Consider the following 57671-nt stretch of genomic DNA (forward strand, 5'->3'; position numbering starts at 1 on the left):
AACCAAAGATGATGAGGGCAAGACGATTTTGTGCTGGGATAAGCAAAAGGGGGAATAATCCGCTAGTATCATCGTGGCTAAAAATCCGATATAAAATCTAGCTAGATTTTATAGCAAAATCACAAAAACCAAATCATAGCTTGTAGCCCACACACTAGCTTTTGTTGGCTTTTTGTGCTAGGTTTTATCTAGTTGCGTTACCATTGTGCTAGGCATTTTGGGCTTGGGATTTTGATTGAAATCATTTATAAAATCTTTACAAAAATGAAGTTTTAAATTTGCCAGATTTGGAAAATCAAATCTTTAAGCAATGTTTGGAGGGGTTTAAACTGATTTTAGATTTGATTTTGATACAATTTTGGTTTTTAGCAATCTAAGAAGCATATTTAAATTCAAAACACAAGGAGTATGAATGGAGAGGCTAGGAAGCAGGAGCGATAGGATAGAAGCACACGGCTTGCGCGAAGTTTTTGCAAGCTTTTTGAAAAACGAAGCATTAGGTGGGATAATCCTATTTTTTGCAGCACTCGTAGCGATGATAGTGGCAAACTCGCCTTTAAGCGAGCATTATTTCAACTTTTGGCACATAAGACTTGGAGTAGAAGCACAAGGACTTATCCACGCTTTTCCAAACGCGTCTTGGCTAGAATCTTTAAGCGCACACTCGCTTGGATTTGGCGCAGAAGATGGTAGCTTTTTTGTGGGCTTTAGCATTCATCAGTGGATAAGCGATGTGCTTATGTCGGTGTTTTTTCTTATGGTTGGGCTAGAAATCAAGCGCGAAGTAGTCGCAGGAGAGCTAGCTAGCTTCAAAAAAGCGATTTTCCCTGCACTTGCCGCACTTGGAGGTATGATTGTCCCGGGGATTATTTATTTTACACTAAATGCAGGCACACCTAGTGCACACGGATTTGGGATACCTATGGCGACAGACATTGCCTTTGCACTTGGGGTGATAATGCTACTAAAAAGCCGTGTGCCTATGGCTCTAAAGGTATTTTTGGTTACACTTGCTGTGGTTGATGACTTGGGCGCGATAGTTGTCATAGCGATATTTTATGCGAGTGGCTTGCACTTGGGGTGGCTTTTTTTGGCAGTGCTACTGCTTTGTGGACTTATTGCGCTAAATAAATTTGGCATAAAATCTCTTACGCCTTATCTTTGTGTGGGTGTGCTTTTGTGGTTTGCGGTGCATTATAGTGGTATCCACGCTACGATTGCAGCAGTGGCAGTGGCGTTTTGCATCCCTGTGAGACCTAAGATTTCGTTTGCAGAATTTGCGCCGCTTGTCAAAGATACGGCGGATAGATTTGATGAAGATGAGGATAACAAAGGCACGCAAAAGTTTTTGAGTGAATCTCAAATAGCTAGCTTGCGAGCAATAAAAAATAGTCTAAAATCTGTCCAAAGCCCACTAGGACGACTAGAGAGGGCATTGCAGCCGTGGGCAGCATTTGTGATAATGCCTCTTTTTGGGTTTGCAAATGCGGGAGTTAGCCTAAGTGGTGCAGATATGGATTTGAGCCATATCTTTAGCGTAGATAAGGTGTTTTTAGGTGTGGTGCTAGGGCTACTTATCGGCAAGCCTTTGGGGATATTCCTCATCACATTTGTATGTGAAAAAATCGGCATAGCAGCTCGTCCTAGCGGAATCTCTTGGGTGCAGATTTTGGGAGCTGGAATGCTAGGTGGCATAGGCTTTACGATGTCTATGTTTGTCTCTGATTTAGCTTTCCGAGGGAGTGAGCATTTTGAGATAGCGACAAATGTTTCTAAAATCGGTATCCTTAGTGGCTCGATTCTATCTGGGATTGTAGGGGCGGTTTTTTTGCTTTTGGTATCAAAAGTAAAGAAAAATACATAAAACAAGTGTTACAATAACGAATTTGTTTTAAGCGTGTTTGGATTATCAAGCAAACGCGCTTAAATCTATGAAAAATACATTCCACAAACAAAGGACACAAAATGGGTAGCAATTTTGGCGAGATTTTTCAAGCACTTATTCCTTTTATCGTGCTTTTTGCAGTGTTTTATTTTTTGCTTATACGCCCGCAGCGCACGCAAGCAAAGCGACACAGAGAAATGATAGAATCCCTAAAAAAAGGCGATAAAATCGTATCCACAGGTGGCTTTGTCTGCGAAGTGATGAAAGTAGAGGATACATTTTTTAGCGTAAGGCTAAGCGATGATAGCACAGCAAGGCTTTCAAAGGATTTTGTTTCTTTCAAAGTCGATGACAGCGCAGAATCTAGTAGCACTCAAGCCAAAAAATAGCCACTCTTGATAAAAACCTGCTAGCAAAATGAGCAAACAAAAAGTGGCTATGTGCTATGCAAGTGTTGATACGGTGTTGATACAAGGCTGTGTCGCAATAAGGCAAAGTTAGCAAAGACAATGCAATCAAGGTAACTGCTAGCAAGCAATCACAAATAATCGCAAAAAAGTAATCAAATGAAACTAAACAATCCACTAAGTAATCCTAGACTTTTGACATTTATCATAGCCATTATCTTTGGTATAGCCTTTTGTGTGCCTAGCTTTTTTGATACAAAGGGACCAAAGATTACGCTTGGGCTTGATTTGCAAGGCGGGCTAAATCTACTGCTAGGAGTGGATACTGATGAGGCTATCAAGTCTCGCTATGCTTCTATGGCTTCTAGCATAGAGTATGAGGCAAGTCAAAAAGATATTTTGCTAAATTCTCTCCAAGCACTTGAATCAAGCGTGGAATTTGACTTGATAGATAGTGATGATACAAGCGGGCTTAATGATATTTTGGGCGGTATGCGCGGTGTGAAGTATGATTCTAGTGATTTGCACTACACGGTGGTGATGACACCAGAAGAGCTACAAGAAGTGCGAAATCAAGCCTTAGAGCAAGCCATAGCCACCATTCGCAATCGTTTGAATGAATTTGGACTAGCCGAGCCGAGCGTAACGCGTCAAGGCAGGGATAATATTCTAGTAGAAATCCCCGGGCAAGAAAATCTATCCCAAGAAGAGCGCGTGCGAAATCTCATCTCCAAAGCGTCATTTTTGCAGCTAATGGCAGTCGATGAGGGAAGCAACTCACGCGTAGAATCTATGAGCGATGTGGAAGCCCAAAGTTTGGGAGATGTTATATTGGAATATGCTGAAACCACCAAAGAAGCAGAATCTTATAAAAAATACAATCCAAATGGCACACCAAAGCTACTACTAAAAGCTGTGCCGATTTTAGATGGCTCGATGATTACCAACGCTAGAGTGGCGTATGATGAAAATAATCGCCCTGCGGTTGCGTTTGAGCTAAATTCTGCGGGTGCAAAGCGATTTGCGGATTTTTCTGGAGCGAGTATCGGCAAGCGAATGGCAATCGTGCTAGATAACAAAATCTACTCCGCACCAACTATCCAAGCACGGATAAGCTCTAGCGGGCAAATCACGGGGAGTTTTACCCCTGAAGAAGCCACAGATTTGGCTATCACGCTTCGCTCTGGTGCACTGCCCGCTCCGCTAGCTGTGCTAGAGAAGCGCAGTGTGGGACCAAGTCTTGGGGCTGATTCTATTAGGTATTCTATGATGGCATTGATAGGTGGATTTGTGTTGGTGGTGGGATTTATGATAGTGTATTATAGTATGGCAGGTGTCATCGCCTCAAGTGCACTCATCATAAACCTCGCACTAATCATTGCTGTAATGGCAATCTTTGAAGCGACTTTGACGCTGCCCGGTATGGCTGGAATCGTGCTTACTGTGGGTGTGGCAGTAGATGCAAATATCATCATAAATGAACGCATAAGAGAGGGGCTTCGCGCAGGCGAGGGCATAGCCAAATCAATACAAATAGGCTATGTGAACGCTTCTAGGGCGATTTTTGATTCTAATATCACTTCACTTATCGCTTCTGTCTTGCTATATGCCTATGGCACGGGCGCGATAAAAGGCTTTGCTATTACTACGGGGATTGGGATTTTGGCTTCTATCATTACGGCTATTATCGGCACGCAGGGGGTTTATCAAGCATTGCTTCCATATTTGGCAAAAAGTGAAAGAATGGGATTTTGGTTTGGGGTTAGCTACCCTACAAAGTCCAATAGCGTAAAATCTAGCATCGCGCAATCTAGCGCAAAGTCTTAAGCAACGCAATAAAGCACAAAAATCTTAAGCAAAGGCATATCAAATGGAATTATTCAAAAAAGTAAAAGTTTTTGATTTTGTCAAATATTCAAACTATGGGCTTATAGCGAGCATATTTTTGCTAGCTTTGGCATTTGCCTTACTATTTTTCAAAGGATTTAGCGCGGGGATAGATTTTGCTGGGGGAAGTGCAGGGCAGATTCGCTATGAGAAGCAAGCTCCAATCGAGGAAGTGCGAGCATTGCTAGAAGCAGATTCGCGCTTTAAGGGGGTTAGGGTTAGTGAGTTTGACACCAAAGAGGAAATCTCTATCAAAATCCCACACAATGACGCTTTAGAGGGGGCAAATATCGCTCCTATCTTAGAGAAGCTACTTGAGCCTAGCAAGGCTAGCGGAGGGGAGTTTGAGATACGCAAACTTGATTCTGTGGGTGCGCAAGTGGGCGATGAGCTACGCCAAAAAGGAATCATCTCTTTGCTTATGGCATTGGTAGCGATGATGGTGTATGTGAGCTTTCGCTATGAGTGGCGATTCGCACTTGCTGGGATATTAGCTCTTATCCACGATGTGATTTTGACTGCTGCAAGCGTGATAGTTTTTGATATTGATTTAAATTTGGAAGTGGTAGCCGCGCTCTTAACGCTTATAGGCTACTCCATAAACGACACTATTATCATATTTGATAGAATCCGTGAAAAAATGTTGAGCGATAAAACAAATGACATTACCCTAGTCATCAACGAAGCTATTTCTCACACTCTCTCACGCACACTTTTGACTTCGCTAACGGTGTTTTTTGTCGTTCTTACGCTGTATCTTTTTGGTGGTGCGATTATCGTAGGATTTTCTTTGCCTATGCTTGTGGGCGTGATAGTTGGGACTTATAGTTCTATGTTTGTCGCGCCAAAGCTTGCTGTTTTGCTAGGGTTTAATATTGAGGACTATCACAAAAAAGAAATGATGAAAACGAAAAGAGCACAAGATAGGGCAAAGATGAGAGCCCAATATGAAGGAGGACGCGTTTAGCTTTGTTGGTGTTACATAGATTTGGATTTTTGTGCAAGGAGTGCGGGGCTAAAGCCTGCTAGCTTTGCCCTAGAAAGATTAGAAGCAACGCTTACGAAATGCTAGAATCTTTTGGAATCTAAAATCTTTTAGCATAATATAAAATCTTAAAAAAGCACTAAAAGATTGCATAAAGCACACCAAAAAGACAAAATTATCCTAAATTAACAAAAAGGAGCAAGTAATGGATTGGGGCAAAATCGTTTTTATATTTTTTACTCTTAGCAGTGCCACATCGACAGCGGGTTTTTTGTTTGCGCCTGATGTGGCGATACTCTTTGTGGCTGTGGCGTTAAACCTCATCGCTACCACGCTAAAAATCGGCGTGCGCAAAAAACTATCTTCAGAGCTTTTTGCTAGCTCGATTGTGGCAGATTTTCATTTGCTACCTGCGTTTGGCATACTGCAAGTTTTGCACAACGAAAAACTTGCTTATGTCTTTGTCATCGGTGCGATGATGGCAAATATTTTCTCACTCATTTTGCTTTTTATAGAGAGTGCGCAAAAGCAGGATAACGACTACTAGGCTAGAATCCTCCAAAGAATAAAAGGCAAGATAATGCAAGATTATAATCCTAAAACTATCGAAAAAAAGTGGCAGGGGTTTTGGCAAGAAAATGCCTGCTTTGAGCCACTGCATACAAAAGTGGGCAATAACGCCACAGGGCAACTAAGCAAGCAAAATAGCGGCACAAACGACAAATCACACAACAGCGAAGCACACAATGACAAATCACACAATGATGAGGCAAGCAACAGCGAGGCAACTAACAACAAAACAAGCAACGAAAAAACACGCAACGAGCATAGCCAAGTAGATTTTAGCCTGCCCAAAAAATACATTCTCTCAATGCTCCCCTACCCAAGCGGGAAAATCCATATGGGGCACGTGCGAAACTACTGCATAGGGGACGCTCTAGCGCGACACTATCGCAAAATGGGACATAATGTGCTACACCCTATGGGCTGGGATAGCTTTGGTATGCCTGCGGAAAATGCCGCTATCAAGCACAAAATCCACCCCAAAAAATGGACTTATGAAAACATCGATACGATGAGAGAGGAGCTAGAATCTCTAGGGCTTAGCTTCTCAAAAGAGCGTGAGTTTGCCACGAGCGATGCTATCTATACGCGCTTTGAGCAGGATTTTTTTATCCAAATGTGGGAGAGAGGGCTTATTTATCGCAAAGAAGCGTTTTTGAATTGGTGTCCTAATGATAAAACTGTGCTTGCAAATGAGCAAGTCATTGACGGCAAGTGCTGGCGGTGTGATACGCCTGTGGTGCAAAAAGAGATGAGCCAATACTATATGAAAATCACGGCGTATGCAGAGGAACTATTGCGTGATTTGGAGGGCTTAGAGGGGCATTGGGCAAATCAAGTCATCACAATGCAAAGAAATTGGATAGGCAAATCACGCGGGCTAGAGTTTGATTTGGAGCTTGATTCACCCTCGCTTAAAAAGCTGGGGCTAAAAGCGGGGGAGCAAGACTGCAGAGTGCGGGTTTTTACCACGCGCCCTGATACGATTTATGGCGTTACTTACTGCGCTTTAGCACCCGAGCATAGCATAGTCAAGCGCGTGCTAGAGCTAGGAGTGCTTGAGGGCAAGGTAAGCGAGGCAATCAAAGCTATGCAAAACACGAGCGAGCGTGCAAGGGCGAGTGCAGAAAAGATAGGGTTTGACTTGGGGTTAAGCCTCACACACCCGCTCACAGGGGAGAAGCTACCGCTTTGGGTGGCAAACTATGTGCTAATCGAGTATGGAAGCGGTGCGGTAATGGCTGTGCCTGCGCACGATGAGCGGGATTTGGAGTTTGCCAAAAAATACGCTCTGCCCATAAAGCGCGTGGTAAAATCAATAGCAAAGTCAGAATTTAAACAACCTGACACTCAATCTAGCAAAAAGCAAGCAAATGAAGCAGGGCAGGAACTTACAGAGGCTTTTGTAAATGACGGCGTGCTTGTGGATTCTGCGGAGTTTAGCGGGCTAAGTAGCGAGCAAGCCCGCGCCAAAATCATCGCTCACTTTGAGTTGCACGCTCTAGGCAAAGGCGTTACCAACTACAAATTGCGCGATTGGGGTGTTTCGCGTCAGCGGTATTGGGGTGCGCCTATCCCTATGGTGCATTGTGAGAAGTGCGGTATCGTGCCTGAAAAAATACAAAATCTCCCCATAACCCTGCCTGATGATATTGTCATCGATGGCGAGGGCAATCCGCTTGATAAGCATAGTGAGTGGAAGCACTGCGTGTGCCCAAAATGTGGCGCAAAAGCCTTGAGGGAAAGCGATACTATGGATACTTTTGTGGAATCAAGCTGGTATTTTTTGCGCTACACCACGCCAAGAGAGCTATGGGAAAAGGGCGCGTTTGATGAGGATTCACTGCGCTATTGGCTTAATGTCGATGAGTATATAGGCGGGATTGAACACGCGATTTTGCACTTGCTGTATGCGCGGTTTTTTACCAAAGTGTTGCGCGATTTGGGCTATGTCAAAATCGATGAACCATTTGCAAACTTGCTAACGCAAGGTATGGTGCTAAAAGATGGCGCGAAAATGAGCAAGTCAAAAGGCAATGTAGTCGACCCAAACGCGCTCATAGCAAAATATGGCGCGGATAGCGCGAGGCTTTTTGTGCTCTTTGCTGCGCCGCCTGTGCGTGAGCTAGAGTGGAATGATAGCGCGGTGGAAGGCTCATATCGCTTTATCCGCAGGCTCTATGAGAGGGCAAAAAACGCCAGCAAGACGCGCTCACTGCCACAAATAGATGCTAGCGCACTAAACGAGGAGCAAAAAAATGCACGCAAAAAGGTCTATGAAGCAGCCCAAAAAAGCCAAGCTGTGTTTGAAAAACGCGCAAATGGTTATAACTTCAACACCCTTATCGCTGCGTGTATGGAAGCACTAAACGCACTCACCGTTCTAGAATCTAGCGAGTCAGATGCGCTAAATAGCGAGATTTGGACGGAGGGGTATTTTATCTTGCTAAATATTTTAGAGCCTATTATCCCGCATATTGCGTGGGAGCTAAGCGAGGAGCTATTTGGCAGGGAGAATTTCGCGCCGATTGCTATCGACAAAAAGGCGTTGGAATCTAGCCAAATCACCCTTGCAATCACTATAAATGGCAAGAAGCGTGCCGAAATCAGCACAAGTGCGGGAGCGAGCGAGGAGGAGATTTTACACTTGGCTAAGCAAAGTGCGCAAAAATGGCTAGAAAACAAGGAGATAAAAAAGCAAATCCTTGTGCCAAACAAACTTGTGAATTTTGTAGTCATTTAAAAAACTAAAATCTATTAAAGAAGTAAAATGAAAAATATATTTGGTAGATTGTTTTGTGCTTTTGTAAAAAAATATTGTGCTTTTGCAAAAACTTTTAAAAAATATTTTGCAAACTCTATTAAGAGGTTTTTTGCACTTTTTGGTGTGCATTTTATCAACCGTTTTAGTGAGATTGGCAGATTCTGCTTATGTGCGTTTATAGGGGTTTTGCTAAGTAGTTGTGGCTATGTGCCATCTGCTAGTTTTGCTCAAAAAGCACTTGGCGATAGTGTGTTTGTAAAGCTAAATGTAAATTTGCCAAACCCTGAAAATTCCGTAGAACTAAAAGATGAGTTTAACAAAATCATCATCTCTCGTTTCCAAAACAAAATCGCAAATGCTGATGAAAGCGATAGTATAATCACAATAGATATAGACAAAATCACAGATACTCACATAGCTGTAAGCAGTGATGCTTTTGCGACTTACTACCGCGTGAGTGTTTTTACCACCTACACTTATGATGACAAAAAGGGCAACAAACGAAGTGTGAGCGGTAGCGGGTATTTTGACTACAATATCTCGCTAGATAATCCGCTGACAACGCACAACAATAGATATTACGCAATAAATCAAGCATTTTTACAGACTATTGATAGATTTGTAGCGATGATGGCGTATGAGGGGCAATATAGATAGAGATTTTAGGTTTTTATAAGGCTTTGACAAAAGGCATTGCTTGCAAAAGTAGAAGTAAAAAGTCGTTAAAAAACGCAAAAAGTCGCTAAAAAAGCGTTGTTTGTATTGTTTTGTAAAAAATATTTGGAGTTTTGTTTTGAGTGATTTGGATAGGTTTTTGGAGCAAAAGGGGGCTGAATACGCGCCATTTGATACAAAAAGAGTGCATAGAATCTATGCGGTTTTAAAGCCACATTTAGAGGAGCTATACGCACAAAGCGCAAAATCTAAAAAAGATTTAAAATCTTTGATTCCACAGGGCGAGGAGCAGCGTGGTTTTAGCCCACAAAATAAGCCCTTTATTATCCACATATTAGGCACAAATGGCAAGGGAAGCACGGGGCGGTTTATCACGCTTGGGCTAGCGCAAAATGGCTATAAAGTCCTGCATTTTACCTCGCCACATTTATTTAGGTTTAATGAGCGATTTTATCTCGCAAATATCCCAAATAGCGAATTTAGTGTGAAATCTAGCAGTGCAAAAATGGACAAGAAAGATTGTGCTAAAGGTGGCAACGCGCAGAAAGCAACGCATAGAATCGCAGATGATAGCGAGCTAGAAAATGCGCATTTGTGGCTACAAAGATTCCCTATTATAGAGCAATCAAGCTATTTTGAATACGCGACATTTTTGGCACTTTATTTGGCAAAAGATTGTGATTATTTCGTGTGTGAAGCGGGGCTTGGCGGGGAGTTTGATAGCACGAGCGTTTTGCAAGCTGATTTGAGTGTCTTTACGCCTATTTCTTTTGACCATCAAGATATGCTTGGAAATAGCATAGAATCAATCGCCACAACCAAGCTAAAAGCGATGAGTAAGCACACTTTGCTTGCGTCACAAATCTACAAAGAAGTCGATTCTATCGCAAAATCTATTGCTAAGCAAAAGGGAGCGGAACTTACATTTGTAGAAAATATTTTTGATGAAGTTGATAAGCCAACACCTTTAGAGCACTTAGCGCGTTTGCCAGAGAATTTTTATGAGTATTCGCAAAATCTAGCACCTTTTTTGAAGCAAAATCTGTTTGTGGCGTATAGGGCGTTAGAATCTATCGGGATTGGAGTGGATTTTGCTAGCTTAACGCGATTTGATTTGCCTGCTAGGGCGCAATATATCGCGCCAAATATTTTGATAGATGTCGGGCATAATGCGCATTGTGCGCACTCTATTTTACAAATTGTTAAACAAAAACGCGTTATTTTGGTGTATAATACATTTTTTGATAAGGACGCGAACGCGATTTTGGGGATACTAAAGCCAGCTATTGATAGGCTTTTGATTTTGGAAGTAAGCCATAGTAGAATCCTCCCCAAAGACAAACTAATAAACATAGCCCAAAATCTTGGCATAGAATATGGAATCTTTGGGGGAGTGGATTCTATGAGAGCGGATAAAGATTATGTCGTATTTGGCTCTTTTAGCGTGGTAAAAACTTTTATGGAGATTTATAATGTTGCAAGATAAATTAGTCGTTTCTATTGTCGATGAAAAAGGCTCAAAGCAGTTTGCGCTTCCGCGAAATGTGAAAAAACTCATTTTGATAGGCATAGCTGTGATTTCTGTGCTGTTTTTGGCGAGCTTCTTAGCGATGAATCTACTTATGCACCAAATCAATAGTATCGCTAAGCAAAAAGACTCTGCAATAGCAGAATACCACTCTATCTACCAAAAAAATGCCGTGCTAAAAAACCTAATCCGTAAAAAAACCGATGAGCTAAGCGCGGTAAATTCTAAAATCGGCAGATTAGAAGATATTATGAGTTTGCAAAAATCCCATAGCGCGAAGCCACAGCAAATCGCCCAAATCACAAAAGTGGATTTGGAAAATCTAAGCGATACACAAAAACAACTCCTCCTAAGCCTTATCCCAAATGGCGACCCACTAAAAAACTTCCGCTCCAAAGTCCCCACTACCAATAACAAATACCACCCACTAGGCGAAATAGGTGGTGCAGAGGGTGGAATGGACTATATGGCGGAGAAAAAAACACCTGTGTATGCTACAGCTGATGGTGTAGTCGTGCTTGTCCAAGAGCACGGCGTTACTAGCTTTGGGAATGTCATTAGGCTTACGCATTCTTTTGGATTTGGCTCTTTGTATGCCCACTTGGATTCTATCGTAATCAAAAAGGGCGATTTCGTGCAAAAAGGGCAGCTTATCGGGTATAGTGGCTCTAGTGGCAGAAGTAATGGCGATAAGCTCTACTATGAAGTTAGCTTTTTGAATAATCGCCTAAACCCCACCACTTATGCGCAATGGAGTATAGATAATTTTGAAGTGGTTTTCCACAAACGAGATGGAATCGACTGGAAAAACCTAGTATGGGCTATGGAAGACATAGCCAAACTTCAAAAATTCCGCTTAAGCTCTGCACAGCAAAAATTAGATTCTGCCAAAGATTTAAATACTCGCAAGTCTTTCCAATCTCATCAATAAAGACAAGTTATGAACTTTGATGAACGACTTGTGCTAATGATAACGAGCAAGGACGGCTCGCGATTTATCAATGTCAGCATATTTTTTCGTCAGCTTTCTTTGTATGTGTTGTTGTTTTTTTTGAGCTCTATGTTTTTTATCGCTATTTCGCTTGGTGTGTTTCGCGCAGAGATAAAAAACATCGATGAAAAAACCTCACTCATCAAAGAGCGCAACGAAACAATGCTACTAGGGAATGCCGCACTCTATGAGGAAATCAACCAACGAATGGAAGAAATCACCATAGCAAGCGACAAGGTGGGAAGCTTAGAGGAGCAAATCGGTGTGAATAATGTTCCAAATGAGGAATTGCTAGAGCGCATAAATGTCGCAAGTATCACGGGGGCACAAAAAGCATTTTTTATGAAATTTATCCCAAATGGAAATCCACTAGGGAACAATTTTTTTGGGCTTGCGGGGGCTTTTGGACCTAGATTTCACCCTCTCATAGGCGAGTGGAAGCAGCACACAGGGCTAGATTTAGCCGCTCCTATTGGCACTTCTGTGTATGCTACGGCTGATGGTGTGGTGGATTTTGCAGATAGTGGATACAATGGCGGATATGGAAAATTAGTTAAAATTACCCATTCATTTGGCTTTAAAACATATTATGCACACTTGAGCTCTGTGCTTATCCAAGCTGGCACTTTTGTCAAAAAAGGACAGCTTATCGCCAAAAGTGGCAACACAGGCGTAAGCACGGGACCGCATTTGCACTATGAGGTGCGGTTTTTGGACAATCCCATACAGCCGATGAATTTTGTGCAATGGGATATGAAAAACTTTGATTTCATCTTCACAAAAGAAAGGAGCATAGAATGGCAATCTTTACTAGCGACGATAAACAATCTAATGGAGTAGCAGCCCAAAAGGCGGGTGCAGCTACGATAATAGCGCAAGGCACGCGCATAAAAGGCAACATAACCACAGATTGTCATTTGCATATTGATGGGGAGTTTGAGGGTAAAATCGACTCCAAAAACACCGTGATGATAGGCAAAAACGGACAAGTAGATGGCGAAGTATATGCCAACAAACTTGTAGTAAGCGGTAAGCTAAAAGGCTTGACAGAGAGTGATACGGTGGAGATTTCTTCACAAGGGCGATTTGAGGGAGTGATAACCTCTACCGAGTTAGTCATAGAGAAAAAAGGCGTATTTATAGGAGAGAGCAAAATAAAAGGTATGCAATCAGCTACAAAAAATGCTACAAGCAAATCTGTATAGACTTCTCCAAAGTGCTGATAGTCTTGGCACTTCTCCTAGAATCCTCCTTGTCGCTAACGAAAAAGAGGCAAGGCAGGCTTATGAGCTAGCTTGCTTTGTATGCGCCCAAAGCGCACATAGTCCTGCAAATACTTCACAAAATCCACCCCAAAATCAAAAACACACACAAGATTCTAGCAAAGCACCTTTTGCTACCCCACTACTTTTGCCAGAAGCTAGATTTAGCAAGGGCGAGGATTTGTGTAGCTTTTATAGCGAGATTTTGCAGATTTTGGCTATTTTGCGTGAGTTTTATGAGCGAGATGATAGGCTACTTATAGCACCTATTTACTCCTTGCTTTATGCTTTTCCCTCCCAAAAACACTTACAAAGTTTTTGCTTAGAAGTGGGAAAACGATATGATTTGGAGGAGCTAAAAGAAAAGATTTTGTGCTATGGCTATGAGGCAGTCGAAGTCATCGAAATGGAGGGCGAAGTAAGTTTTAGGGGGGATATTATTGATATTTATCCACCTTTGTCGCGTCCATATCGCATAAGTTTTTTTGATGATGAGTGTGAGGATATTCGCACCTTTGATACCCAAACCCAGCTAAGCGACAAAGACGCAAAGCTAGATTCTCTCACTTTACCACCAGCACTTTTTGCGCTTAGTGAGGGGGAGTGTAGTGCACTTTTAGAGGCGATAGAGAATGAGCTAGATTCTAGTGATAGTGTTTTTAGCAAAGATATTCTTTCTTGTGGGCTTTGGTTTTTGGACAAAGCAGGGATAGATTCTTGCCTTTTGCCACAAAGATTTAGCACGACTATCACGCCAAATGCACTAAATGAGCTAGATGAGATTCTCTCCATTCGCAAAGATTTAGATAGCTTTTGGCATAGTGCAAAAAAGTCATTGCCACTACTGCAAATTGCCAATGACTACACGGATATAGATTTTTATGCTTCCTCATTGCTTCCTATCATCACGCACAATCCACACAAAAAAATCACGCTACTATGCGATAGTGAAGCGATTTTGAGTGCACTAAACATACAAGAGCTACAAAAAGCGCATACGAATATAGAGATTTTGCCTATAAATGCAAATGTGAATTTTGCTACACCGCGACAAATCGTGCTAAGCTTAAACCCAGCCCAAAGCTATACTAAGACGCGCAAAAAGCCAAAACTTCAGCTTGATGAGCTAAATGTCGGCGAATATGTCGTGCATAGCGAATATGGCATAGGGATTTTTCGTGGAATCGTGCAAGATAGGATTTTGGGTGCGGTGCGTGATTTTATCGCTATTGATTATCAGGGCGAGGATAAGCTGTTTTTGCCTGTGGAAAATCTACACTTAATTGAGCGATATATCGCTTCTAGTGGCTCTCTACCTATTGTCGATAGGCTAGGCAAGGGTAGCTTTGCAAAGCTAAAGCAAAAAGCTAGAATCAAACTTTTTGAGCTAGCGGACTCTATCATCAAGCTAGCTGCGCAAAGAAATCTCACAAAGGGCTTGCAAATCGATACAAATCCCCCCGAGCTAGAAGTCTTTAGGCACTCAAGCGGGTTTGCCCTCACAAATGACCAAGAAAACGCCATAAAAGAAATCTATGAGGATTTATCAAGTGGTGTGGTAATGGATAGGCTACTAAGTGGAGATGTGGGATTTGGCAAGACAGAAGTAGCGATGAATGCGATTTATGCTGTGCAAAAAAGTGGCTTTCAAAGTGCCTTTATCGTGCCTACGACTTTGCTTGCCGCCCAGCACTTTGCTTCGCTAGATTCTAGGCTTAGCCCGCTTGGTGTGCGTATCGCTAGGCTTGATAGATTTTGTAGTGCCAAAGATAAACGCGAAATCCTAAAAGCGTGCAAAGAAGGGCAAATAGATGTGCTTATAGGCACTCATAGTGCGTTTGGCGTGGAGTTTTTGAGACTTGGGTTTGTAGTTATTGATGAGGAGCATAAGTTTGGCGTGAAGCAAAAAGAGGGACTAAAGCAGATGTGCAAAAACGCCCATATCTTAAGTATGTCAGCTACGCCAATCCCTCGCACGCTAAATATGGCACTCTCTAAAATCAAAGGACTATCTCGCTTAGAAACACCACCAAAAGAGCGCAAAGATTCTCGCACCTTTATCAAAACCAAATCCCCACACCTGCTAAAAGAAATCATTTCCCGCGAAGTGCGGCGCGGTGGACAAGTTTTTTATGTGCACAACAATATCGCACAAATTCCAGCCCTAAAGTCCGAGCTAGCAGAGCTTTTTCCTCATCTATCCATAGCGGTGCTTCACTCACGCATAAGTGCTAATGATACTGAAGAGATAATGCGTGATTTTATGCTAAAAAAATATCATATCTTACTTTGCACAGCTATCGTGGAGTCTGGCATACACTTGCCAAATGCAAATACAATCATCATCGATGGTGCAGATAGATTTGGACTAGCGGATTTGCACCAGCTACGCGGGCGAGTGGGGAGAGGGGACAAAGAGGGGTTTTGCTACTTTCTCATAGAAAGTGTAGAGTCCATAACGACAGAGGCAAAAAAGCGACTACTTGCCCTAGAGCGCAACTCCTATCTAGGCAGTGGTGCGAGTATCGCTTATCACGATTTGGAGATTCGCGGTGGCGGGAATCTACTAGGAGAATCCCAAAGCGGACATATCAAAAATATCGGGCTTAGCCTCTATCTAAAAATGCTAGAAGAAGCCATAAATATCCTAAGCGGAAGCAAGATAGATGATGAAAGCGACAAAGGCGTAGAGCTACGACTAAATGTCAGTGCGTATCTAAACCCCGAGCTTATCCCAAGCGATAGACTACGACTAGAGATATACCGCAGACTATCGCTATGCGAGGAGGTGGGCGAAGTAGCGCATATAGAGCGTGAGATAGAGGATAGGTTTGGCAAGCTAGATGAGATGAGTAGGGCATTTTTGCAGCTAATAGTGATAAAGATTTTGGCACAAGCTCGTGGTGTGGCAAAGATACTTCACTATGAGCAAAACATACAAGTAGAATTTAGGCAATCAATAAAATCGCCAGAATCTAGCGCAAACTATGGTAATTCTAGGCAGGATTTTGGGAATAATGCTAGCGATAAATCTAAAATCTCACTTACTAGCCCAAGCAAAGATGATGAAGATGTGCTAGAGATGATTTTGGTGTTTTTGTGCTCATAGTGGCAAAAATCAAGCAACAAAAATAGCGCAATTTTTTGTGAGATTTTGCATTTTGTTTATTTGGTGGTAGAATGTTTAGTGATGATTGTGCAAAGGACACAAAAAGGAGTGAAAATGCTAAAAACTATACACATTCAAGCACAAAGCGGTGTCGCCTCATACTATGTAAATAGCGAGCATATCACGCATTTTTATGGCGAAGCAGAGGGTGGCAAAAGCTATCTTGTCATATATTTTGTGGGCGGTGCTTACTTGCGATTAAGCGGATATGGGGATAGCGCAAGCCTTAGTGCATTTGAGGATTTTATCAAAGATGACAAAACACAAGAAATAGAGCTAGGACTTTGATAGTTTGCTAAAGTCTTCGTCATTGCGAGGCGAATTGCAAATTCGCCGAAGCAATCTATTTCCCCCTCCCTCTGCGGAGGGGGACTAAGGGGGTGGGTTCTTTCCCGTCATCGCGAGCCAACTTTAGTCAGCGTGGCAAAATAATCGTCATTGCGAGCAAGTCGCAAGACTTGCACGGCAATTTCTTTTTTTTGTGGATTGCCACGCTCACTTCGTTCGCTCGCAATGACGATGGGCTTGGATTTCTATGCTCATATTGTGTTCGCTCACAAAACAAGCGAAGCGCAGTTTCTTTAGAAAACAAGCGAAGCGCAGTTTCTTTAGAAAGCCTTTGGCTTCTTTAGTAAAACAAGCGAAGCGCAGTTTCTTATGAAATATCAATGTGGCAATTTTATAAAACCCCAAATACGACAAGCTACATAGTCATCACACAAAATTCCTCACAAAATCTACTTAATGATTTTTTGCATTATGATTTTCCGCATTAGTAATTCGTTTTTTTTTTTTTTTTTGTAGTATCCGTTTTGTCAAGTCAGTCTATAAGTGCGAGGATATATTTTCGCGCTTATAGAGACAAAATCACAAAGGAGCAAAAATGCTAAAAGAGATTAGGCTTAAAGATAATCAAAAGGATAATGGTGAAGTAGATATATATGCTAACTCATACTATGTAAATACCGAACATATAACATATTTTTACACGCAAGGAAAAGATATTGTAGTTCACTTCGTAGGTGGGGATTGTTTGATTTTGGAGGGGTATGGAGATTTGCCAAGCATAGCGGCTTTTAGTGATTTTATGCAAAGTGATAGTAAGTTTTTTGATTTCACAAAGCTACCACATACATAATCATTTTGTAAGTGCCAAAATCACAAATACAAGAATCATTTGCCTAAGTAGCCACAAGCATTTTAGAGTCTCAAATATCAAAGCACTCAAAGAGAAAAGTGCGTCAAAGAAAATGATATGCAGGTTTTTGTGGTAGAAGCATTTTGCAATGCTTCAAACTATCTTACCTTGCCTTATTTTACCTCGCCACACACATTGTTATATATTCTCTAGCTCTGCGTTGATATTTGCGATAAATGCTTGGGTGTATTCTCTATCTTTTGGTAGCTTTTCTTTGAAATCCTCTAGGATTCCTGCATAGTCTTCTAGCCGTAGCTCATCTTTTAGGATTGCGTATTTTAGGTATAGCCAATAAGTATTTAGCACATCGCTTTGGCAGTAAAAATCGATTTTTTCTATGTCTTTTTTGTCATAGTAGAGGTTATACACATCTCCGCCGCTTACTTCGTATTTGCCGACAATCCCTAGCATTTTGCAGACATTATCAAGGTTTAGATTTCTCACGCTACCGAAATTACCCAAGCACTCAAGCAAATCTGTGTGCCATTTCTCGCTGTATCGTGCACGGTAGTTTTCCCATTTGTTTTTTGTTTTGCTCGCGTTTTCGCTTTCAAAGTAGCCAAACGCGCTTAGATTGTATCTCATTGCGCGGAGCATTATCGTAGGCAAGTCAAACCCTCTGCCATTGAAGCTAACTAGACGCGGTTCTTTGGAGTTTATAAATCGCAAAAAATCACTCAAAATCGCCCTTTCATCTGCTAGATGGGCAAATGCGCTAGAATCGGCATTGGGTTTTGTCTCTGCCACCGCATTTGGTTTGCCTCCTGATTCTACCTCTGTTTTTGGGCTTGATTGCGTATTGGATTGTGTGGGGTTTGATTCCATTGATTGCGTGCTTTTTTTGCCGAAGTTTCCTACTTTGATAAACTTCCCATATTCATCGCATATCACGCTAGCGATACTTACCACCCTATGCCAATAGATAGGGAGAAACTCGCTTCCGCTTTTTTCTTTTTGGGCACTAAAGGCGTGTTGGCATACTTCTACTTCGCTTAGGCTAGAATCTAGCTCATAGTATTGGCGCACTAGCTCTATATCTGGCACGGTCTCTATATCAAATACACATATCATATTTGCTCCTTTAAGGCTTTGATAAATCTAACAAATCAAAATCATAAAATCTATTTTTCGCTTCGCCTCTGCTTTGGGACTTTTGGCTCATCTTCGTAGGAAAATATCGGCACACCTAGTTTGTAGTGTATCGCTAGCATTCGCAGGCTAAAGCCTGATATTAGCGAGACGATACTCGCATTATGCACGCTAAACCCCCACAAAATCAGCAAGTAATACAGCACGCCTGTTATGATTGCTACAAATGCGTATAGCTCTTGGCGAAACACTAGAGGGACTACACCGCAAAATATATCGCGCAAAACCCCGCCAAATACGCCTGTTATCACAGCTCCGCACACCACTAGCACCACGCCATAAGTTTGCGCTTCTTCACTCATATTTGCTAGCTCTATCCTCACTACTTCCGCGCCGATTACGGCAAATACGACTAATCCGAGCGCATCTAGTGCCAAAAACAGCCTCTCTAGCCTAGCTATCACACGCGGAATCAATGTCGTAAGAAGCGCGGCTACGCATACTACGATGACATATTGGGGGTGGGCTACCCAAGTAAGCGGGTAGTGTCCAAAAAGCACATCTCGCACGCTCCCCCCACCGATAGCCGCAACAAGCGCGATAAAAAGCACACCGATTAAGTCCATTTTGTGCCGTCCTGCGATGAGGGTGGCACTCATAGCTTCCGCGCTTATACCGATGATATAGAGAATGGTTAGAAACATTTGGATTTTAGCCTTTTGTGATATTCTAGGGTGTGATATTTCTAAAGTGGGCTTACGAAGTGGCAAAATACTAGCGCAAAATGACTTAAAATTGCTTTATGGATTTTATAAAAGGATTCTAAAGTGGGCTAAATTCTGCTAAAATCGCTTATTTGAAAAATTGCCGTGATTTATGCAAAAAGCCAAAATCAAAGCCAAAAAGCAATATCTACAAAAAGCTACAAAACCACAAAAATAAGAGGAGAATCAAAATGGTTGTTACACGATTTGCGCCCTCTCCCACAGGGTATTTGCACATAGGGGGCTTGCGAACTGCGCTTTTTAACTACCTCCACGCTCGCAAAAATGGCGGGAAATTTTTGCTACGCATAGAGGATACGGACTTATCTCGCAATTCAAAAGACGCGGCAGAGGCGATTATCAAGTCGTTTGAGTGGGTGGGACTAGAGCACGACAAAAGCGAGCAAGCACCAGCGCAAAATAACGGCATAGTCTATCAAAGCGAGCGATTTGAGATATATGCCAAATACGCAAAAAAGCTCATAGATGAGGGGAAAGCATACTACTGCTATATGAGCAAGGAGGAGCTAGAATCCTTGCGTGAGGAGCAAAGAGCGCGTGGAGAGACACCAAAGTATGACAACAGATATAGGGACTTTAGTGGCACTCCACCAAAAGGCATAAAACCCGTAATCCGCATAAAAGCCCCCTTAAGTGGCGAAATCACATTTGAAGATGGCATAAAAGGTGTGATAACTATCAGCGCAAAAGAGCTAGATGATTTTATCATTATGCGCTCTGATGGAAGCCCTACTTATAACTTTGTCGTAGCACTAGATGACGCGCTTATGGGCGTGAGTGATGTCATAAGGGGGGATGACCACACGAGCAATACCCCAAAGCAAATCATCATCTACAACGCACTAGGATTTAGCCTGCCCAAGTTTTTTCATATACCGATGATTCTAAATCCAGAGGGCAAAAAGCTATCTAAGCGCGATGGTGCTATGGGGGTAATGGACTACAAACTTATGGGCTATCTACCTGAAGCGATACTAAATTTTTTGGTGCGACTTGGCTTTAGCTATGAGGACAAAGAGATTTTTTCACTGCAAGAAATGATAGAGCTATTTAGCACGGACGCGCTTGGAAGCTCTCCTAGCAGGTATAATCAAGAAAAATTTCTATGGCTAAATCAGCACTATATCAAGCAGTGTGATAACGAGCGACTAGAGGGGCTGCTAAGTGATTTTGGTGTGGAGCGCATAGATGACAAAAAGAAGCGAGATATGCTATATGTCTTGCTAAAAGATAGAAGCAAGACTTTGATAGAGTTTAGTGCGCAGTGGCGTGAGATATTTAGCCCACCAAGTGCAGAGGGTGGAAACGGCTATGATGAAAAAATGCTAAAAAAGCTAGATTCTCTCGCACTAAAAGCTCTAGGCGAGTTGGTGGAAAGGGAGGATTTTTATGAAGCGTTTGAGAGTGTGGAGAAAATGGAAGCATATCTGCATAAGTTTGTAGAGGAGTTTGGGAGTGAAAAAAGTAGCGATGATAGTAGTGAGGGCAAAGGAGGTGGGCTAAAGCTAGGGAAATTTATGCCTGCGCTGCGACTTGGGCTACTTGGCAAGGGGGGTGGAATCGGGCTTTGTGAAGCACTCATCATCATAGAATCAAAAGAAGCAAAACAACGACTAAAAGATTTTCTAAAAGTTATCAAGGCGTAGGTAGCTTTGCTAGCTAAAAATCTTGCTAGATTCTAGGGGGGTGGATTGAGCGTGGATTTTGGTGGGTTGGATTTGTGGGGGAGGGGATTTTTGCATTGGCAAAAGCGCGGAAAGATTTGTCATTACTAAAGAAACTTCGGCTTCGCCTTGTTTTACTAAAGAAGCCAAAGGCTTTCTAAAGAAACTGCGCTACGCTTGTTTTCTAAAGAAACTTCGGCTTCGCCTTGTTTTCTAAAGAAACTGCGCTACACTTGTTTTGTGAGCAAGTGCGTTAGCATTTGCGTGGCAAGCCAATCAGTTCCCCCTCCCTTTGCGGAGGGGGCTAGGGGGTGGGTAAATCCCACCTCCGCTTCTCAAGCAAAGTCAGCAACTGCAAACAAACACAGCATTTCCGTCATTGCGAGAGAATCCGCAAGGATTCTCGTGGCAATCTACAAAAGAAGAAATAGATTGCCACGCTCACTTCGTTCGCTCGCAATGACGATTGATTTTGTCATATTGAGGTTTCGTAGAAACCGAAATATCTCTATTTTGTTTTTGAGATACTTCAGCTAAAGCCTTAAGTATGACAATATTTTTTTTCTCATTGCGAGCATTTGACTTGTCAAATTCGTGGCAATCTATGCCTTTGTCTTTTGATTTTTGTATCACTAAAGAAACGCCGTATCGCTAGCGGCATTTGTCTTGCGCGTATTTTACACCCGCACTTATCTTGCATTTCCCACAACCATAGCGCAAATGCCTTGCGCATAGCACCAACGAGAGAGAATGTGGAGCTATGCTTAAGGTTTTGCTTGCTTTTTGTGTCTTGAGAAATAAGCCAAAAGACTTACTAAAACTGCACCCAAAGCAAAATCTTATATTTTGTAAAACCCAAACATTACAAAAAGGAGATGTATAAGACCGCTATGGCTGTGGAAAACGCAAAATGCGATATTGTGCTTTTGTGATTATCTAGCGATTATTCTCAAGCGGGATTTTGCTTAAGAGTGTAGAATCGTAGCAAGCCACAAAAAAAGAAATAGATTGCCGCGCTCACTTTGTTCGCTTGCAATGACAAGCGTATCGTCATATTGAGCGCAAGCGAAATATCTCTACTTGATTCTGTTTGGATACTTCGGGCTATGCCCTTAAGTATGACAAAATTTTTCGTCATTACGAGAATCGCTTTAGCGTTCGTGGCAAGCCAAAAACATTATTAGCGTGAGTGCTAACCACTCCTAAATCCCCTCGTGCTACGGGAGGGGACTTTCTAATGCGTGGCAATTCTCTTTTTCCCCCTCCCTTTGCGGAGGGGGCTAGGGGGTGGGTTAAGTGTGTGGATTGCCACGATTCCACGCTTTCGTGCGGAATATCGCAATGACGGGTTTATAGATTGCCACGCTCGCTATGCTCGCTCGCAATGACGATTAGGCTTTTGGACTACTAAAGAAACTTCATTTCGTTCGTTTTGCCACGCTGATTAAAGTCGGTGCGCAATGACGGGAAAGAACCCACCCCCTTTATCCCCCTCCGCAGAGGGAGGGGGAATCTTGAGATTACCACTCGCAAGGGAGGGGGAAAAGAGAGCGACAACTCCGCAAAGGGATAGGGGACTCTTTGAGGTTGCTATTACCTGCAAGGAGGGGGGAATATTAGGATTGCCTACCAAAAATGGTGTTGCACACCAAAAAAGTCCCTCCCCTTGCGGGAGGGATTTAGGGAGGGGTGCATTTACAATGACGAAATCTTAAGATTCTAAGCCCACTTACCCATCGATATAGTAGACTTTTTTCTTGGATTTCTTGGATTTTTTAGACTTAGACTTTTTGGACTTCTTAGACTTGCCCTCTGCTACGGAGCGAGAGATAGCATTACCATCAGCATCTGTTACATAGTCAGTCCCGCCAAACCAATGCGCGTATTTCAAGTTTATCGAAGTGCTTACACCGTTAAACTTATCCATCACATCTTTGCCAAATTTATTTGCATAAAAGACACCATTATACCCCGCACTTAGCTCGTGGTTTTTCTTCACTACCCAGATTAGGTCTAAGTCTAGGTAGCCATAGACTGCGGGTAGTGCGATTTTGCCCTCGCCTGAAAGCCCACCGATTTTAAATTTCGCTGTGGGTGTGTTTAGCATATTGTAGCGAAGTCCTGCCACCAAGTTTGTGCGAAACATATTGCCATAGACTTTGTAGTATTTTACACTTGCACTTAGCTGTGGTAAATGCCAATACTGACTAGGATAGTATTCGTTACCACCTAGTTGGTATTTTGCCTTTTCTAGCTTCATATCTAGCGGGCTTAGCACATCATAGCTTAGCCCGATTTCAGGGCTTACATAGCTGTTTTGTTTGAATTGGTAGAATGTAAGTCCCCCGCGCACTTCCGCGCCCAAGCTCCACATTAGCGGTGTGTTTAGCCCCTTTTTGTTTGATACGAGGCTAAATTTGATATTTGGCACAGGGCTTTGTGCACTAAGCAGTGGCATATCTACCCCTACTCGTCCGCTTGCCTTTAGGGTGGCTTCCCACACTTTGCCTGTGATAGGGAAGATTTTGAAGTAGCTTACTCCGCCTTGCAGTGAGTTTGTCTGCATTATCGTTTCTGCGCCTAGCATTTCAGTGGTTGCGTGGGCGTATTCATAAGTGAGGTAGGTAGAGAGGATTCCTTGTCCTTTGAGATTGCGCTGCACCCCAGCCACACCACCTCCTGCCCACTCTGTGGCATCGGCTATACCTAGCTGGGCATAGCTATGCGTTGCATAAGGCACGAGGAACACTCTCCAATCGCGTCTACCCGTATAGGGGATAAATATCGCATCTAGTTGGTCGATAAGCTCGAAGTTGTTATAGCCTTTATCTAGATTTTGTCCTTTAGATTGCTCTAGGGTTAGTTTGGCTAGCTTATCGCGCATCTTGTCTACTTTCTTTTGGTTTTTGCGAGTTTGCTTGGCAAACTTAGAGCTGCGATTTGTCAAGCGCGACATATCGTATTGGAGCAAGCGAAGCTCTACTTCTTGGTTGTAGTATCTATCGCTATGAAATGTCTTTGTTGTCATCGTATCAATGATATTTTGCACCATTATGCTTCTTCTAGCGTAGCTAAGTGTAAGCAATCGCCACATACTAGAGCCATAGCTAGTGCTGACATCAGCACTTACCGTAAAGCCATCATTTCCAGCCCTATGTAGCTTCGTGCCTAGCCCTGCTCGCAAGGACTCAAAGGTTACTTTTCCACTCCCTTTTCCACCACTTTTATCTAGGATTATGTTTTTATACTCATATTTCTCACTACTGCTAGTTACCCCTTCGCCGATGTTTATGCGTATCGCGCCCTCTCCTACCGTGCCTAGATTAGTGATAGTGCCCTCTACTGCGATATGCTCATCAGTCCTGCCATTTCCATTCTTTTTTATTCCCGTGTTTGCGTTTCCATTTATCGTGTGCTTACTCCATTCAGTGCCATTGCTATCAAGCGTGAGGGTAGACTGATAGACATTTAGCGTGCTTATCGTGCCACTAGCACCACCTATGAAGTAGTTTCCTAGCAAGCTAGCATAGTCCCCGCTAAATTTATAATACCCTAGATTTAGTGTTTGGATAGAGCCATTATTGGTTATTTGGCTGACAAATGTCGAGCGAGTGCCTCCGTCATATCCACCATAGATAGCCATAGCAGCTGAAGTGATACTTGCTCCACTACTTATCGTTATCCCACCGATGATAGTGCCATCTGCCTCTCTGCGCCCTATCTGCGTGCCTGCGTGCACATCAAAAGCGATTTTCACACCAGCTCCATACACCGCATCAGAGCCCCAGCTTTGGTTATTTATATTGCCAGACACAGTTAGACTTCGTATCGTAGAAGCGTTTGCAGTGTGATTTCCTAGAGTGTAGGGGAGTAGTAGTCCAGCATTTGAAGTGCCTGTGATGACAAAATCCGTGTTTGGAGCAGATACAGAGCGAAACACGAGGTTATTACTTATGGTAGCAGTAACTGTGCCAGCACCCACGCTAAGGGGGTTACTCTCCCCCCTGCCTAGATTGATAAGCATACTTTTACTATTGATAGCGGTTTGTAAATCCTGTGGGGCGAAGTCTCCTGTGCAGTCTAGGTAGGATTGACCTCCATCGCTCTTTTGTGTGCAAGTGCCTGCTATGGCTAGCTCTAGGCTAGTAGCACTAAGCGCACTTGCTGTGAGGAGGGATAGTGCTAGCTTGCGGGAGGTTGGGGTGGTGGTAGGATTTACCCACCCCCTAGCCCCCTCCGCAAGGGAGGGGGAACTGATTGGTTTGCACTCGCTCGCAATAGAATCAACTTTGTCATATTGTCTTATGCTTACTTTTGCTTTGTCATATTGTCTTATGCTTACTTTTGCTTTGTCATATTGAGGTTTCGCGTAAATGCCCACATTGTCATATTGAGGTTTCGTAGAAACCGAAATATCCAAAGGATTTTGCAGATTTGGATTTTTTGTCGTATTGAGCGATTTTCTTGCTGTCATATTGAGGACAAGCGAAATATCTCTATTTGGTTTTTTAGATACTTCGCTTCGCTCAGTATGACAATATTTTTCGTCATTGCGTGTTAATTTTTCGTTATTGTGTGCGTGGAGTGCGACTCTTAAAGCCCCCTCCCTTAGAATAACCTTGTTTGGCACTCTTAAAGCCCCCTCCCTTGCGGAGGGGGTTTGGGGGTGGGTGTTTTTTGCAGATTTTGCACTTAGCTCAGAATCTAGCTTTGAGATATTTGCTTTTGAAATACTTGTGGAATTTGTATTTGCTTGGTTAGCAGTTGCGTTTTTGTCGTTTGCAGTTGCTGACTTTGCTTGAGAAGCGGAGGTAGGATTTACCCACCCCCTAGCCCCCTCCGCAAGGGAGGGGGAATAAGTGGAATCGCCACCTGCAATGGAGGGGGAACTGATTGGTTTGCACTCGCTCGCGATAGAATCAACTTTGTCATATTGTCTTATGCTTACTTTTGCTTTGTCATATTGTCTTATGCTTACTTTTGCTTTGTCATATTGAGGTTTCGCGTAAATGCCCACATTGTCATATTGAGGTTTCGTAGAAACCGAAATATCCAAAGGATTTTGCATATTCGCGCTTGCATTTTTGGATACTTCGCTTTGTTCAGTATGACAAGAAGTTGTAGTATGACAAGTTAAGCGTGAGCTACTCTCTCTCTCTCTCTCTCTCTCTCGTTTGGCGCGAGATTGCACTGCTTGCGCGTAGAGATTTTTGGCTTTGTTTCATTGGTTGCTCCTTTTGGGTAGTTGATTTAGCGTGTCGATTATTTCGCGATATTTCACAAAAATCGAAAAAATCAGGGTAAATGATAGGTAAATATATCTTAAATAATCCTTAAACGAAGCAAAAAACAAAAAAAAAAAAAACGGAAAATTTTGTAGGTGTAAAGCGCGTGATTTAGGTGGTTGTTAAGGTTTTTAGATTTTTCGTAGTTTTTGTTAAGATTGTGCAAAAAATGTTGATTTTTGTGGATTTATTAGATATTTTGCTAGGTTTTGGGCGGTGTGAGTGTGATATGCACAGTTTTAGTGCAAAATGTAGGGAATTTGTGGAGTAGTGGATTTACCCACCCCCTTACCCCCTCCGCAAGGGAGGGGGAATAAGTGGAATCGCCACCTGCAAGGGAGGGGGAATTAAGCGACTTGTCATTGCTAGCCACTTTTTCGTCATTGCGAGAATATGCGTTGGCAAAATCTAGTTTTTTTGGATTTTGTCGCTTTGATAGAGTGCTACATTAAAGGTGCTAAACCTTAAAAATTGCATAATTTCAGTTTAGCTTAAGATAAAAACGCTATAATTCTGCCTTTGTAACAAATGCTAATCTTAAGGATACAAAAATGGCAAAAACAGACAAAATGACAAAATCCATAAACGCTAGTGAAGTCGTGCGTGAGTGGCATTTGCTTGATGCAAAAGACAAGACTTTCGGACGGCTAATCACCCAAATCGCTACACTTTTGCGAGGCAAGCATAAGCCCTCATTCACGCCCAATGTGGATTGTGGAGATTTCGTAGTAGTGGTAAATGCTACAAAGGTGGCTTTCTCTGGTATGAAGCTACAAGATAAGGAGTATTTCACGCATTCTGGCTACTTTGGTAGCACCAAGTCAAAGACACTCCAAGAAATGCTAGAAAAAAGCCCACAAAAGCTATACTATCTAGCAGTGCGCGGAATGCTACCCAAAACAAAACTTGGACGAGCTATGATAAAAAAGCTAAAAGTCTATGCAGGCGAGGAGCACCCACACACTGCCCAAATCGCCAAAAGTAGCTCAAAAAACACAAATAAAACAAGCAAAGACAAATAAAGGAGAAAGACACTATGGCAAAAAAAATCTACGCAACAGGCAAACGAAAGAGCGCAATCGCTAAAGTCTGGCTAAAATCTGGTAGTGGCAAGCTAATCATCAATGGCGTAACGCTAGATATGTGGCTAGGCGGACACGAAGCGATAAAGAAAAAAGTCCTACAACCGCTTGTGCTAACCAAGCAAGAAAAATCCGTAGATATTGAAGCTAGTGCTTTTGGTGGTGGGTATTCTGCACAAGCAGAGGCTTTGAGACACGGGATTTCTAAAGCTCTAAATAGCTATGATATTGCTTTCCGCGCTGTGCTTAAGCCAAAAGGCTTGCTTACGCGCGATTCTCGCGTGGTAGAGCGCAAAAAATACGGCAAACGAAAAGCCCGCAGAAGCCCTCAATTCTCCAAGAGATAATGTCTGGGGTAATGGTGCTTTTAGGATTGCTTGCATAGTGCTTTTGGCGACTTGTATTTTTGCTTTTTTGATTTTGGAGGGTGATTTTAGATTTTTGTTTTTTTAGGTTTTTTAGGGGGTTTAGGATTTTGCATCTTGGTTTGTTTGTATTTTTGGTGTGAAATCTTTATTTATTTTGGCAATCTCTGCTAGCCTAGATTTGTTTGCGTGGCTTGATAATGCAATAAAAGCTTTAAGGAGCGTATAAATGGCTGTTTTTGATAAGGCTTTTGGTGAGGTTTGGGATAGGCTAAAGTCTGCCCAAAATCTGCAAGATTTGGAAAATCTGCGCATAGAGATTTTGGGCAAAAAGGGGATTTTGACAGAGCAGTTTGCACTTCTTAGAGAGCTAAGCCAAGAGGAAAAAAAGCAAAAAGCAAAAGAGCTAAACGCACTTAAAGATGAATTTGAATCCATATACACTACACAAAAGCAAAAGCTAGAATCTGCCAAACTTCACGCTTCGCTAGAGGGCGAAAAAATCGATGTGAGTTTGTTTAGTGGCACGCAAAGGCGCAGTGTGGGACACCCGATAAACTACACCAAAGACAAGATTATCCAATACTTTATAAGTATGGGCTATGAGCTGTGTGAGGGACCGCTAGTAGAAGATGATTTTCACAACTTCACCGCGCTAAATATCCCCCAATACCACCCTGCACGAGAAATGCAAGATACTTTTTATTTCAATGATTCTAAACTACTTCGCACGCATACTTCGCCTGTGCAAATCCGCACAATGCTATCGCAAAAGCCACCTATCAAAATGATTTGTCCGGGAGCGACTTTTAGACGAGATTATGACTTGACACATTCGCCTATGTTTCATCAAATCGAGGGGCTTCTAGTCGATGAGGTGGGCAAAGTGAGCTTTGCTCATCTCAAATATGTGCTAGAGAATTTTTTGCGATTTATGTTTGGCGAAGTAAAAGTGCGATTTCGCTCATCATTTTTTCCATTTACAGAGCCAAGTGCGGAAGTAGATATTTCGTGCGTTTTTTGCGGAGGAGATGGCTGCCGCGTGTGCTCTCATAGTGGCTGGCTAGAAGTGCTTGGCTGTGGGCTTGTCAATGATAATGTATTTAAAGCTGTGGGGTATGAAAATGTGAGTGGGTTTGCCTTTGGTATGGGGATTGAGCGGCTTTGTATGCTAAGTCTTGGGATTAGCGATATGCGTAGCTTGTATGAGAATGATTTAGCCCTTTTAGAGCAGTTTTAGGAGTATCTTAGATGATTATTTCTACTTATCTTTTATCCCAATTTGTAAATCTAGAGGGCTATGACATAGACAAAATCACTAAGGTTCTAAATGATATTGGAATCGAAGTGGAAAAAGTATGGAAACTTCAGGTTTCTAAGCGCGTGGTTGTCGGCAAAGTCGTCTCAAAGTCCCCCCACCCAAATGCAGATAAACTTAGCGTTTGTCAAGTCGATATTGGAAGTCAGACTTTGCAAATCGTATGTGGTGCAAAAAATGTAGCACAAAATCAATTTGTAGCCCTTGCTTTGGAGGGGGCGAAGCTACCACCAAAGGACGAAAAAAGCGCGTTTTTTGAAATCAAGCAAAGTGTGCTAAGAGGGGTAACAAGCTATGGAATGATTTGCTCATCTAGTGAGATAGGCTGCGCTAAGACAAATGATGGCATTATGGTGCTAGATTCTAGTGTGGGTGAGCTAGAGCTTGGCAGGGAGTTAAGCGATTATCCCTTTTTCAATCAATATTTTTTAGAGGTTTCTCTCACGCCAAATCGTGGCGATTGTCTATGCGTGCTAGGTATCGCACGCGAGCTAGCAGGGGTGTTTGACACATATATATCATTGCCAAGAGAGCGAGAAAGCGCGGTAGCACTAGGTGTAGGCAGGGTGCTAAATATCATAGCAAAGTGCAATATCGATTCGCTTTTGCTTTATAAAGTCGCAAAAATAGAAAAAGTCTATCCCTCTATCATTGAGGAGATTATCCTTTCATACAATGGCTTGCTATCCAAAAGTATTCTAGAAAATCACAAAAATTTCACTATCTTTATGACGGGTGTGCTACTTGATATTTACGCACTTCCTAGCAATACCGTGCTACCTGCTACGCTAAAGGTGCAAAAAGATGAAAAAGGCTTTGAGTGTGTCTATGACAAAGAGGATAACAAACTTTGTGTCATAGGGGTAAAAACCTCTTTTAAGGGCTCGGATTTTAGTTCTGATTTTTCTATCATAGAGGAGGGGGCAAAAACGCCAAACACGGATTCTGCCCAAAGTGCTTCTAAAAGCGCGAAATCAAAGGAATCTAATACAGAAGTCGCTACAAATAGCGAAGCGATAAATGGCGATGCGAGCGATTTTGCACCGCAAAAAAAATACGAGCTAGAATCTTTTGTAGGGCGAGATGATGATGAGCAAGATAGCGAGCAAGATACACAAGACTTTGAGGACAAAGAGGAGGATACTTCGCTACTTGTGGTTATCCAAGCGAGTTTCCTCTCTCCTCATATCATAGCCCAAAGCCTTTTCACGCACAAAATCCCCCAAGACAAAGCCACTACTTACCGCTCTATTCGTGGGGCAAACCCACAGCTTTTTGTAGGTATGAATTTCTTTTGTGAGATTTTGCACTCTAGAAGTGATTGTTTGCTTTACTCGGGTTATCAAGAGCTTGAAATGCAAGAAGCAAAAGATAGGATTGTCATCACAGCTTCTTTTGAAGCTATCAGCCAAGCCGTAGGCAAGTCCGTCTCAAAGGAGCAAATCGCACAGATTCTAAAACAGCTAGATTTTCGCATAGAAGCAAATGGCGAGGCGGATATTTTTCGTATCATTCCACCAGCATATCGCCACGATATTCACTCCCAGCAAGACATTACAGAGGAGTTTTTGCGAGTGTATGGCATAGCAAATATTCCTCTTGTGCCATATCTAGGCATACAGCCACATACCCACACACCCACGCTTAAGTCCTATCTAAACAAACGGGATTTAGCCACTCGTGCTTTGGCGAGTGGATTTTATGAGTGCATACATTTTTTGTTTCAGCAAAAAAGCACACTGCAAGAGTGGGGATATGATACGCTAGAGTCCTCCCTAGAGCTTAGCAATCCTATCACAACCGAGCTAGACACGCTTAGAAGTAGCCTCCTCCCTGCACTTTTTGAGACAATCAAGCGCAACCAAAATATAGGCTATAAAAATGCTAGATTGTTTGAAATCGGTGCAGTATATGACGCAAAAAGGGAGCAAAAAGAGCATTTTGCACTTGCGGTAAGTGGGCTAGAAAGAGGGGAATCCTACCCCTACCCAAAAGGAAAAAAATGGGATTTTTATAGCTTTTGTGAAGTGCTATCTAGTATCATCGGTGAGTTTAGACTATCAAAGCCAAGCACTCCACCAAGCCAAGCTCACCCATATATCTGCGCTGAAGTCTTTGTCCCAAGCCAAAAATCTATCGCACTAGATTCTAGCCAAGAAGCCCAAGAATCCCAAGCACAGGACAATCAAGAAAAAGATTTGGAGCAATCTAGCCAAACGCTATGGCGCAAAGTCGGCATAGTAGCCAAGCTAAATCCAACATTGCAAGCAAAGCTAGAAATAGATGAGAGCTTTTTTGCTGAAATTTATGAGATTCCAAGCCTTGCAGTGAGTAAAGCCCTGCCTACTTCGCGCCTGCACGCAAATGAGCGTGATATAACGGTGCTAATAGACAAGGACATTCCTTTCATAGACATACAAGAAGCGATTTTGCAAGCGGGCATAGAAAATCTATTCAAAGCATATCCGCTTGACATTTATGAGAAAGATGGCTTTGCGCTTACTATTAGGCTTGTGTTTGTGCCACAGCATTCTAGCCTTAGCGAGGAGGAGCTATCTAGTCGTATCCAAGCCGTGCTAGCACTCCTAGAATCCACCTTTGGTGCAAAACTAAAAGTATGATACGCATTTCCCCCAAAGCAAAATCACATTTTTGCTTAGAGCTAGACTCTATCGCCCCTGATAAATCTATCTCGCATAGAAGTGCTATGTTTGCCTTGCTTTGTGATAAGCCAAGTATCGTGCGCAACTATTTGCAAGCTGGTGATACCATTAGCACATTAAATATTGCTAAGTCTTTGGGGTTAAGCGTAGAATCTAGTGTAGATTCTAGTGGCTTAAGTGTGATGAGGCTTACCCCACCAAAGAAATTTATCGAGCCAAATTGCGTGCTTGATTGTGGTAATGCAGGGACAGCTATGCGGCTATATATCGGGCTTTTGGCAGGGCTAGCAGGAAGTGAGAAAATGCCAAAAGAATCTAATGTGGATTCTAGCGACTCTAGTGAAAAGAGCGGGTTTTATTGTGTGCTAAGTGGGGATAGATACCTTTGCGCTCGCCCGATGAATCGCGTGATATTGCCCCTTAGGAGTATCGGTGCTAGTATCTTTAGTCGCTATGGTGGGCTAGCACCGCTTAGTATCATCGCTAAGAGGCTAGAGGGCTTTAGCTACACTAGCCAAATAGCAAGTGCACAAGTAAAATCTGCTATGATTCTCTCCGCCCTGCACGCAAAATCCCCAAGCGTATATATCGAGCCAACCCTCACTCGCGCACATACCGAGACAATGCTAGCAGGTATGAACGCACCTATAAAGGTAGAAAGTCTAGCCAAAGCAGATTCTTGCGAATTTGACAATGCGGACTCTAGCCCAAAAAATTTAAGCGGACGCAAAATCTATATTTCCCCTTTATCTCACGCTTTAGAGCCGCTAGATTTTGCCGTGCCTGCTGACCCATCAAGTGCGTTTTATTTCGCACTTGCAGCAGCTATAACGCCAAATAGTGAAGTGCTACTAAAAAATGTCGCCCTAAATCCCACGCGCATAGAAGCATACAAAGTGCTAGAAAAAATGGGCGCGAAAATCCGCTATGAAAATGTAAAAACACAATACGAGGAAGTGGGCGACATATATGTGGCTAGTGGCACTCTCGCAGGGGTAAAAGTAGAGGAAAATATCGCGTGGCTTATCGATGAGCTACCCGCGCTTAGTATCGCTATGGCTTTGGCAAATGGCGTAAGTGAAGTAAAAAATGCAAAAGAACTGCGCGTAAAAGAAAGCGATAGAATCAAAGCGGTATTGCAAAATCTATCCGCGCTTGGCGTAGGATATGAGGAGAGGGAAGATGGCTATATCATCTATGGTGGAGGGTTTTTTAGCGATAATAAAAAGGGCGATTTTGACAAGAGCGGGCAAGGAGGGCATAGAGAGCAGATTCCACAAATCAAATCTTTTGGCGACCACAGAATCGCTATGAGTTTTGCTATCGCGGGACTTATCACTCCATTGCAAATTGATGATGAATCTTGTATGAATATTTCTTTTCCTAATTTTTTGGAGATTTTATCTCAAATCGCAGAAATACAGATTGCAAAATAGATGACAAAAGGTATGACAAAGGAATACTATGGAAGTGCTACTTGCTGAAAAACACGGATTTTGCTTTGGTGTGAGGAGGGCGATAAAAATCGCAGAGAAAAACAAAGGCGCACACACTCTAGGTCCACTCATACACAATTACCAAGAAATCAACCGATTGAAGCGGGATTTTAGCGTAGGCTTGCACGAGAATTTTAGAGAAGCAATCGATAATCAAAAAGAGGGAAGCACGCTTATTATCCGCACGCACGGGATTCCTAAAGATGATTTAGAGGAGATTCAAAAAAAAGATTTTAATCTTGTCGATGCGACTTGCCCGTTTGTAACCAAGCCTCAACAAATCGCTCAAGAAATGAGTGATGAGGGGTATAAAATCGTGATTTTTGGGGATATAGAGCACCCAGAGATAAAAGGCGTGATGAGCTATGCAAATGGCGGTGCGATAGTGATTTCAAGCCCTAGCGAACTAGAAACGATAAAGCTCCCGCGCAAAGTCGCCCTCATCTCTCAAACCACAAAACAAATCCAAGCCTTTAGCCAAATCGCTTCTTTTCTCATCGCCAAATGCCAAGAAGTGCGGATTTTTAATACAATCTGCAATGCCACTTTTGACAATCAAAACGCCGCACGAGAGCTAAGCCAAAAAGTAGACATTATGATAGTCGTGGGTGGCAAGACTTCATCAAACACCAAGCAACTGCTACATATCGCCAAACAAAATTGCGAGGATAGCTACCTAGTCGAAGATGAAAGCGAAGTCAAAAAGGAGTGGTTTGGTGGGAAAAAGACTTGTGGAATCACAGCGGGGGCTAGCACACCTGATTGGATTGTCCAAAAAGTGCGCGAATATATTGAGGGGATTTGAGAAAGGCTTGAGAGAAAAAGCATAAAAATCATAGAGGAAAATTATAAAAAGGCTAGGCAAAAGCTAGCAATGATATGGTTGGGTTTTGTGATTTTTAGACTTTGCTTGTGATAAAAATTTTTCAAAAATTTTTATCACAAGCAAAGTGAGCGGTAAGAGAATAAGTGCTGACTAGATTTTGCGTAGTGATTTTCATAAGCTGTGTTTATATTTTTGCGAAAAATGCTAGATTTTGCAAAGCTATTTTGTGGTTTTTTGTGATTTTGGTTTATCTAGTGGTTTCATATCAGCTTGGCTTTTGCTTCTAGCTTGCCATCACATAGCTCAAACTCATCTCCTATATGCAAGTCTTGCAATGGAGTGATTGCGCCTTTGCGTGAGATTTGGGCATAGCCTGCTTTGATTTTGTTTTGTGGATTTTGCAAAAGCAGGGCTTGCTTTAGCGATTCTAGGATAAGTTTTTTTTGCTTAAAAATCATATCTAGACTAAAACCTTGAGATAGCAAGGCTAGATTTTGGGATTTTTCTTTTAGCCGTGCATTTATCGCATTATTTAGCAATTCTTTTTGCAATTCTAGCTGTTTGGTGTGATTTTTTAGCTTTGTCTCATAGCTTATAGACTCATATATCAAGCGCAAATCGCTCAAAGCCTCGCTCGTTTTTTTTAGCCTTTTGCCAAAGGCAAAATCTAGTGCTTGGGCTAAATCATCAAGTCTTATAAGCCACTCTTTTTTATCTGGCAAAATCATCTCCATACACGCGCTTGGTGTAGGTGCTCGCATATCTGCCACAAAGTCGCTGATGACAAAATCTATCTCGTGTCCCACTGCAGAGATGATAGGCGTGCGTGCGCGAAATATCGCTTCTGCTACGATTTCTTCATTAAAAGCCCACAAATCCTCCATACTCCCACCACCCCTGCTTAGCACGATAATATCAAAGGCTTCTTTGCTACCATAGAAGCTATCAGCATAAGCGATATTTTGTGCGATTTTGTGCTTTGCTTCCCCACCTTGCACGAGAGTGTCAAATACGACAAAATGCACTAGATTCCACCTAGTGTTTGCCACCCTTAGCATATCTTGGAGGGCTGCACCATTTAGAGAGGTAAGCAGGGCGATTTTTTTGGGAAAAGCAGGGAGGGGCTTTGGGTTTAGCGATTTTGCAAAGTAGCCTTTTTTTTCTAGGCTTTTTTTTAGGGCTTCGTATTTTTGAGCTAGCTCGCCTTGTCCGCTTGGGCGCATTTCTTGGGCGATGATTTGGTAGCTACCGCGCGGGATATACACAGTTAGTGTGCCTTTTAGTAGCACTTTTTCGCCGTTTTGTGGGGTAAAATCTAGGCTTTTTGCATTACCTCTAAACATTACACACGAAATCACGCTTTTTTCGTCTTTTAGGCTGAAGTATAAATGTCCGCTTGAGCTATGTAGCGTGAAGTTGCTGATTTCCCCCTCTAGTGAGACTTGCAAAAATGTCGTTTCAATGAGGGATTTTATCTGTGTGTTTAGCGCACTCACACTCAAAGGTGTCATATTTTTCCTTACTTCACACTATGCTAGATAAAGATTTATGGCTCTATGCGTGGCAAGGATTTTAGCGACTCGGGGAATATGCGTGAGAAGTCATTGTAAAGTCCTAGTAGCATAAGCCCTAGCAATAATGCCCAGCCTGCGGTAGTGATGAGGTATAGCACGCGCTCATTTATAGGCTTTTTGGCTATTGCTTCATAGATAGTGATAAGCATTTGTCCGCCATCAAGTGCGGGGATTGGCAATAGGTTTAGAATGCCTAAGTTTATAGATATAAGTGCGACAAGTAAGCCAAAGGCGACAAACCCGCTTGGTGCAATATCTGCCATAATATTTACGATGCCTACCACTCCACCCACTTCGCCAAGTGGAATCGTGCCGATGATGAGCTTTTTTACCCCCTCAAAAATCAAAGTTGAGGATTTTTTGCACTCCTCAAATGCAAATATTACTAGCTCGCTTGGGCTAAACTTTCGCTCAAAAACTTCGCCACTTGGCATTATGCCGACTATGGGGCGAGCGACTTCTTCATTAAAGATATTTTTTGTAAGGCTCATTTGGGGAGTGATGATGACCTCAAAAGTTTGGGATTCTCTTTTTATCAAAAAGCGCAAGGGCGTTAGGGTGGGAGAATCTGCACTAGATTTTGATTGTGGTTTTTGTGAGTTTGAGATAGCTTGGGCTATATCCTCCCACGAGCGCACTTGGAAATCATCTATGGACAGGATTGTATCGCCTTTTTGGAGTTTGGCTAGACTTGCGGGTGAGTTTTCTTTGGGCGTGTCTATCTGCGGAGAGAGTGTCTTTATCCCCATAGAGCCTACCGCAATGTATATAAAAAACGCTAAGAGGAGATTAAAAAATGGTCCTGCAAACAAAATCAGCATTTTTTGATATGCTGGCTTTGTGCTAAAGCTATCATCTGCAAAGTCTTTGTGAAGTGGGCGTAAGTCATCTTGCCCTTTTAGCTTGACATAGCCACCTAGCGGTATGGCAGAAATGGCGTATTTTGTCTCACCTAGCTGCACGCTACATATCTTTGGTCCAAATCCTATGCTAAACACTTCTACAAATACGCCAAAATATTTTGCTACAAGGAAGTGTCCTAGCTCGTGAAAAAATATCAAAAAACAAAGTGCCAATAGTGCTTCTATCATTTTGTGTCCTTAAGTTTATGCGTCTTGCGTGAGTTAGAATGCTAGGAAATGGCTTTGTAGTATTTTATCGTGTAGTCAGCACCTGAATACACCGTGATAAAAGTCGCTAGCCACAAAAGCACTTCTCCACCGGGAAAAATACCTGCTAGCAAAAACGCAATCGCAGTGATTTGCACTCCTGTTTTGTATTTGCCTAGATTGCTTGCTTTGATATGCTCGCCTGCTTTGTTGGTGTTTTTAGAATCTTTTGTAGAATTTGGGCTAGAATTTTTTGCAAAATTGCTATTGTGGTTTGATTTTGCAGAAGCTACCACCACTCGCAAGCCTGTGATAAAAAACTCCCTGCTCAAAATAATAAACACTGCCCAAGCATTTGCCTTGCCTACAAGTAGTAGCCCGATAAATGCACTCAAAATCAGCATTTTATCTGCTAGTGGGTCAAACACCGCACCAAAGGTGGATTCTAGCTTGAAATTTCGCGCTATGTAGCCATCAAAAAAGTCTGTGATACTTGCTATACAAAAAATCAAGCAAGCAAAGTAATTTACCCAGCTTTTATCCACCCAAGCAGGCAGCAGCAAATCACTATGTAGCAAAAAAAATAGCAAAAAAACGCTTAAAAAAATTCGACTAATGGTTAGGAAATTTGGCAGGGATTTCATTAGATTCATTGTGTGCCTTTTGTTGTGAGTGCGCCTTAAGTGTGCTAAGTGAAGCAAAAGATAGCAAAAATGATTAGCTATAAAAGTGTTTAGTTTTATCTAAGGTAAGGGCTATTTAAAAAGACTATTTGTTTTGTAAAAATCTAGGTGCAATATTATCACAAGAAGTTTTAATGAGTTGCAATCTATCTTGCTTAAATCTCACTATCTTGCAAAATGCTTTGTAAGATAGGCAAAATCTAAGAATCCAAAACACAAATTAGGCTTTTTAGGCGTTGTCTAAAGTTATTATGATTTTATTTACTTGCTTTCTTCGACTAGATTGCTAAATGCGGCATCGCTAGAGAGTGTCGTGGCGATTTGCATAAGTGAGTTTGTCGCTTTTTGCAAATCATTGATTGTGGATTTATCAATGAAAGAGCAGAGATTTTTTAGTTTTTTGTAAGTCTTTTTTGGTGCGCTAAATCTTATGCGAAGTAGCTGGGAGTGTGTGATATTTGGGAGGGATTTGAAAATGGATTTTAAATCTTTGCTAGGGATTTTTTGGTTTCTTTTGCTTCTTTGGTTTCTACTGATTTTATTGAGATTTTTTGTCATTTGCGCTTCCTTTTCAAACTTCACTTCAAGATTTAAGATTACTGCTTCAAGCTACACTACTTGCACTATTTTGGTAGTGTATATGTCTTGCTTGTCTTTTTAAGCATTCTTAAAAATAGCGAGAAAATAATATCGCCTCTAGGGAGTAACATTTTAGAGTTTTGTGGCAAATGTTGCAAAAATGTCATTATAATTTCAACTTCATTTTTGCGCTACTTTAGTATTGTTTGGTTGCACGATTTTGGGACTTTATAAGGAGAATCTATGTCGCTAGCCCTAGCACTCAAATACCGCCCACAGCTGTTTTCTGACCTCGTAGGACAAGAGGCGATTTCTCAAACGCTAGGAATGGCACTAGATAAAAATCGCATTGTGCACGCCTATCTTTTCAGCGGGCTTAGGGGGAGTGGGAAGACAAGCTCGGCTAGGATTTTTGCGCGGGCTTTGGAGTGTGAGAGGGGACCTATTTCTACTCCTTGTGGGGAATGTGATATTTGCAAAGCCACGCTAGAGGGGCGAAATATCGACATTATCGAAATGGACGCTGCTTCAAATCGCAGCATTGATAATATCCGTGATTTGATTGAGCAAACCAAATACGCCCCTGCAATGGCACGATTTAAAATCTTTATCATTGATGAAGTGCATATGCTGACAAAAGAGGCGTTTAACGCACTGCTAAAGACGCTAGAAGAACCGCCACAATATGTGAAATTTATCCTAGCCACCACTGACCCATTGAAACTGCCTGCTACGATTTTGTCTCGCACGCAGCATTTTCGCTTCAAAAAGATTCCACATAGGCTTGTTGTGGCACATCTAAAGATGATTTTGCAAAAAGAGGAAGTGGGCTATGATGATGGTGCGCTAGAGATTATTGCTAGGGCTGGTGGAGGTAGCTTGCGAGATACGCTCACACTTACTGACCAAGCGATAAATTATTGTGATAAATTCCTAACCACACAGCAAGTAACTCAAATGCTAGGAGTAGTAGACCCTCAAGTGCTAAAAAACTTTTTTGGTAGTATTTTGCATAATGATGAGGAGGGGCTAAAGCGTGATTTGGAAGCACTAAGTGAGTATGAATGCGAAATGATAATTGATGAAATGCTGCTATTTCTAAAAGACGCGCTTTTTGGGGGGAGTAAGGATTTTCCTTTGCTACTTTTGGATAGATTTTTAGGTATTTTATCGCGTGCAAAATCACTGCTAAATCTAAATCCAGATGGGGCATTTGTCCTAACGCTTATCAGCCTAAAAATGCGTGAAGCTATGAAGCTAAAGGATATAAATGAAGCTATACAATCCCTAGAATCAGCCCTTGCAAAAAATAGCAATCTGCAAATAACTTCAAACACCGCTTCTGCCACCTCAAATCTATCTCAAAATCTTGCACAAACCTCTGCTATGGCGATGAATGATTTTGCCTCACAAAAATCATCACATTCACAAGAATCACTAAACTTGCAAGAATCATCGCAAGGGGATTTAGCACAAAGTGGGGATTCTATCTTAGGTGCTGATTCTCTCTTACAAAACTCGCAACCACCACAAAACCCACAAAATTTGCAAAACCCGCAAGATTTGCAAAATCAAGTGCAAAATCACATAAATGCTAGCGTAGGTAGCATAGATGATAAAGCGAAATTTGATGAGCTAGTAAAAAGGATTTATGACCGCTCTTATGAGCTGGGAGAGGTGTTTAGCGTGTGTGTGGAGTTTGAGCGTGTGGATAGCGGTGTGCTGTATTGGAAATCTAATCCAAACGCACAACAAAAAGAGCAACTAAAGCGCGGATATAGCGTGATAGTCCTGCTTGCAAAAGAAGTATTTGGCGAGGTAGAAATCAAAAATACCTATAAAGATTTTGCAAAATCAAATGAGCAAGAAGCACAAGCAAACACACAAAATGCACGCTCAAATGCGGCTTCCGCAGAAATGCCCCCACAAAGCACGGAAAATACGGAGAGTGCAGACTCTGCAAATGCGGATATGACACAGGATTCTGCCCAAAATCTCACACAAAAATTTCTATCTGAAAATAAAGAACTCATAGCAAGTATCAAGGAAAACTTTGGCGCGAAAGAAATGCGCGTGCAAAACGACTAGCAAATACTTTATAAGCAGATAAAACTAAGCAATGCAAAACAATCAACATACGCCAAAGCAATATTTTAGTGGCTTTGAAGTGGTTGTGCCAAATAGGATTTTTTGTGCGAATGTAGAAAATTTAAGCAAAATCGCGTTGAATATTTTGGAGAAAAAAGAGAGAATCTTTGTGCTAAGTGGGGCGGTAGGCAGTGGCAAAACCGCACTTATACAAGCGATTTTATCAAGTATGGGCGGGGAGTTTTTAGCGGTTAGCTCACCTACATTTGGGATACGACACGAGTATGGCAGAGTAGGCAAAAAGCCCCAAAGCACAAATAATAAAGCAAGCAAAGATGAAAATGTGGGTAAAGAAAAATACGAAAATAAATATGAGGAAGTATATCACTATGATTTGTATAATGTAGATTTACGCGAGGTTTTAGAGCTTGGACTTTTGGAGTGGCTAAGCCAAGATGGTTGGCACTTCATTGAGTGGGGGGAGCAGGTGTTGCCATTGCTAAAGTCAAGTGGCTTTGAATGTGTGGAAGTGAGTATCGCGGAGAGTTTGGATTTGCTAGATGAGATGATAAGCGACAAAGACAACGCAGAGCGCAAAAAAGAAGCGATACAATTCAGTGCAAAATTTGATTTTCGCGCTCATTGTTGCAGATTTTATAAAATTTCTCCATAAAAGCACTAAAAACATTGAAAATTAAGACAATGCCGACTATAATACCAAGCAATTTTTGTTCTAACTAATTTTAATAAAACCACAAAATCTAAAACCCTAAAATATTAGGAATTTAAATAGGAAATGCTAAAACACAAGGAGTGAAATTGGGAGAGCATAAGCTAGAAGCGAAAGATTTAGCCAAACATATCAAAAAAACCAAAATCGTAAATGGCATTTCTTTATCGCTTGAGAGTGGCGAAGTGGTAGGACTTCTAGGACCAAATGGAGCTGGAAAAACCACGACTTTTTATATGATTTGCGGACTGCTAAAGCCTAGCTCTGGAGGGGTGTTTTTGGACGGGGAGGATTTGTCAAACTATCCTTTGCACAAAAGGGCAAATCTAGGCATAGGCTATCTCCCACAAGAATCAAGTATTTTCAAAGACTTAACCGTAGAGGAAAATCTAGCACTAGCTGCAGAAGCTACATTTAAAAACCAAAAAGCAGCCTCGCACAAAATCGAGCAAATGCTAGAGGCATTTAATATCGAGCCTATACGCAAGCGCAAAGGACTAAGTCTAAGTGGTGGGGAAAGACGGCGCGTAGAAATCGCCCGCGCACTTATCAAAGAGCCGAAGTTTATCTTGCTTGATGAGCCTTTTGCTGGGGTTGACCCTATTGCTGTGATTGATATTCAAAAGATTATCCAAAAACTTGTAGAAATGGATATAGGCGTGCTTATCACCGACCACAATGTCCGCGAAACGCTATCAGTATGCCAAAGGGCTTATGTGATAAAGTCTGGCTCACTGCTTGCAAGCGGAAGTGCAGATGAAATCTATCAAAACTCCCTTGTGCGCCGCTACTACTTGGGCGAGCATTTTAGAGCATAGATTTGGCAAGGGGTGGATAAATGGCACAGGCTTCTATGCGACTACGGCAAAATATCAAAGGCAAGCTATCCAATACCTTAAAAAGCTGGCTACCGATTTTGCAAGGGGATTTATCCGAAGTAGAAGAAATCCTAAAAGATTGCGCTATGCAAAATCCATTTATCAATATAAAAAATGCTAGGGAAGAGGATTTTGGGAGAGTTAATAAAGCAAGTAAGGCAAGCAAAAAAAGCAACAGCATAAGTGCAAAATCTAGCATAAGCGAGAAAATCGAGCAGCTAACAATCGCAAAAGATAGCTTCTATGAAAATTTAAGAGCGCAGATTTCTCCCCCGCTTTTTCCCACAGATATTAGTCAGCAAATTGCCTTTGATATTATTGAGGGGATTGATAGCGAGGGGTATTTTAGAGAGGATAGCGAGGCGTGTGCTAAGAGGCTTGGCGTAGAGGAAGCGGAGTATGAAAAAATCAGGCTACGATTTTGCTACTTAGAGCCTCGCGGGGTAGGGGCAAAAGATGTGCTTGAGTCGTTTTGCTTTCAGCTAGAATCAAGTGGCACGGATAACGATACTTATGAGCTTTGCACACAGATAATCCACAACCTAAGCTCGCATACCCAATACAAAAAATCGCCCTTTTATGAAGAAGCGATGAAAATCATACGAAGTTTTAAAAATCCACCCGGGCTAGATTTTGACTATGAGGAAAGCTATAAAATCCCTGATATTTATGTGCTTGAGGAGGAGGGAAGCGTAATCGTGCGAAGCAATGATGAATACTACCCAATAATCGAGCTAGAAAATAGAGAATCTAGGATTGACACACTAAGAAATAATAGAAACGCAAATATGGCAGAAACCCCCCAAGATACAGACAAAGACACACAAATCTACATAAAAACGAAAATCAAAGAAGCACGCGACTTGATAGACGCGCTTGAGATGCGCAAAGCCACGATAAAAAAAGTCGGGCTTATGATAGTGGATTATCAGTATGATTTTTTTATGGGGGGAGAGATGAAGCCTATGAAACTAAAAGATATTGCCGAAGAACTAGGATATGCACCAAGCACGATTTCACGAGCGATTTCTAATAAATATTTGGAGTGCTCAAGGGGGATTTTTGCGATAAAGAGCTTTTTTACCACTGCGATTGAGGGCGATGTAAGCAATGCTTCAATAAAAGATTTTCTAAGCGAAATCATAAAAAGTGAAAACAAGAAAAAACCGCTAAGTGATTTAAAAATCCTAAAAATGATAGAAGAAAAATTTGAACTAAAAATCGTGCGCAGGACGATAACCAAGTATCGAAAACAGCTCAATATCGCAAGCTCAAGTGAGCGCAAAAAACTCTATGAAATAGGGTATTAAATTTCATAAATATAAATTAAAGAATCCCAAATGCAAATAGCGCAAAAAAATCCACAAAATGACAAAAGTATAAAATCACAAATCAGTGAAACTTTTAGCGACACGCAAAAAGAGCAAGAGCAAAATATAATCAATGATTGCTATGAATTTTTGGCTAGCAGTGCGGATTGCAAACTAATAAAGCAGCTTGATTTAGAATCCTTTTTTGCAGATTTTGCTACTTTTCTTGCGCGTAAAAAACCAATGTATTTAAACGGCGATTTGGCTGTGTATAAGAAAATGATAGATGAGCTAGATTTGGCATTTTGTGATAGTATCCACCTGCCACAAATCCCACGCGTAGATTTGCTAGAGCCTGCGCTAATGCACTTAAACAAAAATGGAAATTTGCATTTGAGTCAAATTTATAACATTAGCAAGATTTTGGGGTATTTTTGCACATTGCAAAAACATATCCAAAAAAACTCTCAAATCCCTGCTAAAAGCACTCTAAAAGAATGGATAGAAAAAATCATTTTTCCTCCAAACTTGCTAGAATCTCTGCTTATTTTTACACAAAATGGCGAGATAAAAGACGGTATTTTCCCGCAAATAGATTCTATAAAATCCTCTATCTCAAATGTCGCTTCAAGCATAAAATCCGAATTCTCTGCGCTATTAAATTCTAAACATTTAGAATCTTATTTGGTTGATAAGCAAGTGCATTTTATTTATGAGTGTCAAACACTTTTGCTAAAAGCTGGTTTTAGTAAGGCATTAAATGGCAATATCTTAGAGCGCACGCAAAGTGGGTATTTTTATGTCCTGCCTAGTGCTATTGCTAGGCTTTATGAGCGACAAAATAGCCTAAGAGATAGCCTTGAAGTAGAGATAGCAAATATCGCTAAAAATCTATCGATTTTGCTTAAAAAACATATTTTGTTTTTGCGCTTTATTGATAAGGAGTTTGATAAATTTGATTTACTTCAAGCGCGACTAAATTTTGCAAAATCTAAAAATTTGGAATTTATCTTGCCTTATGTCGCTAGCCAAAAAAAAGCAAAGCAAGCAAAAGATATTTCAAGTTTTTATAGCGACTCTTTAAAAATCATTTTGCACGATTTTTGCCACCCGATTTTAGCAAACCCAAAGCCTACAAATATCGTCTTTGACAAAGGCGCACTTATCCTTACAGGCGTAAATGCTGGTGGTAAAACAATGCTACTAAAATCTATTTTAAGTGCGGTGTTTTTAGCCAAACTTCTAATGCCTATGAAAATAAATCCTCATAAAAGTAGGATTCCTCACTTTAGGCAAATCGCTGCTATCATCTCTGACCCTCAAAACACCAAAAATGATATTTCTACTTTTGCAGGACGAATGCTTGAGTTTAGCCAAAATTTGGGGCGAGAAAATATGCTTTTGGGAATCGATGAAATCGAGCTAGGGACAGATGCTGATGAGGCAAGCTCGCTTTATCAAATCCTGCTAGATGAGATTCTAAAAAGGGGTAATAAAATCGTGCTTACCACTCATCACAAACGGCTTGCTTCGCTTATGGCTGGGGATTCTCGTGTGCAGATGAGTGCGGCACTTTTTGATGTCAATCTAGGCAAGCCTTTATTTGATTTTTTGCACGGAAGCATTGGCAAAAGCTATGCCTTTGAGAGTGCGGAGAGATATGGGATTCCTACTCTTTTGGTTGAGAGGGCAAGGAAGCACTATGGCGAGGACAAAGAGCGACTAAATGAGCTTATAGAGCAATCTAGCAAGCTAGAAATAGAGCTAAAATCCAAGCAAGAACAAGCACAAAAAGAGCTAGAAAATCTACAAAAAAAATCAGCGCAATATGACGAACTCATCATCGCACTACAAGAAAAATTTGCAAAGAAAGAAATGGTAATGGAGAGGGCATACAAAGAAGCACTAGATACACTCAAGCAAAAAGCAAACACGATGAGTGAAGCTCATAGAAATATCAATACTGCTCATAAGATTTTGGAGTCTTTTTATGCACAAGATGATGAGAGCGATGAGAATGCCAAAAATGCTAGGCACACAAAAGCACGCGCTACAAACGCGACAAATCCAAAATCTAGCTACAAAAAGGGTGATACTATCAAGTATAATGGCAAAAGAGGCAAAATCCTAGAAATCCATAGCAAACATTTTTTGGTAGAGCTAGATTCTGGTATGAGGCTAAAGGTGGATTTTGCAAAGGCAAATGAAAAAAGCCACTCAAATCTTTTGCCAACTCATAAACTCCAAAAAGATAGCTCAAAAAGTGTAGCAACAAAAGGCTACACTCTAGAGTTAGCACATAGTGGCGCAAGCCCTAGTCTTGATTTGCACGGATTTCGCGTAGAGGAAGCGATAGAGGCTATGGAGGATTTTATTTCTCAAAGTTTGGTGGCCGGATTTGATGAGGTGGCAATATGCCACGGACTAGGTGGTGGCGTGCTAGCAAGGGTTACACGCGAGTTTTTAAGCACACACCCAAAGGTAGTTAGCTTTTGTGATGCGCCACCAAAGCTAGGTGGCATAGGCACGCAAATCGTGCGATTATAAAATATGCTTTTATAAAAATCTTAAAAAAGCGTAGTGAGATTTTAGGCATTAGCAAAAGGAGTGCAAAAAAAGGCTTGCAAAAGTCTTTGTTTGGTGGCGCAAAATACACGCCACGACAAAAATCTATGAAAAAGTATTTTTTCAAAGTGAGTGGCGCAATTTTTTGCTTATGACTATTTGACAAACATAGCAAAAACACTTTGCAATACTTCTTGTAACCCTTTGACTACAAGCACACTCCTTAGTGTGAAATTTTCGCTTTTATTCCCTCTTTGTCCGCGCTAAATTCTACTTTGTCCCCGTCTTTTAGTTTGTCTTCTAGTATGAGTTCAGCAAGCCTATCCTCTATCTCCTCATAGAGTGCGCGTTTTAGCGGGCGCGCTCCAAACACAGGGTCAAAGCCCACACTTGCGATAAACTCCTTTGCTCTAGAATCTAGAGTGATAGTTATGTCGCGCTCTTTGAGTTTGCTAGCGATGTGGGCAAACATTATATCCACGATTTGTGTTATTTCGCTTTGCCCCAAAGGATTAAAAATCACCATATCATCAAGGCGGTTTAGAAATTCTGGCTTAAAGTAGCCTTTTAGCTCGTCTTTCACGGCGTTTTCGCGCTTAATTTTGTCCTCTATTTGCATTATTTTGTCGCTACCTATATTGCTTGTCAAAATGATAATGGTGTTTTTGAAATCCACCGTTACGCCTTTGTTGTCCGTTAGACGCCCATCATCAAGCACTTGCAAAAGGAGATTAAACACATCAGGGTGTGCTTTTTCGATTTCATCAAAAAGTAGCACACAATAAGGCTTCCTGCGCACCGCTTCGGTAAGCTGCCCGCCCTCCTCATAACCTACATAGCCCGGTGCTGCTCCCACAAGGCGCGAAACCTCGTGCTTTTGCATATATTCGCTCATATCAAAGCGCACGAGATTTTTCTCACTATCAAAGAGAAATCGCGCCAATGCCTTAGCTGATTCTGTTTTGCCCACACCTGTGGGTCCCAAAAAAAGAAAACTCCCAATAGGGCGATTGCTATCGCTAAGCCCTGCTTTGTTGCGCTTGATTGCTCGAGAGATTGCCTTTAGCGCGGCTTGCTGCCCGATGACAGATTGGGCGAGTTTTTCCTCTATGCCTAGAATTTTCTCTTTTTCACTTTGGAGCATTTTTTGGATAGGGATTTGCGTCCAGCGGCTAATGATTTTGGCGATACTCTCTTGGGTAACGGCGTTTTTTAGTAGCGTGCCTCCATCTTGCATTTGCTCCCATTTTTCATTGAGTGCTTTTTCGTTTTCTATCGCCTTTGGTAGCGTGTCATAGTCGATTTTAGCGGCTTCTTCGAGCTTACCCTCACGCTTAAAAATATCGCTATTGCGCTTTAAATTCTCGATTTCATCTTTTGCTTTGGCGATTTGCTCAAAGACAGATTTTTCATTCTCAAACCTCGCTTCTAGCTTTGCCCTCTCCTCATCGGCATTGCTGATTTGCTTTTCTATCTCTTTTAGTCGATTGCTCGCACTTGTGGAGTCTTTTTCCATTTTTAGGGCTTCTTTTTCGACTTTTAGATTTTGCACCACGCGCTTTATGTTTGCAAGCTCAAAAGGCTCAGATTCGATTTGCATTTTTAGCTCGGCAGCGGCTTCATCGATTAAATCAATGGCTTTATCAGGCAAAAATCTATCCGTGATATAGCGCGATGAGAGCTTAGCGGCTGCTACGAGTGCGGAATCTGTGATATTTACTTTGTGGTGGGCTTCTAATCGCTCCTTTAGTCCGCGCAAGATTTGTAGCGACTCACTCACGGTTGGCTCATTTAGCAACACGGGCTGAAATCGCCGTGTGAGAGCGGCGTCTTTTTCAAAGTATTTGCGATATTCTTTTAGCGTGGTCGCGCCGATAGTGTGTAGCTCGCCACGAGAGAGTGCGGGCTTTAGGATATTTGCCGCGTCCATAGAACCCTCGCTCGCCCCCGCTCCCACGATAGTGTGAATCTCATCGATAAACAAAATCACATTGGCACTTTTTTTGACTTCATCAACCACCGCCTTTAGTCGCTCCTCAAACTCGCCTCGATACTTCGCCCCGCTGATAAGTGCACTCATATCAAGCGCGATTACGCGTTTGTTTTGCAAAGAGAGTGGCACATCTTTTTTGATGATTTTTTGGGCTAGTCCCTCTACGGCTGCGGTTTTGCCAACCCCGGGCTCGCCTAGCAAAATGGGGTTGTTTTTTGTCTTTCGTATGAGGATTTGCATAAGTCGCTGTATCTCCTCATCTCTGCCGATGACAGGGTCTAGCTTGCCCTCTAGTGCTTTTGCTGTGAGGTCGATGCCGTATTTTGCTAGGGCTTGGAGGTTTGAGTCATCGTTTTGGTTTAGGATTTTGCTCCCTGCGCGGATTGATTCGAGTGTCTTTGCTAGCTCGTGGGTGTCTATATATTTCCCCAAAATTTGCTTAAAATCATCGCTTTTTAGGTTGGCAATGATGAAATTATCTAGTGCTACGAAGTTATCGCCATTTTGCGTGGCGTGGGCTAGGGCTAAATCTAGTGCGTTTTTTAGCTCGCTTGATAGAGAGATATTTTCACTTGATACGCTAGAGGATTTTGGTAGGGATTCTACCGCGCTTTTTGCTTCTAGCTCTATTGCTTGTGTTTGTGCGTCCATTTTGTTTAGGGCTTGGTTTAGCAGGCTTTGATGATTTGCTAGCATAGCCCAGATGATATGCTTGCTTGTGAGCTCGGCATTGCCTGCGTGCAGGGCAAGCGAAGCGGCAGAATCTAGCGTTTCTTTGAAATGATTTGTAAGTTTGTCAAAAAGAGAATTTTGCATTTTTCACTCCTTTAAGTTTTGTTTTTGCGTTTTTAGTATTTTGTATTTGTGTGCATTGTTTGCTTTTGTCAAAATGAAACTTTATACAAAAGGCATTATAATACTTTAGTCTAAACATATAAACTTTTTTTATTCATTTATTGTTAAGGTTTTGAAAATTTAGTGAGAATCTAGCAATAATTTTGCTTTGTTGCTTGTTTTTAAGCGTTTTTGCGGGATTTGGCTTGATATTTGCTAGTTTTTGGATAAAATACGCCTTTACTTTTAAGCCTAAAATATTTGGGGTAAAGACTTGTTGGTTTAGGCGAGATTTTGCAAATTTTTAAGCACGATTAGGAGAAAAAAGACACGATGAATAAGAAATACTTTTTCTTGGGCGTAGGAATCGCATTTGTTTGGGCTTTGCTAGCTTTTAGCAATGTGTTTGCTATCTCACAAGGCACTCAAAAGCCACAAAATCCACAAGCAGACAGGAAGCAACGCGCTCAAGCGATTGAAAAATTTTCTAAAACACTCTCAATCATAGAATCCTACTATGTCGATGAAGTGGGGGTAGAAGAGATTGTGGATAAAGCTATTGATGGGCTTATAAGCAATCTAGACGCACACTCTGCCTACCTTGATGAGAAAAAATACAAAGAGCTAAAAATCCAAACCAAAGGCGAGTTTGGTGGGCTAGGAATCACAGTGGGGCTAAAAGATGGCGCACTTACCGTAATCGCCCCTCTAGATGATACTCCCGCACAAAGAGCGGGGCTAAAAAGTGGCGATGTTATCCTAAAAATCGAAAATCAAAGCACGATAGGAATGAGTATAGATGATGCTGTAAATCTAATGCGTGGTAAGCCAAAAACACCTATCACTATAAGCATAGTGCGAAAGGGAGAGGGCAAGCCTATGGAGTTCAAGCTCGTGCGCGACATTATCAAAGTCAAATCCGTGTATGCCAAAAAGATTGAGGACACAGATTATCTCTATTTGCGTGTAAATTCATTTGATGAGAATGTAACACAATCTGCAAGTGCAGCCCTAAAAGAGCACACAAAGATAAAAGGACTTGTGCTAGATTTGCGAAATAATCCGGGTGGGCTACTTGACCAAGCGGTGGATTTGTCAAATCTCTTTATCAAAGACGGCGTCATCGTATCCCAAAAAGGCAAAGTCAATGAGGAAAACATAAGCTACAAAGCCACAGGTAAAGCACCATACTCAAAGCTACCTATCGTAGCCCTTGTAAATGCAGGCACAGCAAGTGCTAGCGAAATCGTGTCAGGCGCACTCCAAGACCACAGACGCGCTATCGTGGTGGGTGAGGAGACATTTGGCAAAGGAAGCGTGCAAATGGTAATCCCCATAAGCTCAAATGAAGCTATCAAGCTAACTACTGCCAAATACTACCTACCAAGTGGGAGGACCATACAAGCCGTAGGCGTCAAGCCAGATATAATAGTCCATCCGGGGAGCGTGCCACAAAGTGATGGTGGGCTTGAGATAAAAGAAGCTGATTTACGAAATCATCTAGAAAATGAACTTCGCAAAATCGATAACAAAGGCGAAAAGCCAACCGAATCCAAAAAAGAATCTCAAAAGCTAATCTCTCAATCAGACATAGCCGATGATATACAGCTAAAATCTGCCATAGATGCTCTCACTGCGTGGAATATCTTAAGCGCAGAGAAAACACCAAGTACCAAAGCTAACTAATGCTTTGGCTTAGGAAATCTGTATTTTAGATTTCTTTTGTGTTTTGTGTGGCTATTGATTTGTTTTAGGGACATAATTGCAGGGGGGTTTGGTAATAAAGGCAAAAAATGGCAAAAGATTTAGCCACTTCTTTATCTCATATAGCTATCATAATGGATGGCAATGGTAGATGGGCACAAATGCGTGGTAAAGGACGCAAGGCTGGACACAAAGAGGGGGCAAAAAAGGTGCGCGAAATCACTACTTGGTGTGCTAAAAATCATATTGCTTATCTAACGCTTTATGCTTTTTCCACAGAGAATTGGATTCGTCCAAAGCAAGAAGTGGATTTCCTACTAAAACTACTTGAAAAATACTTAAAAAATGAAGCAAAAACTTATCATAAGCACCAAATAAGATTTCGCGCTATTGGTGATATTGGCGCATTTAGCAATACGCTGCAAAATCTCATAACACAGCTAGAATCTAGCACACATAACTACACAAATCTAACCCAAGTCCTAGCACTTAATTATGGCTCAAGAGATGAGCTAGCTCGTGCATTTGGCAAAATCCTAAAATCTAAGCAACTAGCAAAACCTATTCAAACACAACAAATGCCACAAACGCTACAAAAATCTAGCGACATACAAGCCCTAATAGCCAAGAATTTAGACACTTATGATTTGCCAGATGTGGATTTGCTTATCCGCACAGGTGGGGAGCAACGATTATCAAACTTTTTGCTATGGCAGGCAAGCTATGCGGAGCTGTATTTTAGCAAGACGCTTTTCCCAGATTTTGGCACTAGGGAGCTAGAGCAAATTATAGTGGATTTTAGCAAGAGAGTTAGGCGATTTGGCGGGCTATGAGGCAAAAACTAGCAAAAACCAAGAATCGACAAAGATAAAAGCAAGCCAAATCTAATAAAACCTCAAAAACACTTTAAGGAGAAAAAATGATAATTATCCCAGCTAGGCTTTCCTCCACCCGCTTTCCAAACAAGATTTTGGCAGACATACAGGGCGAACCGATGCTAATAAAAACTGCTAAAAATGCTAGCAAAATCGATGAAGTGTGTATAGCTTGTGATGATGAGGGAGTGCTTAAGCTGTGCAAAAGCGTGGGATTGCGAGCCCTCATCACTTCTAAGCACCACCAAAGTGGCACAGATAGATGCAATGAAGCGGCAAAAAAGCTCGGGCTAAACAGCAAAGAAATCATCATAAATATTCAAGCAGATGAGCCGTTTTTGGAATCAGTCGTGATAGAATCGCTAAAAGACATAATGCAAAAAGGTGCTTGGATGGGGAGCTGCGCAAAAGTGATAAGCCAAAGCGAAATAGAAAATCCAAATCTCGTAAAAGTCGTGCTAAATAAGCAAAATGAAGCGATTTATTTTTCTCGCGCAAGCATTCCTTTTTGGCGAGATAAAGAGTCCAAAAGCCCACCGATTTATTATGGGCATTTGGGTGTATATGGATATAGCGTGGAATCTTTGGCGGAGTTTTGTGCATTGCCAAATGAGCTAGATTCTAGCCCGCTAGAGCATATCGAAAAGCTAGAGCAACTTCGTGCTATATACTATGGCAAACGCATACAAATGACAGTCGTGCAGAGCCAAAGTATCGGCATAGATACAAAAGAAGATTTGCAAAGAGCATTGGAGCGATTTGGCTTGTAAAAATAGATAGATTTTCTAAGTGATTTTGCTATGAGGGAAATCTGCAAAAACGCGTTATGACAAAAATAAACGATTTTGTTTGCGTAAAAAACTCCTAAGCAATTTTTGGATTTGAAAAAAAACCGCACGCTAAAAAGTTAAAAAATCTAGCCTTGCAGGGCGTTTTGGACTTGAGATTTTATATCCTCATATAAAAAGCTCTCTTTGAAATTATCTAGCTTGCCTCCTGCGGCATTTTTGTGTCCCCCGCCGTTAAATACTTCTTTGCTTAGCTCGCTTACATCGCACGCACCATTTGCTCGCAGGCTAATCGTGCCACGCATATTTATATCCATATAAAAATCATACTCCTCATTTTGTCGCAAAAAGCGATTGGCAAGCACGCTAATCCCACCCATACAATAGCTCAAAAAACCCCTTTTGTCTCCATAAAAAATCGTGCAATTCTCTTTCATTCCCTCCAAAAGTTCGCACTGGATACGAGAGCAAACACTATCCATTGTTTCTTTATCTGGTGTGCCTTTTAGAGCGAGCTTTTTTAGCATAAACACAGCGTTGTCAAATTCTACCGCACCTTTTTGTAAATACTCAAAAGCAAAATCCAAAAGGGCAAATTTATACGCCCTATGAGGTTCATCAAACATAAAGCGATTTAGTTCATTGCTCATAGCTATCATTCCAAGCGCGACTTTGCCAAACTCAAAATTCTCTCCATCTTCTAGCCAAATATCTATGGCATTTATCATCTCTATGAAGTCTTTTAGCTTAGATAGATTCTCTAGTTTTTGATTTTCTAGCGAAAACATTTTTGGCAGTGTTTCATAAGTGATTTTGCTAGCACAGCGCGTATCATCTAGATGATACCATTCATAGATTTTGGCGCACTCCTCGCCACTTATGTGGTGGTCTAGCAGTAGGGCTTTGACATTGTGTCCGCTTGCTTCATAGCTTGCTATTTTTTCATTTAGCCATTTCGCCTCACTAGGAGTTAGGTTTAAATCCGTGATTAAAATCAAAAATTGCTCGCCAATGTCGCTAGAATCTAGCTTTTTATCAGCCTTGTTATTTGACTTATCACTTAGCTTAGGGCGAAACTTTGATTCTAGTAAGCTAAGCGTGGAGGTCATATCGCCTTTTGTGAGTTGTGCGTCTATTTTTGTGCAGATATGTTGTAGTCGCACGCTGACTTCTTTGCCGTAGTTTGCGTTAAAAAAGCAAATATCATCAAACACTTTATTTGCGACATATTGACAGCCATAGCCGTCCAAATCCGTATGAGATAGATGAAAAACTTTCATTTTTATTCCTTATGATTTGTTATTGCGATAGATTTAGCTTTGTGCGCTTAGGCACTCCTAAAGCTAGGCTCAATGATTCCTACAAACTCGTATTTGGAGTTTATATCAATTTCTGCGGAGCTAAGAAGCACGACATCGATTCGCAACTCTTTTAGTTTGTTGTATAGCGGACGCCGTAGCTTTGGTCCTGCTACGATGACAAAGTGCAGGATATTTTTTGCTTTTAGCTCGCCTACTTTTGATTCGCACGCTTCTAGTAGCTTTTGGGTTTCTCCTGTGCTTAGCTCCAAAATCAGCCCAAAATCTGGGTCTATGCGAATTTTGGAGTTTAGATACTCCTCATCAAGTGGTGCAAAGGTAAGAATCTTTAGGCTTCCATCATCAGCGGCAAAAGTATGCGTTATCACCCGCGCTAGCTTGGAACGGACATTTTCTACGACTAGGTCAATATCCATATTTTGTTTATCTACGATAGTTTCTAGGATAGTTAGCATATCTCGTATAGGCACTTGCTCAGATAGTAGCTTTTGTAGCACGGAGCGAATCATAGCTGGGATTTTGCGTGCTTCTTCAATAAGTGCTGGGTAGTCCTCTGCCATTCTGTCTAGGATTTCTTTGATAGCATCACGCGTGATAAACTCTTCTGCGTGTCGCTTGACTAGCTCGCTGATATGTGTAGAAACCACCGTGCTAGGGTCTATGATAGTGTAGCCACTCATTAGCGCGTCTTCTTTGTCTTTTGGCTCTATCCATAGGGCGTTCATACCAAATGCTGGCTCTGTGGTTTCTATACCCTCGATTTTTTTGCCAACGATGCCTGTATCCATTGCTAAAAATTTGTGTGGCATTACCGAGCCTTCGCCTATGACTACGCCTTTTAGCTTGATTTCGTAGTTTTGTGGTGGTAGGTGGAGGTTATCCCTGATTCTCACTTGTGGCATAAGAAATCCAAAATTTGAAGCGAGGTTTTTGCGCACAGAGCGCACACGCTCAATAAGCACTCCTCCTTGTTTTTGGTCGGCTAGCCCGATAAGCTCATATCCTAGCCCTAGCTCTAAGAAATCAATTTTTAGCGCGTCATTTAGATTTCGCTCTTCTTCTTTTTTGATTTCCTCTGGGGATTTTTCTTCTTTGGGTGCGGGGGCGTGGCTAGCTTCTTTTGCCTGCTCCTCCTCATCAAAGCTAGGCAATGACAAATCCATATTGAATCGTTTGTTTATCCAATCTATGAGTATAGATAAAAGACTTCGCTTATCTTCGCGAGAGAGAACCCACGCGATAAATAGCATAAGTGAGCCTACAAACATAAGCGACAAAGTCGGCAAGCCGGGTATGGAGGCAAAAAGTAGCAAAATCGCGCCCACGATGATGAGTGTTTTTGACTGCGAAGTAAGCTGGGATATGAGATTTTGGGCGAAGCTTTCTTTTGAGTTTTCACTAGCAGCTGTGCGTGTGGCGACTATACCTGTGGCAGTGGCGATGACTAGGGCTGGGATTTGCCCCACTAATCCATCACCGATAGTCAAAATACTAAAAGTGCTAGCAGAATCTGCTATGCTTAAATCGCGCTGAAACACACCGATAAGGAATCCACCGATAATGTTTATAATGGTTATGATGATAGAGGCTATGGCATCGCCTTTGACAAATTTGCTAGCACCATCCATAGAGCCATAAAAATCTGCTTCTTGGGCAAGTGCTGCTCGCCTAGCCTTTGCTTCATCTTCGCTTATAAGTCCGCTGTTGAAATCCGCATCAATCGCCATTTGCTTACCCGGCATCGCATCTAGCGCAAAGCGCGCTCGCACTTCTGTTACGCGTGTAGAGCCATTTGTAACTACAAGTAGATTTACAAGCACCAAAATTGTAAAGATAATCGTGCCGATGACATAGTTTCCACCTATGGTAAATTCCCCAAATGCAGCGATAATATCACTAACCGCGTTTGGTCCTTTATACCCCTCGGTTAGAATCATTCTAGTGGTGGCGACATTTAGCGCAAGGCGATAGAGTGTAACGATAAGCAAAAGTGTGGGGAAAGCTGAAAAATCCGTAGGCTTAGTAATATAGAGGGCTATAAAAATGATAAGGATTGAAAGCATAATAGAAATAGTGATGAGAAAATCTAAAATCGCAGGGGGGAGCGGGACAATGATGATGACTAAAATACAGAGCAAAAAGGCTACGACGGTCAAGTCTTTGGATTTTTGAAGTGTGCCCAAAAAAGAAAAAAGTCGTTTATAAATGTTTTGCCTTGCAGTTGCCATTTTTAGCGAGCCTTTTGGTGTTTAAATCGTTTTGGTGTTTGCTAGAGGTTAAGAAAGTTTGCAAATAAATATTTTAAGCAAAATCTAGCTAAGAAAATCTTGGAATTGTAGCTAAAAATGGCTAAGAAATGGTTAAAACTCATAAGGCAAGTGCAAACATAAGCACGGAAAGAGGGGCTATCAATATTGCTAGATTCTCGTAGCAAACAAGGCTGTTTGAAAGGCTGTTGTAAATAAAGTTATTGTGGGGGTTTGTATCGCAAGCAAGGCTATTATTAGTAACGCTATTGCGACTAAGCATAAAATAGCCTATTTCTTTCTTTTTGATTTTTTTATGGATTGCCACGCTCATTTCATTTGCTCGCAAAACAAGCGTAGCGCAGTTTCTTTAGAAAACAAGCGTAGCGCAGTTTCTTTAGAAAACAAGCGTAGCGCAGTTTCTTTAGTAATGACGGAAATATTTGTGTTTGCTTTGTTGGCAATGGAAGCATTTGCATTGCTAGCAGTTGCGTTTTTGTCGTTTGCAGTTGCCAACTTTGCTTGAGAAGCGGAGGTAGGATTTACCCACCCCCTAGCCCCCTCCGCAAGGGAGGGGGAAATTACATTATGCCCACTCGTGCTAAGGGAGGGGGGAACTGATTGCTTGCTACTATTTGCTTTATCATATTGAGGTTTCGCAAGAAACCAAAATATCTCTAGATTCTGTCAGCCCATTTTCCGTTTTCATATTGAGGACAAGCGAAATATCTCTATTTTGTTTTTGTCATACTTCGGCTAAAGCCTTAAGTATGACAATATTTTTTTGTCATTGTGAGAAAATGGGCGTAGCGAATGAGCGTGGCAATCCACAAACCCACACGCCATTATCGTCATTGTGAGCAAGTCGCAAGACTTGCGTGGCAATCCAAAAGTAAAAAGAAAAAGACATAGATTGCCACGAGAATCCTTGCGGATTCTCTCGCAATGACGAGTAAAAGCGCAGTTTCTTTAGAAAACAAGCGTAGCGCAGTTTCTTTAGAAAACAAGCGAAGCGAAGTTTCTTTAGAAAGCCTTTGGCTTCTTTAGCAAAACAAGCAAGTTTTTTAACAAAAATTCCCCTAGCAAGAGAAATGCGCCTAGCTAATTTATGCTAATTGCAAAATCTAATCTTTTGCTTTATCAAAAGTCATTTTATAAAGCAACTTCACTCTTTGCCTATGCTCTGTCTTTAGCTCATCTTGCAAATCTATCTTAAATTTAGCCTCAAAAAACTTGCATATATCAACATTTGCATTTATTTTGCGTATAGTTTTATTATACTCTGTGATATGCCCACTTTTATCGACTTCGTGGCTTGTCGTGCCGATTTTTTCGCCATTTATATAGTCGCGTATCTGCTCTTTAAATGACGGGTCAAAGGCATTTAGATTGATTCCTTGCTCTTTGATAAAATCTGCAAGTTCTTGCGGATTCTTTTTGCGCTCTATAAGCTCCTCGCTGTGCTGATAGCTAAATTTAGCATCATTGCTTTGTAGGCTATTACTTGCGCTTGCATATCCAAATCCTACGCCAATATCTGCTCCGTGCGTTACTTTGTTTGCTCCTGTGCCCTCACTCCAGCTACTAGATTTGACACTACCGCTTATATCAAAGTCTTTATTTTGCTCTTTGGATTCAAGGACTTCTTCTGCATAGCTAAATTCCCATTTACACGCACCCATATAGTCAGCGATTTCTCTCATTACCATTTCTAGATGAGAGAAATAATTTTGAGAATAATTTGGCAATGGATAAAACGATTTATCGCCCACATACAAATCACTTCTAATGGCTAATCCCTCATAATCCCCAATAGGCTTAGATTTATCGCCACTAAATAGCTCTTTATTATGCGTATCATCAAAGCAAACCACCTTAAAATCCTCTCTCTCAAGTTCCTTTTTAATGTCCGCATATTCGGGGTCTAATCTCATTGCGTTTTGCATTGTTTTACTTGCGATAAAAACCTTTTCTAACTCTTGTGTCATTTTTAGCTCCTTTATTTTTTTAGTAACAAATAAGCGACAAAGGCAAGCAATGCTATGCCACCCACGATAACAACCGTGTTTTTACTCGCGCCACCTTTTTGCCTAGCTACGAATCGCTCCTCAAACTCGCCCTTTAGCTCCAAAAATCGCTCATATTCAAGCCCCATTACCTCAAGTGTCTTTTGTATAAGCTCATTTGAAGTATCTTTATCCCAAACGATTAGGGCGATTCGCTTTCGTCCTATGTCGTCTTTTATAGGGTGGCATAATGAACAAAATATTTTGCCGTTATCAAGTTCAAAATATGAATCACCCCTCACTTTTATGCCACTACACTCTTTTAGAATCGCATTCACACACTCCCTCTGTGTTTCGTCTGTAACAAGTTTGCCATTTTGTATTGTGATATGCTTACGATGATTTTCCTTATGTATGCCAGATATAGTCGCATTTATCATCGTTTCCTCCTAGTCCGTGATAAAATCACAAAGCTCTTGTTGCCTTTGCTCGCCACTAAATT

51 protein-coding genes (1 of these 51 running past the window's edge) are annotated in these 57671 nt (G+C 41.6%); 34 read left to right on the forward strand and 17 right to left on the reverse strand.

Features of this window, described 5'->3' with window-relative positions; translation table 11 throughout:
- From fabI to HMPREF2086_RS02345, 16 genes are all read left to right on the forward strand, one after another.
- On the forward strand, positions 1-58 hold the 3' portion of the coding sequence (fabI, locus tag HMPREF2086_RS02270) for an enoyl-ACP reductase FabI (RefSeq protein WP_023927116.1). 770 nt of this gene lie to the left of the window's left edge; 58 of the gene's 828 nt are visible here — the last part of the coding sequence; its start codon lies off the left edge, out of view; it ends in the stop codon at positions 56-58.
- Positions 59-412: 354 nt separating this feature from the next.
- Positions 413-1864 carry a Na+/H+ antiporter NhaA gene (nhaA, locus tag HMPREF2086_RS02275; RefSeq protein ID WP_023927117.1) on the forward strand — a complete coding sequence of 484 codons (1452 nt, stop codon included), beginning with the start codon at positions 413-415 and terminating at the stop codon, positions 1862-1864.
- A gap of 101 nt (positions 1865-1965) precedes the next feature.
- Positions 1966-2274, forward strand: coding sequence for a preprotein translocase subunit YajC (gene yajC, locus HMPREF2086_RS02280; protein ID WP_023927118.1), 309 nt, complete (start codon positions 1966-1968; stop codon positions 2272-2274).
- 177 nt (positions 2275-2451) lie between these two features.
- Positions 2452-4119, forward strand: a complete 1668-nt coding sequence (secD, locus tag HMPREF2086_RS02285) for a protein translocase subunit SecD (protein WP_023927119.1) — start codon at positions 2452-2454, stop codon at positions 4117-4119.
- A gap of 43 nt (positions 4120-4162) precedes the next feature.
- Positions 4163-5146: a protein translocase subunit SecF gene (gene secF / locus HMPREF2086_RS02290; RefSeq protein WP_023927120.1), complete on the forward strand. Its 984-nt coding sequence runs from the start codon at positions 4163-4165 to the stop codon at positions 5144-5146.
- 223 nt (positions 5147-5369) lie between these two features.
- The gene (locus HMPREF2086_RS02295; RefSeq protein WP_023927121.1) at positions 5370-5711 is read left to right on the forward strand and encodes a DUF6394 family protein; all 342 of its coding nucleotides are present in this window, start codon (positions 5370-5372) and stop codon (positions 5709-5711) included.
- Positions 5712-6011: 300 nt separating this feature from the next.
- The gene (gene leuS / locus HMPREF2086_RS02300; protein WP_408605730.1) at positions 6012-8471 is read left to right on the forward strand and encodes a leucine--tRNA ligase; all 2460 of its coding nucleotides are present in this window, start codon (positions 6012-6014) and stop codon (positions 8469-8471) included.
- Positions 8472-8642: 171 nt separating this feature from the next.
- A complete protein-coding gene (gene lptE / locus HMPREF2086_RS02305; protein ID WP_051397637.1) occupies positions 8643-9149 on the forward strand; it encodes an LPS assembly lipoprotein LptE in 507 nt (168 codons plus the stop codon).
- 100 nt (positions 9150-9249) lie between these two features.
- Positions 9250-10653, forward strand: a complete 1404-nt coding sequence (locus HMPREF2086_RS02310; protein WP_051397594.1) for a folylpolyglutamate synthase/dihydrofolate synthase family protein — start codon at positions 9250-9252, stop codon at positions 10651-10653.
- Complete coding sequence (locus HMPREF2086_RS02315; RefSeq protein ID WP_023927128.1) at positions 10640-11626, forward strand: M23 family metallopeptidase; 987 nt, start codon at positions 10640-10642, stop codon at positions 11624-11626. The genes HMPREF2086_RS02310 and HMPREF2086_RS02315 overlap by 14 nt, the downstream gene beginning before the upstream one ends.
- A gap of 9 nt (positions 11627-11635) precedes the next feature.
- The gene (locus HMPREF2086_RS02320; protein WP_023927130.1) at positions 11636-12526 is read left to right on the forward strand and encodes a M23 family metallopeptidase; all 891 of its coding nucleotides are present in this window, start codon (positions 11636-11638) and stop codon (positions 12524-12526) included.
- Positions 12484-12891, forward strand: a complete 408-nt coding sequence (locus HMPREF2086_RS02325; protein WP_023927132.1) for a bactofilin family protein — start codon at positions 12484-12486, stop codon at positions 12889-12891. Before HMPREF2086_RS02320 ends, HMPREF2086_RS02325 begins: the two co-directional genes overlap by 43 nt.
- Complete coding sequence (gene mfd, locus HMPREF2086_RS02330) at positions 12869-16057, forward strand: transcription-repair coupling factor (protein ID WP_023927134.1); 3189 nt, start codon at positions 12869-12871, stop codon at positions 16055-16057. The genes HMPREF2086_RS02325 and mfd overlap by 23 nt, the downstream gene beginning before the upstream one ends.
- Before the next feature lie 114 nt (positions 16058-16171).
- A complete protein-coding gene (locus tag HMPREF2086_RS02335; RefSeq protein WP_023927135.1) occupies positions 16172-16405 on the forward strand; it encodes a hypothetical protein in 234 nt (77 codons plus the stop codon).
- 92 nt (positions 16406-16497) lie between these two features.
- Positions 16498-16749 (forward strand): hypothetical protein, encoded by a 252-nt coding sequence (locus HMPREF2086_RS02340; RefSeq protein WP_034560263.1) that lies wholly within the window; start codon positions 16498-16500, stop codon positions 16747-16749.
- A gap of 251 nt (positions 16750-17000) precedes the next feature.
- Entirely contained in the window at positions 17001-17255 is a 255-nt protein-coding gene (locus tag HMPREF2086_RS02345) for a hypothetical protein (RefSeq protein ID WP_023927137.1), read from the forward strand.
- 198 nt (positions 17256-17453) lie between these two features.
- Here HMPREF2086_RS02345 and HMPREF2086_RS02350 read toward each other — a convergent pair whose 3' ends face one another.
- Positions 17454-18386 carry a 3'-5' exonuclease gene (locus tag HMPREF2086_RS02350; protein WP_023927139.1) on the reverse strand — a complete coding sequence of 311 codons (933 nt, stop codon included), beginning with the start codon at positions 18384-18386 and terminating at the stop codon, positions 17454-17456.
- Positions 18387-18436: 50 nt separating this feature from the next.
- Positions 18437-19108, reverse strand: coding sequence for a trimeric intracellular cation channel family protein (locus tag HMPREF2086_RS02355; protein WP_023927141.1), 672 nt, complete (start codon positions 19106-19108; stop codon positions 18437-18439).
- Positions 19109-19359: 251 nt separating this feature from the next.
- Here HMPREF2086_RS02355 and gltX point away from each other — a divergent pair, with 251 nt between their 5' ends.
- A complete protein-coding gene (gltX, locus tag HMPREF2086_RS02360) occupies positions 19360-20835 on the forward strand; it encodes a glutamate--tRNA ligase (protein ID WP_023927143.1) in 1476 nt (491 codons plus the stop codon).
- Between the two features lie 9 nt (positions 20836-20844).
- On the opposite strand, the gene HMPREF2086_RS11350 is transcribed toward gltX, so the two are convergent.
- Positions 20845-21003, reverse strand: a complete 159-nt coding sequence (locus HMPREF2086_RS11350) for a hypothetical protein (protein WP_156921303.1) — start codon at positions 21001-21003, stop codon at positions 20845-20847.
- Between the two features lie 114 nt (positions 21004-21117).
- Between HMPREF2086_RS11350 and HMPREF2086_RS11355 the strand changes: the two genes are divergently transcribed.
- Positions 21118-21390 (forward strand): hypothetical protein, encoded by a 273-nt coding sequence (locus tag HMPREF2086_RS11355; protein WP_187367097.1) that lies wholly within the window; start codon positions 21118-21120, stop codon positions 21388-21390.
- 412 nt (positions 21391-21802) lie between these two features.
- Here the strand turns inward: HMPREF2086_RS11355 and HMPREF2086_RS02370 are convergent, their stop codons facing one another.
- Complete coding sequence (locus HMPREF2086_RS02370; RefSeq protein ID WP_034560265.1) at positions 21803-21991, reverse strand: hypothetical protein; 189 nt, start codon at positions 21989-21991, stop codon at positions 21803-21805.
- Positions 21992-22094: 103 nt separating this feature from the next.
- On the opposite strand from HMPREF2086_RS02370, the gene HMPREF2086_RS11360 reads away from it, so the two are divergent.
- Positions 22095-22241, forward strand: coding sequence for a hypothetical protein (locus HMPREF2086_RS11360; protein WP_156921304.1), 147 nt, complete (start codon positions 22095-22097; stop codon positions 22239-22241).
- A gap of 72 nt (positions 22242-22313) precedes the next feature.
- Complete coding sequence (locus HMPREF2086_RS02375; RefSeq protein ID WP_034560266.1) at positions 22314-22568, forward strand: hypothetical protein; 255 nt, start codon at positions 22314-22316, stop codon at positions 22566-22568.
- A 14-nt stretch (positions 22569-22582) separates the two neighbouring features.
- Here the strand turns inward: HMPREF2086_RS02375 and HMPREF2086_RS02380 are convergent, their stop codons facing one another.
- Together HMPREF2086_RS02380 and HMPREF2086_RS11365 are read right to left on the reverse strand one after the other, a co-directional pair.
- On the reverse strand, positions 22583-26044 hold the full coding sequence (locus HMPREF2086_RS02380) for a hypothetical protein (RefSeq protein WP_148374459.1): 3462 nt from the start codon (positions 26042-26044) through the stop codon (positions 22583-22585).
- A gap of 296 nt (positions 26045-26340) precedes the next feature.
- On the reverse strand, positions 26341-26511 hold the full coding sequence (locus tag HMPREF2086_RS11365) for a hypothetical protein (RefSeq protein WP_156921305.1): 171 nt from the start codon (positions 26509-26511) through the stop codon (positions 26341-26343).
- Between the two features lie 196 nt (positions 26512-26707).
- Between HMPREF2086_RS11365 and rplM the strand changes: the two genes are divergently transcribed.
- From rplM to HMPREF2086_RS02410, 6 genes are all read left to right on the forward strand, one after another.
- Complete coding sequence (gene rplM, locus HMPREF2086_RS02385; RefSeq protein WP_034560772.1) at positions 26708-27160, forward strand: 50S ribosomal protein L13; 453 nt, start codon at positions 26708-26710, stop codon at positions 27158-27160.
- A 14-nt stretch (positions 27161-27174) separates the two neighbouring features.
- On the forward strand, positions 27175-27567 hold the full coding sequence (gene rpsI, locus HMPREF2086_RS02390) for a 30S ribosomal protein S9 (RefSeq protein ID WP_023927147.1): 393 nt from the start codon (positions 27175-27177) through the stop codon (positions 27565-27567).
- Between the two features lie 247 nt (positions 27568-27814).
- Positions 27815-28825: a phenylalanine--tRNA ligase subunit alpha gene (pheS, locus tag HMPREF2086_RS02395; RefSeq protein WP_023927148.1), complete on the forward strand. Its 1011-nt coding sequence runs from the start codon at positions 27815-27817 to the stop codon at positions 28823-28825.
- Positions 28826-28836: 11 nt separating this feature from the next.
- Complete coding sequence (gene ytpR / locus HMPREF2086_RS10620; protein ID WP_023927150.1) at positions 28837-31524, forward strand: YtpR family tRNA-binding protein; 2688 nt, start codon at positions 28837-28839, stop codon at positions 31522-31524.
- Positions 31521-33002, forward strand: a complete 1482-nt coding sequence (gene aroA, locus HMPREF2086_RS02405; RefSeq protein WP_023927152.1) for a 3-phosphoshikimate 1-carboxyvinyltransferase — start codon at positions 31521-31523, stop codon at positions 33000-33002. The genes ytpR and aroA overlap by 4 nt, the downstream gene beginning before the upstream one ends.
- Before the next feature lie 28 nt (positions 33003-33030).
- Positions 33031-33867 carry a 4-hydroxy-3-methylbut-2-enyl diphosphate reductase gene (locus HMPREF2086_RS02410; RefSeq protein WP_023927153.1) on the forward strand — a complete coding sequence of 279 codons (837 nt, stop codon included), beginning with the start codon at positions 33031-33033 and terminating at the stop codon, positions 33865-33867.
- Positions 33868-34148: 281 nt separating this feature from the next.
- Here the strand turns inward: HMPREF2086_RS02410 and xseA are convergent, their stop codons facing one another.
- The 4 genes from xseA to HMPREF2086_RS02430 form a co-directional block, all read right to left on the reverse strand.
- On the reverse strand, positions 34149-35399 hold the full coding sequence (gene xseA, locus HMPREF2086_RS02415) for an exodeoxyribonuclease VII large subunit (RefSeq protein WP_023927155.1): 1251 nt from the start codon (positions 35397-35399) through the stop codon (positions 34149-34151).
- A gap of 35 nt (positions 35400-35434) precedes the next feature.
- Positions 35435-36553 (reverse strand): RIP metalloprotease RseP, encoded by a 1119-nt coding sequence (rseP, locus tag HMPREF2086_RS02420; RefSeq protein ID WP_023927157.1) that lies wholly within the window; start codon positions 36551-36553, stop codon positions 35435-35437.
- A 41-nt stretch (positions 36554-36594) separates the two neighbouring features.
- Complete coding sequence (pgsA, locus tag HMPREF2086_RS02425; protein ID WP_034560776.1) at positions 36595-37215, reverse strand: CDP-diacylglycerol--glycerol-3-phosphate 3-phosphatidyltransferase; 621 nt, start codon at positions 37213-37215, stop codon at positions 36595-36597.
- 300 nt (positions 37216-37515) lie between these two features.
- A complete protein-coding gene (locus HMPREF2086_RS02430) occupies positions 37516-37812 on the reverse strand; it encodes a hypothetical protein (RefSeq protein WP_023927161.1) in 297 nt (98 codons plus the stop codon).
- Between the two features lie 264 nt (positions 37813-38076).
- On the opposite strand from HMPREF2086_RS02430, the gene HMPREF2086_RS02435 reads away from it, so the two are divergent.
- The 5 genes from HMPREF2086_RS02435 to HMPREF2086_RS02455 all read left to right on the forward strand — a co-directional run bounded on the left by HMPREF2086_RS02435 (position 38077) and on the right by HMPREF2086_RS02455 (position 45386).
- Complete coding sequence (locus tag HMPREF2086_RS02435) at positions 38077-39921, forward strand: DNA polymerase III subunit gamma/tau (protein ID WP_023927162.1); 1845 nt, start codon at positions 38077-38079, stop codon at positions 39919-39921.
- A gap of 31 nt (positions 39922-39952) precedes the next feature.
- Positions 39953-40594 carry a tRNA (adenosine(37)-N6)-threonylcarbamoyltransferase complex ATPase subunit type 1 TsaE gene (gene tsaE / locus HMPREF2086_RS02440; protein WP_023927164.1) on the forward strand — a complete coding sequence of 214 codons (642 nt, stop codon included), beginning with the start codon at positions 39953-39955 and terminating at the stop codon, positions 40592-40594.
- Positions 40595-40740: 146 nt separating this feature from the next.
- On the forward strand, positions 40741-41469 hold the full coding sequence (gene lptB, locus HMPREF2086_RS02445; protein WP_023927165.1) for an LPS export ABC transporter ATP-binding protein: 729 nt from the start codon (positions 40741-40743) through the stop codon (positions 41467-41469).
- Between the two features lie 20 nt (positions 41470-41489).
- A complete protein-coding gene (locus HMPREF2086_RS02450; RefSeq protein ID WP_023927167.1) occupies positions 41490-42839 on the forward strand; it encodes an RNA polymerase factor sigma-54 in 1350 nt (449 codons plus the stop codon).
- Between the two features lie 30 nt (positions 42840-42869).
- Positions 42870-45386, forward strand: a complete 2517-nt coding sequence (locus HMPREF2086_RS02455; RefSeq protein WP_023927169.1) for an endonuclease MutS2 — start codon at positions 42870-42872, stop codon at positions 45384-45386.
- A 241-nt stretch (positions 45387-45627) separates the two neighbouring features.
- Here HMPREF2086_RS02455 and HMPREF2086_RS02460 read toward each other — a convergent pair whose 3' ends face one another.
- Complete coding sequence (locus tag HMPREF2086_RS02460; protein ID WP_023927170.1) at positions 45628-48213, reverse strand: ATP-dependent Clp protease ATP-binding subunit; 2586 nt, start codon at positions 48211-48213, stop codon at positions 45628-45630.
- A gap of 351 nt (positions 48214-48564) precedes the next feature.
- Here HMPREF2086_RS02460 and HMPREF2086_RS02465 point away from each other — a divergent pair, with 351 nt between their 5' ends.
- From HMPREF2086_RS02465 to kdsB, 3 genes are all read left to right on the forward strand, one after another.
- Positions 48565-49917 (forward strand): S41 family peptidase, encoded by a 1353-nt coding sequence (locus tag HMPREF2086_RS02465; protein WP_023927172.1) that lies wholly within the window; start codon positions 48565-48567, stop codon positions 49915-49917.
- A 107-nt stretch (positions 49918-50024) separates the two neighbouring features.
- Positions 50025-50768 carry a di-trans,poly-cis-decaprenylcistransferase gene (locus HMPREF2086_RS02470; RefSeq protein WP_023927174.1) on the forward strand — a complete coding sequence of 248 codons (744 nt, stop codon included), beginning with the start codon at positions 50025-50027 and terminating at the stop codon, positions 50766-50768.
- 86 nt (positions 50769-50854) lie between these two features.
- Complete coding sequence (gene kdsB, locus HMPREF2086_RS02475; RefSeq protein ID WP_023927175.1) at positions 50855-51580, forward strand: 3-deoxy-manno-octulosonate cytidylyltransferase; 726 nt, start codon at positions 50855-50857, stop codon at positions 51578-51580.
- Positions 51581-51726: 146 nt separating this feature from the next.
- Here the strand turns inward: kdsB and HMPREF2086_RS02480 are convergent, their stop codons facing one another.
- The 6 genes from HMPREF2086_RS02480 to HMPREF2086_RS02505 form a co-directional block, all read right to left on the reverse strand.
- The gene (locus tag HMPREF2086_RS02480; protein ID WP_023927176.1) at positions 51727-52878 is read right to left on the reverse strand and encodes a DHH family phosphoesterase; all 1152 of its coding nucleotides are present in this window, start codon (positions 52876-52878) and stop codon (positions 51727-51729) included.
- 47 nt (positions 52879-52925) lie between these two features.
- A complete protein-coding gene (gene flhA / locus HMPREF2086_RS02485; protein ID WP_023927178.1) occupies positions 52926-55145 on the reverse strand; it encodes a flagellar biosynthesis protein FlhA in 2220 nt (739 codons plus the stop codon).
- A 139-nt stretch (positions 55146-55284) separates the two neighbouring features.
- Positions 55285-55497 carry a hypothetical protein gene (locus tag HMPREF2086_RS02490; RefSeq protein WP_023927179.1) on the reverse strand — a complete coding sequence of 71 codons (213 nt, stop codon included), beginning with the start codon at positions 55495-55497 and terminating at the stop codon, positions 55285-55287.
- 453 nt (positions 55498-55950) lie between these two features.
- Entirely contained in the window at positions 55951-56073 is a 123-nt protein-coding gene (locus tag HMPREF2086_RS12295) for a hypothetical protein (RefSeq protein ID WP_267902064.1), read from the reverse strand.
- A 214-nt stretch (positions 56074-56287) separates the two neighbouring features.
- Positions 56288-57151, reverse strand: coding sequence for a hypothetical protein (locus HMPREF2086_RS02500; RefSeq protein WP_023927180.1), 864 nt, complete (start codon positions 57149-57151; stop codon positions 56288-56290).
- 11 nt (positions 57152-57162) lie between these two features.
- Positions 57163-57609, reverse strand: a complete 447-nt coding sequence (locus HMPREF2086_RS02505) for a hypothetical protein (RefSeq protein WP_023927181.1) — start codon at positions 57607-57609, stop codon at positions 57163-57165.
- Positions 57610-57671: the final 62 nt, after the last annotated feature.

This window comes from Helicobacter macacae MIT 99-5501 (assembly GCF_000507845.1).
Classification (GTDB): Bacteria; Campylobacterota; Campylobacteria; order Campylobacterales; family Helicobacteraceae; genus Helicobacter_B; species Helicobacter_B macacae.

Bases quoted from the DNA above. Each gene is read 5' to 3' on its own strand.
- HMPREF2086_RS02350 (WP_023927139.1), bottom strand. From the start codon at position 18,386: ATGATATGTGTATTTGATATAGAGACCGTGCCAGATATAGAGCTAGTG.
- HMPREF2086_RS02320 (WP_023927130.1), top strand. From the start codon at position 11,636: ATGAACTTTGATGAACGACTTGTGCTAATGATAACGAGCAAGGACGGC.
- HMPREF2086_RS02315 (WP_023927128.1), top strand. From the start codon at position 10,640: ATGTTGCAAGATAAATTAGTCGTTTCTATTGTCGATGAAAAAGGCTCA.
- HMPREF2086_RS02435 (WP_023927162.1), top strand. From the start codon at position 38,077: ATGTCGCTAGCCCTAGCACTCAAATACCGCCCACAGCTGTTTTCTGAC.
- secF (WP_023927120.1), top strand. From the start codon at position 4,163: ATGGAATTATTCAAAAAAGTAAAAGTTTTTGATTTTGTCAAATATTCA.
- HMPREF2086_RS02375 (WP_034560266.1), top strand. From the start codon at position 22,314: ATGACGGGAAAGAACCCACCCCCTTTATCCCCCTCCGCAGAGGGAGGG.
- HMPREF2086_RS02505 (WP_023927181.1), bottom strand. From the start codon at position 57,609: ATGATAAATGCGACTATATCTGGCATACATAAGGAAAATCATCGTAAG.
- HMPREF2086_RS02470 (WP_023927174.1), top strand. From the start codon at position 50,025: ATGGCAAAAGATTTAGCCACTTCTTTATCTCATATAGCTATCATAATG.
- flhA (WP_023927178.1), bottom strand. From the start codon at position 55,145: ATGGCAACTGCAAGGCAAAACATTTATAAACGACTTTTTTCTTTTTTG.
- aroA (WP_023927152.1), top strand. From the start codon at position 31,521: ATGATACGCATTTCCCCCAAAGCAAAATCACATTTTTGCTTAGAGCTA.
- rseP (WP_023927157.1), bottom strand. From the start codon at position 36,553: ATGATAGAAGCACTATTGGCACTTTGTTTTTTGATATTTTTTCACGAG.
- HMPREF2086_RS02355 (WP_023927141.1), bottom strand. From the start codon at position 19,108: ATGTTTCTAACCATTCTCTATATCATCGGTATAAGCGCGGAAGCTATG.
- HMPREF2086_RS02295 (WP_023927121.1), top strand. From the start codon at position 5,370: ATGGATTGGGGCAAAATCGTTTTTATATTTTTTACTCTTAGCAGTGCC.
- secD (WP_023927119.1), top strand. From the start codon at position 2,452: ATGAAACTAAACAATCCACTAAGTAATCCTAGACTTTTGACATTTATC.
- yajC (WP_023927118.1), top strand. From the start codon at position 1,966: ATGGGTAGCAATTTTGGCGAGATTTTTCAAGCACTTATTCCTTTTATC.
- ytpR (WP_023927150.1), top strand. From the start codon at position 28,837: ATGATTATTTCTACTTATCTTTTATCCCAATTTGTAAATCTAGAGGGC.
- HMPREF2086_RS02455 (WP_023927169.1), top strand. From the start codon at position 42,870: ATGCAAATAGCGCAAAAAAATCCACAAAATGACAAAAGTATAAAATCA.
- kdsB (WP_023927175.1), top strand. From the start codon at position 50,855: ATGATAATTATCCCAGCTAGGCTTTCCTCCACCCGCTTTCCAAACAAG.
- HMPREF2086_RS02480 (WP_023927176.1), bottom strand. From the start codon at position 52,878: ATGAAAGTTTTTCATCTATCTCATACGGATTTGGACGGCTATGGCTGT.
- pheS (WP_023927148.1), top strand. From the start codon at position 27,815: ATGGCTGTTTTTGATAAGGCTTTTGGTGAGGTTTGGGATAGGCTAAAG.
- rplM (WP_034560772.1), top strand. From the start codon at position 26,708: ATGACAAAATCCATAAACGCTAGTGAAGTCGTGCGTGAGTGGCATTTG.
- pgsA (WP_034560776.1), bottom strand. From the start codon at position 37,215: ATGAAATCCCTGCCAAATTTCCTAACCATTAGTCGAATTTTTTTAAGC.
- HMPREF2086_RS02370 (WP_034560265.1), bottom strand. From the start codon at position 21,991: ATGACGAAAAATTTTGTCATACTTAAGGGCATAGCCCGAAGTATCCAA.
- HMPREF2086_RS02345 (WP_023927137.1), top strand. From the start codon at position 17,001: ATGCTAAAAGAGATTAGGCTTAAAGATAATCAAAAGGATAATGGTGAA.
- HMPREF2086_RS02430 (WP_023927161.1), bottom strand. From the start codon at position 37,812: ATGACAAAAAATCTCAATAAAATCAGTAGAAACCAAAGAAGCAAAAGA.
- HMPREF2086_RS02490 (WP_023927179.1), bottom strand. From the start codon at position 55,497: ATGAGCGTGGCAATCCATAAAAAAATCAAAAAGAAAGAAATAGGCTAT.
- mfd (WP_023927134.1), top strand. From the start codon at position 12,869: ATGCTACAAGCAAATCTGTATAGACTTCTCCAAAGTGCTGATAGTCTT.
- gltX (WP_023927143.1), top strand. From the start codon at position 19,360: ATGGTTGTTACACGATTTGCGCCCTCTCCCACAGGGTATTTGCACATA.
- HMPREF2086_RS02335 (WP_023927135.1), top strand. From the start codon at position 16,172: ATGCTAAAAACTATACACATTCAAGCACAAAGCGGTGTCGCCTCATAC.
- tsaE (WP_023927164.1), top strand. From the start codon at position 39,953: ATGCAAAACAATCAACATACGCCAAAGCAATATTTTAGTGGCTTTGAA.
- HMPREF2086_RS02465 (WP_023927172.1), top strand. From the start codon at position 48,565: ATGAATAAGAAATACTTTTTCTTGGGCGTAGGAATCGCATTTGTTTGG.
- HMPREF2086_RS02325 (WP_023927132.1), top strand. From the start codon at position 12,484: ATGGCAATCTTTACTAGCGACGATAAACAATCTAATGGAGTAGCAGCC.
- HMPREF2086_RS02460 (WP_023927170.1), bottom strand. From the start codon at position 48,213: ATGCAAAATTCTCTTTTTGACAAACTTACAAATCATTTCAAAGAAACG.
- xseA (WP_023927155.1), bottom strand. From the start codon at position 35,399: ATGACACCTTTGAGTGTGAGTGCGCTAAACACACAGATAAAATCCCTC.
- HMPREF2086_RS02410 (WP_023927153.1), top strand. From the start codon at position 33,031: ATGGAAGTGCTACTTGCTGAAAAACACGGATTTTGCTTTGGTGTGAGG.
- rpsI (WP_023927147.1), top strand. From the start codon at position 27,175: ATGGCAAAAAAAATCTACGCAACAGGCAAACGAAAGAGCGCAATCGCT.
- HMPREF2086_RS02450 (WP_023927167.1), top strand. From the start codon at position 41,490: ATGGCACAGGCTTCTATGCGACTACGGCAAAATATCAAAGGCAAGCTA.
- HMPREF2086_RS02500 (WP_023927180.1), bottom strand. From the start codon at position 57,151: ATGACACAAGAGTTAGAAAAGGTTTTTATCGCAAGTAAAACAATGCAA.
- HMPREF2086_RS12295 (WP_267902064.1), bottom strand. From the start codon at position 56,073: ATGTCTTTTTCTTTTTACTTTTGGATTGCCACGCAAGTCTTGCGACTT.
- nhaA (WP_023927117.1), top strand. From the start codon at position 413: ATGGAGAGGCTAGGAAGCAGGAGCGATAGGATAGAAGCACACGGCTTG.